At 71.6% G+C, this 52,911-nt stretch carries 56 protein-coding genes and 1 pseudogene; 19 read left to right on the plus strand and 38 right to left on the minus strand.

Annotated elements, in window-relative coordinates:
* Nucleotides 1-109: 109 nt before the first annotated feature.
* Both ACH4FX_RS38625 and ACH4FX_RS38630 read right to left on the minus strand, forming a co-directional pair.
* Nucleotides 110-954 (minus strand): IS5 family transposase gene (locus tag ACH4FX_RS38625; RefSeq protein WP_398486175.1). Its coding sequence is split into 2 segments (ribosomal slippage): nucleotides 110-624 and nucleotides 624-954, totalling 846 coding nucleotides; the frame shifts between segments, so codons are not numbered across the junction.
* 175 nt (nucleotides 955-1,129) lie between these two features.
* Nucleotides 1,130-2,425 (minus strand): hypothetical protein, encoded by a 1,296-nt coding sequence (locus ACH4FX_RS38630; protein ID WP_398486176.1) that lies wholly within the window; start codon nucleotides 2,423-2,425, stop codon nucleotides 1,130-1,132.
* 332 nt (nucleotides 2,426-2,757) lie between these two features.
* On the opposite strand from ACH4FX_RS38630, the gene ACH4FX_RS38635 reads away from it, so the two are divergent.
* A complete protein-coding gene (locus tag ACH4FX_RS38635) occupies nucleotides 2,758-3,651 on the plus strand; it encodes a hypothetical protein (RefSeq protein WP_398486177.1) in 894 nt (297 codons plus the stop codon).
* An 87-nt stretch (nucleotides 3,652-3,738) separates the two neighbouring features.
* Here the strand turns inward: ACH4FX_RS38635 and ACH4FX_RS38640 are convergent, their stop codons facing one another.
* Nucleotides 3,739-4,500, minus strand: a complete 762-nt coding sequence (locus tag ACH4FX_RS38640; RefSeq protein WP_398486178.1) for a hypothetical protein — start codon at nucleotides 4,498-4,500, stop codon at nucleotides 3,739-3,741.
* On the opposite strand from ACH4FX_RS38640, the gene ACH4FX_RS38645 reads away from it, so the two are divergent.
* The 4 genes from ACH4FX_RS38645 (at nucleotide 4,499) to ACH4FX_RS38660 (ending at nucleotide 9,610) form a co-directional block, all read left to right on the plus strand.
* Nucleotides 4,499-4,684, plus strand: a complete 186-nt coding sequence (locus ACH4FX_RS38645) for a hypothetical protein (RefSeq protein WP_398486179.1) — start codon at nucleotides 4,499-4,501, stop codon at nucleotides 4,682-4,684. The two genes, ACH4FX_RS38640 and ACH4FX_RS38645, sit on opposite strands and share 2 nt — an antisense overlap.
* A gap of 129 nt (nucleotides 4,685-4,813) precedes the next feature.
* Complete coding sequence (locus ACH4FX_RS38650) at nucleotides 4,814-4,951, plus strand: lasso RiPP family leader peptide-containing protein (RefSeq protein WP_398486180.1); 138 nt, start codon at nucleotides 4,814-4,816, stop codon at nucleotides 4,949-4,951.
* A 304-nt stretch (nucleotides 4,952-5,255) separates the two neighbouring features.
* Nucleotides 5,256-6,422 carry an exonuclease SbcCD subunit D gene (locus ACH4FX_RS38655; RefSeq protein WP_398486181.1) on the plus strand — a complete coding sequence of 389 codons (1,167 nt, stop codon included), beginning with the start codon at nucleotides 5,256-5,258 and terminating at the stop codon, nucleotides 6,420-6,422.
* Nucleotides 6,419-9,610, plus strand: a complete 3,192-nt coding sequence (locus ACH4FX_RS38660) for an AAA family ATPase (protein WP_398486182.1) — start codon at nucleotides 6,419-6,421, stop codon at nucleotides 9,608-9,610. Before ACH4FX_RS38655 ends, ACH4FX_RS38660 begins: the two co-directional genes overlap by 4 nt.
* Before the next feature lie 18 nt (nucleotides 9,611-9,628).
* Here ACH4FX_RS38660 and ACH4FX_RS38665 read toward each other — a convergent pair whose 3' ends face one another.
* A complete protein-coding gene (locus ACH4FX_RS38665) occupies nucleotides 9,629-10,075 on the minus strand; it encodes an Lrp/AsnC family transcriptional regulator (protein WP_398486183.1) in 447 nt (148 codons plus the stop codon).
* 95 nt (nucleotides 10,076-10,170) lie between these two features.
* On the opposite strand from ACH4FX_RS38665, the gene ACH4FX_RS38670 reads away from it, so the two are divergent.
* Nucleotides 10,171-10,668, plus strand: a complete 498-nt coding sequence (locus ACH4FX_RS38670; RefSeq protein WP_398486184.1) for a rhodanese-like domain-containing protein — start codon at nucleotides 10,171-10,173, stop codon at nucleotides 10,666-10,668.
* Nucleotides 10,669-10,829: 161 nt separating this feature from the next.
* Nucleotides 10,830-11,660: a class I SAM-dependent methyltransferase gene (locus tag ACH4FX_RS38675; RefSeq protein WP_398486185.1), complete on the plus strand. Its 831-nt coding sequence runs from the start codon at nucleotides 10,830-10,832 to the stop codon at nucleotides 11,658-11,660.
* Nucleotides 11,661-11,727: 67 nt separating this feature from the next.
* Here ACH4FX_RS38675 and ACH4FX_RS38680 read toward each other — a convergent pair whose 3' ends face one another.
* Both ACH4FX_RS38680 and ACH4FX_RS38685 read right to left on the minus strand, forming a co-directional pair.
* Nucleotides 11,728-13,098 (minus strand): GNAT family N-acetyltransferase, encoded by a 1,371-nt coding sequence (locus ACH4FX_RS38680; RefSeq protein ID WP_398486186.1) that lies wholly within the window; start codon nucleotides 13,096-13,098, stop codon nucleotides 11,728-11,730.
* A 12-nt stretch (nucleotides 13,099-13,110) separates the two neighbouring features.
* Nucleotides 13,111-14,805, minus strand: coding sequence for a DUF885 domain-containing protein (locus ACH4FX_RS38685; protein ID WP_398486187.1), 1,695 nt, complete (start codon nucleotides 14,803-14,805; stop codon nucleotides 13,111-13,113).
* A 206-nt stretch (nucleotides 14,806-15,011) separates the two neighbouring features.
* Here ACH4FX_RS38685 and ACH4FX_RS38690 point away from each other — a divergent pair.
* Nucleotides 15,012-15,947 (plus strand): annotated as a pseudogene (locus tag ACH4FX_RS38690) (LysR family transcriptional regulator); the annotation flags it as partial.
* 266 nt (nucleotides 15,948-16,213) lie between these two features.
* Nucleotides 16,214-17,596: a carbohydrate-binding protein gene (locus ACH4FX_RS38695; protein WP_398486188.1), complete on the plus strand. Its 1,383-nt coding sequence runs from the start codon at nucleotides 16,214-16,216 to the stop codon at nucleotides 17,594-17,596.
* Nucleotides 17,597-17,748: 152 nt separating this feature from the next.
* Here the strand turns inward: ACH4FX_RS38695 and ACH4FX_RS38700 are convergent, their stop codons facing one another.
* Nucleotides 17,749-19,140: a GNAT family N-acetyltransferase gene (locus ACH4FX_RS38700; RefSeq protein WP_398486189.1), complete on the minus strand. Its 1,392-nt coding sequence runs from the start codon at nucleotides 19,138-19,140 to the stop codon at nucleotides 17,749-17,751.
* A 156-nt stretch (nucleotides 19,141-19,296) separates the two neighbouring features.
* Nucleotides 19,297-20,913 (minus strand): alkaline phosphatase D family protein, encoded by a 1,617-nt coding sequence (locus tag ACH4FX_RS38705; protein WP_398486190.1) that lies wholly within the window; start codon nucleotides 20,911-20,913, stop codon nucleotides 19,297-19,299.
* A gap of 390 nt (nucleotides 20,914-21,303) precedes the next feature.
* Between ACH4FX_RS38705 and ACH4FX_RS38710 the strand changes: the two genes are divergently transcribed.
* Nucleotides 21,304-22,191 (plus strand): RNA polymerase sigma-70 factor, encoded by an 888-nt coding sequence (locus ACH4FX_RS38710; RefSeq protein ID WP_398486191.1) that lies wholly within the window; start codon nucleotides 21,304-21,306, stop codon nucleotides 22,189-22,191.
* Here ACH4FX_RS38710 and ACH4FX_RS38715 read toward each other — a convergent pair.
* Nucleotides 22,182-22,934, minus strand: a complete 753-nt coding sequence (locus ACH4FX_RS38715; protein ID WP_398486192.1) for an aspartate/glutamate racemase family protein — start codon at nucleotides 22,932-22,934, stop codon at nucleotides 22,182-22,184. The genes ACH4FX_RS38710 and ACH4FX_RS38715 overlap by 10 nt on opposite strands.
* Before the next feature lie 219 nt (nucleotides 22,935-23,153).
* On the opposite strand from ACH4FX_RS38715, the gene ACH4FX_RS38720 reads away from it, so the two are divergent.
* Together ACH4FX_RS38720 and ACH4FX_RS38725 are read left to right on the plus strand one after the other, a co-directional pair.
* Nucleotides 23,154-23,909, plus strand: coding sequence for a GntR family transcriptional regulator (locus tag ACH4FX_RS38720; RefSeq protein ID WP_398486193.1), 756 nt, complete (start codon nucleotides 23,154-23,156; stop codon nucleotides 23,907-23,909).
* 116 nt (nucleotides 23,910-24,025) lie between these two features.
* Nucleotides 24,026-24,394, plus strand: a complete 369-nt coding sequence (locus tag ACH4FX_RS38725) for a VOC family protein (protein ID WP_398486194.1) — start codon at nucleotides 24,026-24,028, stop codon at nucleotides 24,392-24,394.
* A 45-nt stretch (nucleotides 24,395-24,439) separates the two neighbouring features.
* On the opposite strand, the gene ACH4FX_RS38730 is transcribed toward ACH4FX_RS38725, so the two are convergent.
* Complete coding sequence (locus ACH4FX_RS38730) at nucleotides 24,440-25,264, minus strand: alpha/beta fold hydrolase (protein ID WP_398486195.1); 825 nt, start codon at nucleotides 25,262-25,264, stop codon at nucleotides 24,440-24,442.
* A 170-nt stretch (nucleotides 25,265-25,434) separates the two neighbouring features.
* The gene (locus tag ACH4FX_RS38735; RefSeq protein WP_398486196.1) at nucleotides 25,435-26,592 is read right to left on the minus strand and encodes an ROK family protein; all 1,158 of its coding nucleotides are present in this window, start codon (nucleotides 26,590-26,592) and stop codon (nucleotides 25,435-25,437) included.
* A gap of 202 nt (nucleotides 26,593-26,794) precedes the next feature.
* On the opposite strand from ACH4FX_RS38735, the gene ACH4FX_RS38740 reads away from it, so the two are divergent.
* Nucleotides 26,795-27,247: a hypothetical protein gene (locus ACH4FX_RS38740; RefSeq protein ID WP_398486197.1), complete on the plus strand. Its 453-nt coding sequence runs from the start codon at nucleotides 26,795-26,797 to the stop codon at nucleotides 27,245-27,247.
* A 140-nt stretch (nucleotides 27,248-27,387) separates the two neighbouring features.
* On the opposite strand, the gene proP is transcribed toward ACH4FX_RS38740, so the two are convergent.
* The 3 genes from proP to purB form a co-directional block, all read right to left on the minus strand.
* Nucleotides 27,388-28,917, minus strand: coding sequence for a glycine betaine/L-proline transporter ProP (gene proP, locus ACH4FX_RS38745; protein WP_398486259.1), 1,530 nt, complete (start codon nucleotides 28,915-28,917; stop codon nucleotides 27,388-27,390).
* Nucleotides 28,918-29,238: 321 nt separating this feature from the next.
* Nucleotides 29,239-29,832: a G/U mismatch-specific DNA glycosylase gene (mug, locus tag ACH4FX_RS38750; protein ID WP_398486198.1), complete on the minus strand. Its 594-nt coding sequence runs from the start codon at nucleotides 29,830-29,832 to the stop codon at nucleotides 29,239-29,241.
* 12 nt (nucleotides 29,833-29,844) lie between these two features.
* Nucleotides 29,845-31,278: an adenylosuccinate lyase gene (purB, locus tag ACH4FX_RS38755; RefSeq protein WP_398486199.1), complete on the minus strand. Its 1,434-nt coding sequence runs from the start codon at nucleotides 31,276-31,278 to the stop codon at nucleotides 29,845-29,847.
* 510 nt (nucleotides 31,279-31,788) lie between these two features.
* Here purB and ACH4FX_RS38760 point away from each other — a divergent pair.
* The 3 genes from ACH4FX_RS38760 to ACH4FX_RS38770 are packed head-to-tail and all read left to right on the plus strand — an operon-like array spanning nucleotide 31,789 to nucleotide 33,082.
* Nucleotides 31,789-32,118 carry a phosphotransferase gene (locus ACH4FX_RS38760; protein ID WP_398486260.1) on the plus strand — a complete coding sequence of 110 codons (330 nt, stop codon included), beginning with the start codon at nucleotides 31,789-31,791 and terminating at the stop codon, nucleotides 32,116-32,118.
* Nucleotides 32,119-32,141: 23 nt separating this feature from the next.
* Nucleotides 32,142-32,684, plus strand: coding sequence for a peptide deformylase (locus tag ACH4FX_RS38765; protein WP_398486200.1), 543 nt, complete (start codon nucleotides 32,142-32,144; stop codon nucleotides 32,682-32,684).
* The gene (locus ACH4FX_RS38770; RefSeq protein ID WP_398486201.1) at nucleotides 32,681-33,082 is read left to right on the plus strand and encodes an NUDIX hydrolase; all 402 of its coding nucleotides are present in this window, start codon (nucleotides 32,681-32,683) and stop codon (nucleotides 33,080-33,082) included. The genes ACH4FX_RS38765 and ACH4FX_RS38770 overlap by 4 nt, the downstream gene beginning before the upstream one ends.
* 40 nt (nucleotides 33,083-33,122) lie before the next feature.
* On the opposite strand, the gene ACH4FX_RS38775 is transcribed toward ACH4FX_RS38770, so the two are convergent.
* The 3 genes from ACH4FX_RS38775 to ACH4FX_RS38785 all read right to left on the minus strand — a co-directional run bounded on the left by ACH4FX_RS38775 (nucleotide 33,123) and on the right by ACH4FX_RS38785 (nucleotide 34,794).
* Complete coding sequence (locus ACH4FX_RS38775) at nucleotides 33,123-33,383, minus strand: hypothetical protein (protein ID WP_398486202.1); 261 nt, start codon at nucleotides 33,381-33,383, stop codon at nucleotides 33,123-33,125.
* Nucleotides 33,373-33,582 carry a hypothetical protein gene (locus ACH4FX_RS38780; RefSeq protein WP_398486203.1) on the minus strand — a complete coding sequence of 70 codons (210 nt, stop codon included), beginning with the start codon at nucleotides 33,580-33,582 and terminating at the stop codon, nucleotides 33,373-33,375. Before ACH4FX_RS38780 ends, ACH4FX_RS38775 begins: the two co-directional genes overlap by 11 nt.
* A 1,056-nt stretch (nucleotides 33,583-34,638) precedes the next feature.
* Nucleotides 34,639-34,794, minus strand: coding sequence for a hypothetical protein (locus ACH4FX_RS38785; RefSeq protein ID WP_398486204.1), 156 nt, complete (start codon nucleotides 34,792-34,794; stop codon nucleotides 34,639-34,641).
* Nucleotides 34,795-35,183: 389 nt separating this feature from the next.
* Here ACH4FX_RS38785 and ACH4FX_RS38790 point away from each other — a divergent pair, with 389 nt between their 5' ends.
* Nucleotides 35,184-35,471, plus strand: coding sequence for a hypothetical protein (locus ACH4FX_RS38790; RefSeq protein ID WP_398486205.1), 288 nt, complete (start codon nucleotides 35,184-35,186; stop codon nucleotides 35,469-35,471).
* Between the two features lie 46 nt (nucleotides 35,472-35,517).
* On the opposite strand, the gene ACH4FX_RS38795 is transcribed toward ACH4FX_RS38790, so the two are convergent.
* A complete protein-coding gene (locus tag ACH4FX_RS38795) occupies nucleotides 35,518-35,928 on the minus strand; it encodes a helix-turn-helix domain-containing protein (RefSeq protein ID WP_398486206.1) in 411 nt (136 codons plus the stop codon).
* Nucleotides 35,929-36,091: 163 nt separating this feature from the next.
* Between ACH4FX_RS38795 and ACH4FX_RS38800 the strand changes: the two genes are divergently transcribed.
* Together ACH4FX_RS38800 and ACH4FX_RS38805 are read left to right on the plus strand one after the other, a co-directional pair.
* On the plus strand, nucleotides 36,092-36,919 hold the full coding sequence (locus tag ACH4FX_RS38800) for a phage antirepressor KilAC domain-containing protein (protein ID WP_398486207.1): 828 nt from the start codon (nucleotides 36,092-36,094) through the stop codon (nucleotides 36,917-36,919).
* Nucleotides 36,920-37,042: 123 nt separating this feature from the next.
* Complete coding sequence (locus ACH4FX_RS38805; protein WP_398486208.1) at nucleotides 37,043-37,441, plus strand: hypothetical protein; 399 nt, start codon at nucleotides 37,043-37,045, stop codon at nucleotides 37,439-37,441.
* 280 nt (nucleotides 37,442-37,721) lie between these two features.
* Here the strand turns inward: ACH4FX_RS38805 and ACH4FX_RS38810 are convergent, their stop codons facing one another.
* From ACH4FX_RS38810 to ACH4FX_RS38905, 20 genes are all read right to left on the minus strand, one after another.
* Nucleotides 37,722-37,904, minus strand: a complete 183-nt coding sequence (locus ACH4FX_RS38810; protein WP_398486209.1) for a hypothetical protein — start codon at nucleotides 37,902-37,904, stop codon at nucleotides 37,722-37,724.
* A 250-nt stretch (nucleotides 37,905-38,154) separates the two neighbouring features.
* Nucleotides 38,155-38,502, minus strand: coding sequence for a hypothetical protein (locus ACH4FX_RS38815; RefSeq protein WP_398486210.1), 348 nt, complete (start codon nucleotides 38,500-38,502; stop codon nucleotides 38,155-38,157).
* A 56-nt stretch (nucleotides 38,503-38,558) separates the two neighbouring features.
* On the minus strand, nucleotides 38,559-38,975 hold the full coding sequence (locus tag ACH4FX_RS38820) for a hypothetical protein (RefSeq protein WP_398486211.1): 417 nt from the start codon (nucleotides 38,973-38,975) through the stop codon (nucleotides 38,559-38,561).
* A 68-nt stretch (nucleotides 38,976-39,043) separates the two neighbouring features.
* A complete protein-coding gene (locus ACH4FX_RS38825; RefSeq protein ID WP_398486212.1) occupies nucleotides 39,044-39,280 on the minus strand; it encodes a hypothetical protein in 237 nt (78 codons plus the stop codon).
* Nucleotides 39,277-39,570, minus strand: coding sequence for a hypothetical protein (locus ACH4FX_RS38830; protein ID WP_398486213.1), 294 nt, complete (start codon nucleotides 39,568-39,570; stop codon nucleotides 39,277-39,279). The genes ACH4FX_RS38825 and ACH4FX_RS38830 overlap by 4 nt, the downstream gene beginning before the upstream one ends.
* A gap of 204 nt (nucleotides 39,571-39,774) precedes the next feature.
* Complete coding sequence (locus tag ACH4FX_RS38835) at nucleotides 39,775-41,214, minus strand: NAD(P)/FAD-dependent oxidoreductase (protein ID WP_398486214.1); 1,440 nt, start codon at nucleotides 41,212-41,214, stop codon at nucleotides 39,775-39,777.
* 559 nt (nucleotides 41,215-41,773) lie between these two features.
* Nucleotides 41,774-42,229, minus strand: a complete 456-nt coding sequence (locus ACH4FX_RS38840; protein WP_398486215.1) for a hypothetical protein — start codon at nucleotides 42,227-42,229, stop codon at nucleotides 41,774-41,776.
* Between the two features lie 230 nt (nucleotides 42,230-42,459).
* On the minus strand, nucleotides 42,460-42,669 hold the full coding sequence (locus tag ACH4FX_RS38845; RefSeq protein WP_398486216.1) for a hypothetical protein: 210 nt from the start codon (nucleotides 42,667-42,669) through the stop codon (nucleotides 42,460-42,462).
* Nucleotides 42,666-43,304, minus strand: a complete 639-nt coding sequence (locus ACH4FX_RS38850) for a hypothetical protein (protein WP_398486217.1) — start codon at nucleotides 43,302-43,304, stop codon at nucleotides 42,666-42,668. Before ACH4FX_RS38850 ends, ACH4FX_RS38845 begins: the two co-directional genes overlap by 4 nt.
* Before the next feature lie 59 nt (nucleotides 43,305-43,363).
* Nucleotides 43,364-43,900 carry a hypothetical protein gene (locus tag ACH4FX_RS38855; RefSeq protein WP_398486218.1) on the minus strand — a complete coding sequence of 179 codons (537 nt, stop codon included), beginning with the start codon at nucleotides 43,898-43,900 and terminating at the stop codon, nucleotides 43,364-43,366.
* Nucleotides 43,901-43,959: 59 nt separating this feature from the next.
* Nucleotides 43,960-45,585: a DEAD/DEAH box helicase gene (locus ACH4FX_RS38860; RefSeq protein WP_398486219.1), complete on the minus strand. Its 1,626-nt coding sequence runs from the start codon at nucleotides 45,583-45,585 to the stop codon at nucleotides 43,960-43,962.
* A 336-nt stretch (nucleotides 45,586-45,921) separates the two neighbouring features.
* Nucleotides 45,922-48,600 (minus strand): bifunctional DNA primase/polymerase, encoded by a 2,679-nt coding sequence (locus ACH4FX_RS38865; RefSeq protein ID WP_398486220.1) that lies wholly within the window; start codon nucleotides 48,598-48,600, stop codon nucleotides 45,922-45,924.
* 88 nt (nucleotides 48,601-48,688) lie between these two features.
* Nucleotides 48,689-49,180: a helix-turn-helix domain-containing protein gene (locus tag ACH4FX_RS38870; RefSeq protein ID WP_398486221.1), complete on the minus strand. Its 492-nt coding sequence runs from the start codon at nucleotides 49,178-49,180 to the stop codon at nucleotides 48,689-48,691.
* Nucleotides 49,177-49,428: a WhiB family transcriptional regulator gene (locus tag ACH4FX_RS38875; RefSeq protein ID WP_398486222.1), complete on the minus strand. Its 252-nt coding sequence runs from the start codon at nucleotides 49,426-49,428 to the stop codon at nucleotides 49,177-49,179. The genes ACH4FX_RS38870 and ACH4FX_RS38875 overlap by 4 nt, the downstream gene beginning before the upstream one ends.
* On the minus strand, nucleotides 49,425-50,156 hold the full coding sequence (locus tag ACH4FX_RS38880) for a hypothetical protein (RefSeq protein WP_398486223.1): 732 nt from the start codon (nucleotides 50,154-50,156) through the stop codon (nucleotides 49,425-49,427). The genes ACH4FX_RS38875 and ACH4FX_RS38880 overlap by 4 nt, the downstream gene beginning before the upstream one ends.
* Nucleotides 50,153-50,431 (minus strand): hypothetical protein, encoded by a 279-nt coding sequence (locus ACH4FX_RS38885; protein WP_398486224.1) that lies wholly within the window; start codon nucleotides 50,429-50,431, stop codon nucleotides 50,153-50,155. The genes ACH4FX_RS38880 and ACH4FX_RS38885 overlap by 4 nt, the downstream gene beginning before the upstream one ends.
* Complete coding sequence (locus tag ACH4FX_RS38890; protein ID WP_398486225.1) at nucleotides 50,428-50,802, minus strand: hypothetical protein; 375 nt, start codon at nucleotides 50,800-50,802, stop codon at nucleotides 50,428-50,430. The genes ACH4FX_RS38885 and ACH4FX_RS38890 overlap by 4 nt, the downstream gene beginning before the upstream one ends.
* Nucleotides 50,803-50,861: 59 nt before the next feature.
* The gene (locus tag ACH4FX_RS38895) at nucleotides 50,862-51,797 is read right to left on the minus strand and encodes a hypothetical protein (RefSeq protein WP_398486226.1); all 936 of its coding nucleotides are present in this window, start codon (nucleotides 51,795-51,797) and stop codon (nucleotides 50,862-50,864) included.
* Nucleotide 51,798: 1 nt separating this feature from the next.
* Nucleotides 51,799-52,632 (minus strand): hypothetical protein, encoded by an 834-nt coding sequence (locus ACH4FX_RS38900; RefSeq protein WP_398486227.1) that lies wholly within the window; start codon nucleotides 52,630-52,632, stop codon nucleotides 51,799-51,801.
* The gene (locus ACH4FX_RS38905; protein WP_398486228.1) at nucleotides 52,632-52,862 is read right to left on the minus strand and encodes a hypothetical protein; all 231 of its coding nucleotides are present in this window, start codon (nucleotides 52,860-52,862) and stop codon (nucleotides 52,632-52,634) included. The genes ACH4FX_RS38900 and ACH4FX_RS38905 overlap by 1 nt, the downstream gene beginning before the upstream one ends.
* Nucleotides 52,863-52,911 lie beyond the last annotated feature (49 nt).

Below are 52,911 nucleotides of genomic sequence, written 5' to 3' on the forward strand. Positions count from 1 at the left end.
ACTCGCCCCGGAGCCGTTCCACCTCCCCGAGCCTCATACCTGCCAGCATGCTCCTGGTCAGCCACGATCGGCAGAGCTAACGAAGCACTACTAGGGCCTTTCCTTCGGATCATCTCGCCGACCAGATGAAGATGGCGGCGAGGTGGAGTCCGGCGAGGTAGATGGTGGCGGTCTTGTCGTATCGGGTGGCCAGGCCGCGCCACTGCTTGAGCTTGTTGATGCAGCGTTCGACGGTGTTCCGCTGCTTGTAGGCGACACGGTCGAAGGCCGGCGGACGGCCGCCAAGCCGGCCGAGCCGTTTGCGATTGGCGGCCTGGTCGGCGGGCTGCGGGATCACCGCCCGGACCCCGCGCTGCCGCAGGTGATGGCGGATCGCCCGGGATGAGTAGGCCTTGTCGGCCAGGACCGCCTCCGGTCTGACCCGCGGACGGCCGACCCGCCGGGGCACCCTTAACCGAGCCATGACCTGCGTGAACGCCGGTGCGTCACCGGCCTGGCCGGGTGTGATGACGAAAGTGAGCGGCCGGCAGCGGCCGTCTGCGGCGAGGTGGATCTTCGTGGTCAGCCCTCCGCGGGACCGTCCGAGGGCATGGTCGGCCGGCTCGCCGGCCGGGGCCCCCTTTGACGGGCCCCGGCGGCGTGCTGATGAGCCCGCACGATCGTGGAGTCGACCGCGACCACCCAGCCGAGGTCGCCTTCGGCGTCGGCCTGCGCGAGCAAGGCGGTGAAGACCTTCTCCCAGGTGCCGTCGGCGGCCCACTTCCGCAGCCGGTTGTGGGCGCCCTTCCACGACCCGAAGTGCTCGGGCAGATCCATCCACGGAGTGCCGGTGCGGTATTTGTACGCGATCGCGTCGATCACCTGGCGGTGATCCCGCCACCGCCCACCCCGCTTCGGCGTCCGATCCGGCAGCAACGGCTCGATGCGTGCCCATTGGGCGTCAGTCAACGACACACATCAACCAACGATCCGATGATCTGAAGGAAACGGCCTAGAGGCGTCGGCCGCCTCCGGCAGACCTCGACCCACAGCCGCCCCGGGTCCGCAAGGGCCGTTTTCCGTCGGAATGCGCGGGGTCCCGGACCATGGCGTCCGGGACCCCGCGATTTTCGTGTGCGTGCCTCGGCGGCTATTCCGTCAGTGACTTCGCGAAAAGGCCGTAGAGCTTCTGGTACGCCGCGTCCTGTGTCGGGACGAGTACCAGTACGCGAATGGTCAGCCTTCCCTTGGCCGGGACGATGTGGACGCCCTCGGGAGGCGAACCGAGAACCACGTTTCCGTCCGAGCCGTCATTGACGATGAGCCCCCAGAAACTGGCCTCGAATTCCGGAGCAAGGACTGAGCCGTCCGGCAGCTGGCCGAAACCGGCATTCCAGTGCTTCACGTCGGTTTCCCCGGCGTACAGGGTGACGTCGTAGGAGTAGATGTACTTGTGGCTCTGCCAGTCCTGCCACGACGAGTTGAAGGTGTACTCGACCTTCAGGTTCTTGTCGGCCGCCGTGAAAGCGACGGTGTCCGGCTCGGATTCCTGGCCGCCGCGGACGGCCGTCGCCGTCACGCTGTGCTTCCCGTGCGGCCAGCCGCCTTCGCGGGCGAAACTCCACAGGTCGGCGGTCACCTTGACGGAGCCGAGCTGAGTGCCGCCCTCGGTGAGCGTCACCGTGTCGGCGTTGAACGCGACGCCGTCGACGGTGGCGGCGCTGTCCACCTCGCCGCCCTCCTTCGGCGACCTGATGTCCACCACGGGCGTCGGCAGGGTGACGTAGAAGCGCAGCGGCGCCTTGCCGGACTGCACGTCGTCGCGCACGGCGATGGCGGAGAGGTCGTGCTGGCCGAGCGGCCAGTCGGTGTCCGGGGCGTACTCCCACGTGCTGTCCTTGACCGGGCAGGTCCCCAGCAGCTTGGTCCCTTCGTACAGCAGGACCTGCTGCACGTCGGGGGCCGCGTTCCCCCGGACGGCCTGCCGGCGGTCCTGGGTCTGCGCGCTGGGCCGGGGGGCGGTGAACACCGGGAGCGGCACCGGCTTGTTGAAGGCGAGCGCGGACTGGGCCTGGTCGTTCCAGGTGCTCGTGGAACTCCCGGACAGCGGTAACCGGGTCAGGTCGGCGAACGAGGAGCGGGCGGGGACGGGCAACTGCGAGCCGCCCTGATTGGTCCGGGTGAAGAGGATGGTGTCCCGGTCGGTGTTGTTGACGACGCTGCTCACACCGTCGTCGCTCTGGTCGAAGCCGTAGTCGCTGAAGTTGTTCGCCGTGCCGTTGACCGGGATGACGAGGATTTTGGTGCGCGGCCCTCCCACGTTGTAGTTGATGTCGGCGAACAAGGAGAAGGCGTTCTCGGGGGCGGCTTCTTTCCCCCGGCCGGTGATGACGTACGGCTCGTCGGCGGACCGGCCATTGCCATTGACGGTCACTCGCGTCCCCATTCCGTCGTTGCTTCGGATGCACGCCAGGCTGCCTGCGGCATGTGGTGCCGTCAATTGCGGAAGAGGTGTTCGACTGCGTTCAGGCCACGCGGGGCGCGGCTGAATTACGGGTGAACGGTGAACGGCAGGGAAACGCGATGACGCCCATCGTGTCGCTGCTGCCGCACACGGCACCACCGGCACACGCGCACCCCGGCCACGTTCCGTCGGAGAACGGCGGACTCTCCCCCGTGTCCCTCCCCGTACCGCGGGGCACCCGGACCCCTGTGACGCGCGGCGGCCGCCCATCCGGTGCCGCCGGTCCGTAGAGCTTCTGCGACCAGGAGGTCACAGTGAGAACAGCGAGCACACCTCCGCGTTTCTGGGCGGTGGCGGCAGTCGGGGCGCTGTCCCTGGCCGCCGTCGCCGGCTGTGGTGGTACGGACGGCAAGGCCTCGGGCAAGTCCCCGGACGCCGGTGCCCCGGCCACGCAGGGCGGGGCGGCGGACGGCCCGCAGGCGGTACGGGCGGCGCACCAGAAGACCACGGGCGCCCGCACCGCCAAGATGACGCTCCTCACCAAGGTCCGCAGCGGCGGGACGAACGCCGAGGTCCGCGGGTCGGGTGTGGTGGACCTGGCCAAGGGCAGCAGCGATCTGGTGTTGCAGACGGGCAACCAGCAGGTGCACCAGCGCCTGGTGGACGGCATCCTCTACCAGCAGCCGCCCGCGGCCCAGCGCAAGCAGCTGCCGCAGGGCAAGTCGTGGCTGAAGGTGGACCTGAAGAAGCTGCTGGAGCGGTCCGGCGCGAGCACGCAGTACGAGGACCCGACGGCCTCCTTCAACTACACCAAGGGCATCAGCGACAAGGACGTCAAGAAGGTCGGCACCGAGACCGTCGACGGCACGTCCACCACGCACTACAAGGTGTCGGTGGACGTGGCGGAGCTGGCCAAGGACAACACCCGGCAGGCGAAGCGGCTCCGGGACCAGCTCGGCGACCGGCTGCCGCTCGACATCTGGCTGGACGGGCAGGGCCGGCTCCGCCAGGAGAAGGTCGAGGTCAAGCCCAGGACCGGCCGTCAGGGCGAGACGGGTGCGCGGACCACCGTCAGCACCACGATCAAGTTCGGCGACTTCGGTACGGACGTGAACGTCACCGCGCCGCCCGCCAAGGACACCGTGGACATCACGGACAAGGCGGTACGGCAGGCGCAGCAGGGTCAGCAGGGCACGGCGCGATCCTGAGATCCTGGAAGCGACGTCCGCCGAGGGCACCGGCTCGCGGGCCGGTGTCCTCGGCGGCTCAGTGGCGTGCCCCGCGCCGGCAGGCGGTTACGGCTCCACGGTGGTCGGCTTCTCGGCCCGCAGATCGCTGACGAAGCCGCCCTTGAGCACGCGCATCCAGTACGCGTGCGACCGGACCGCCGGGGGAATGCCGGGGTCACGCTCCAGCTTGCGGTCCATCGAGGTCGCGCCGGCCGGAGCGTCCCGCTGGAACGTGTAGGGGTGCCACAGGCCGATCTCGCTGCTGTAGAAGGGCTTGCGCTCCATCAGGAGAACCTGGTCCGGGCTGCCCTGCGGGGGCTCCCAGGTGACGCGGACGGTGGCCGCGTCGAGCCGGTCGACGGACGCCAGCGCCGGCGCCTTCGGGATCACCGAGGAGGGAGCGGGCCTGACGGCATCGCTGTGGATCGTCCGCGGCACGGACGGCTCGTAGTGTTCCGGGTGCTCCAGCTTGCCGGTGACGCGGAGCGTGGCGGGAGCCGGGCCCTGTCCGCCCGCGCACGCGTCGACCTGGGCGACCTTGTGCCAGCCGTCGGAGAACCGCACGAAGTCCTCCTTCTGGAGCGGCAGTTCGCGGGTGCTGCCGGCGACGACACCGCTCACGGAGTAGGTGTAGCGGGAATCGTCGGAGCGGACCACCTGGTAGCTGCACCGGTCCACGGCCGCGGCACGGGCGTCGATCGCCGCGCGGAGCGTCGGCGCGTCGGCGGCGGGGGTTGACGGAGCCGCGATGGCGACGGCCGCGCCCGAGGCGAGGGCGCCGAGACCCAGCGTGCACGAGGTCAGTATGGCGGCGATACGGCGGGGCATGCATCCTCCGGTGACGTACAACGGCCCATGGGAAGCCGGCGAGCGGATGGCGATCGGGAGCACGAACGGAACGGGACGCTACCGGCAAACAACGGTCAAGGAGAAGTCAAAGAGCGAACAGGTGGAGCGGGACTCGCCGGAATATCTGAAGAAGGTCAAGGCCCTGATGGAACAGGGCAAGTGAGGGCGGCCGGGCATCTGCCCAAGCAGACCCGCACCTGCGCGCCACTCGGCCACTCCAAGGGATGAGTCTGGATCTGCACCTCGGCGGGCAGATCCTCACCACCCGCTGTCCAAGGATGGAGCTTGGTCGATGCAGGACACCATGGAAGAGGCCGACTACGAGGCCCCCGAACTCGCCGAAGTCGGCGATTTCGCCGCATTGACGCTCGGGTCCATCGGCCCTCGGCAGGACTCGCTCGCAGGGACCTTCGGCATCGGTCTCCGGTAACGCCGTCAGCTCCGGAAGGCCCGCTTCCGGCGCACGCTCATTGCGGCACTTCCTCGCAAGCAGCCCGACCACCGGAGGGCTGCCCCTCCTGAAGGTCTCGCGTGGGCCCGGTCACGTCGTGACCTGGATCACGGCTGACCTCTACGGGCGCCTGACGCCTGACGCCGGAGCGAGAAGACGAGGTCGGTGAGGGACGGGGTGCCGGCAGAGACTAAAGTCGTCCGTGCTGATGCATGGGTTCGTGCCGGCTCGGTGCTGAGTCGGTGCCCGAGGAAGGACAGGCGATGCAGGTCGGAGCGGTGCTGTGAGATTTCTGCACACCTCCGACTGGCACCTCGGCCGCTCCTTCCACCGGGTGAACCTGCTCGGCGCCCAGCGCGCCTTCCTTGATCACCTCATTGCGACGGTCCGCACGGAGCGGGTCGACGCGGTGCTCGTCGCGGGCGACGTCTACGACCGGGCCGTACCGCCGCTCGCCGCCGTGGAACTCTTCGACGACGCGCTGCACCGCCTCGCCGCCCTGGGTGTGCCCACCGTCATGATCTCCGGCAACCACGACTCCGCCCGCCGGCTCGGTGTCGGCTCCGGGCTGATGCGGCAGGCCGGCATCCACCTGCGGACCGACCCGGCGGCCTGCGACACGCCGGTCGTGCTGCGCGACGAGCACGGCGAGGTCGCCCTGTACGGCCTGCCGTACCTGGAACCGGCCCTGGTCAAGGAGGAGTTCGGCGCCCGGCGGGCCGACCACGCACAGGTGCTGGGCGCGGCCATGGACCGGGTGCGCGCGGACCTGGCCGCCCGCCCGGCGGGCACCCGGTCGGTGGTGCTCGCGCACGCCTTCGTCACCGGCGGCGCGCCCAGCGACAGTGAGCGCGACATCACGGTCGGCGGTGTCGAGTCCGTCCCCGCGTCGGTCTTCGACGGCGTCGACTACGCGGCCCTCGGGCACCTGCACGGCTGCCAGACGATCACCGACCGGGTCCGCTACTCCGGCTCGCCGCTCGCCTACTCCTTCTCCGAGGAGCGGCACCGCAAGTCCATGTGGCTCATCGACCTGGACGCCGCGGGCACGGTACGGGCCGAGCGCCTGGACTGCCCGGTGCCCCGGCCGCTGGCCCGTATCCGCGGCAAGCTGGCCGACCTCCTGGAGGACCCGGCGCTGGCCGGGCACGAGGAGGCCTGGGTGGAGGCGACGCTGACCGACACCGCCCGCCCGCACGAGCCGATGGCCCGGCTCGCCGGACGGTTCCCGCACATCCTCAGCCTCGCCTTCGAACCGGAGGAGGCCGCCGCCCGCTCGTCCGCCTCGTACGCGCAGCGGCTGCGCGGGCGCAGCGACCAGGAGATCGCCGAGGATTTCGTCGAGCACGTACGGCCCGGCCGCGCCGTGGACGCCGCGGAGCGGGCCGTGCTGCGCTCCGCGCTCGACGAGGTGCGGGCCGACGACGTGTTGCGGGAGGTGGCACGGTGAGACTGCACCGGCTCACGGTCACGGCCTTCGGGCCGTTCGGCCGGACCCAGACCATCGACTTCGACCGGCTCTCGCGGGCCGGTCTGTTCCTGCTCCACGGGCCGACCGGCGCGGGCAAGACCTCCGTCCTGGACGCCGTCTGCTTCGCGCTGTACGGGTCCGTACCGGGCACCCGGCAGAGCGGCCAGGCGCTGCGCAGCGATCTCGCCGACCCGCTGACACCCACCGAGGTGGTGCTCGAACTGACCGTGGGCGGGCGGCGGTTGGAGATCACCCGGCTGCCGGAGCAGCTCCGTCCGAAGAAGCGGGGGACCGGCACGACCCGGGAGAAGGCGCAGAGCCGGCTGCGCGAGTACGTGACCGGCGGCGACGGCGCGGACGGACGCGGGCACTGGAAGGCGCTGAGCCGGTCCCACCAGGAGATCGGCGAGGAGATCGGCCAGCTCCTCGGCATGAGCAAGGAGCAGTTCTGCCAGGTCGTCCTGTTGCCGCAGGGGGACTTCGCCCGCTTTCTGCGCGCCGACGCCGAGGCCCGCGCCCGGCTGCTCGGGCGGCTCTTCGACACCCGCCGGTTCGCCGCCCTCGAAGAACAGCTCACCACCCGCCGCAAGGCCGCCGCCGACCGGGTCACCGCCGGTGACGACCGGCTGCTGGCCCTCGCCCACCGCATGGACCAGGCGGCGGGGGAGTCGGCCGACCTCGGTGATCCCGTGGTCCCCGCGCCGGGCCGCACCCCCGAGGCGGCTGCCGGGTCCGGCCGCCGTGGCGGTACGGGCCGGGCGGCGCAGCGTTCCGGCGCGAGCACGGCGCGTGGAGCGGCCACTGCCACCGCGACCGCGGTCGTACCGGGGCAGTACGGGCGGGCGGCCGGCGCGCCGGCGGCCGAGGCGCCGGGCCCCGGAGAGCCGGGCTTCGCCGAGGCCGTACTGATACGGGCAGCCGTGGCGCGTTCCAACGCGCGGGAGCGGTACGAGATCGCCCGGCTCGCCGTACGCTCTGCCGAACATGCGGAGGCCGCGGCCCGCGCGCGGGCGGACGAGGAGCGCGAGCGGGACCGTCTCCAGCGCCGGTACGCCGAGGCCCGGCGGCGCGCTGCCGAACTGGCGGCACAGACCGGCGAACGCGACCGCGCCCGGGAGCGGCTGGCCCGCGCCCGCGCGGCCTCCGAGGTCGCCCCGGCGCTGGCCCTGCGCGACGCCGCCTGGCGCGAGCACGAGACGGCGCAGGAGGCCGAGCGGCGCGGCCGGTCCCAGCTGCCGCCGGACCTCGCCGGCGCGGACGCCGAACGGCTCGCCGCCCTCGAACGCGAACTGCGGCAGGACCTCGGCTCGCTGGCCGCGGCCCGCCGGGCGGAAGGCCGGGCCGTCGAAATCCAGCGGGAACGCGCCGGCATCGACCGCGAAGCGCGCGCCGACGAGCAGACGCTGCTGGACGCCGCCGCCTGGCTCGCGGACTGGGAGCCGACGCACCAGGAACACCAGCGGCGCATCGAGGCCGCGCAGGAGGCCGCCGCCCGGGCCGAACAGCTCCACGCGCAGCTCGACCCGGCCCGGCAGCGCCTGGACGCCGCGCGGCTGCGCGACCGGCTCGCGGACGAGGTGCGGGCCGCCGACGAGGAGGTGCTGCGTACCCGGGAGCTTTCGGCGGCGGCCCACGAGCACTGGCTCGACCTCAAGGACCGCCGTCTGCGCGGCATCGCCGCCGAACTGGCCGCCGGCCTGGCGGACGGTGCCGCGTGCGCGGTGTGCGGGTCCACGGAGCACCCCGCCCCGGCCCGCACCACAGCCGGACACGTGGACCGTGCGGCCGAGGAAGCGGCGCTGGACGCCTACCGGCAGGCCGAGTCCGTGCGTCAGGAAGCGGAGCGCGTCCGCCAGTCCCGCAAGGAGGAGCTGGCCGCCGCGACCGCTACGGCCGGGGACGCCGCCGTCGCCGAACTCGCCCGCGCGGCCGACGAGTTGCACGAGGCCTATGCGCGTGAGCGGGCTGCGGGCGCCGGTCTGCACGCCGCCCGGGAGGCACTGTCCCGTGCCGAGCGGGAGTACGAGCGGCGCCGGGACGGACAGCAGGAGGCCGAGCGCCGAGCCGCCGCACGCACCTCCCACCGTGAGGCGCTGGACCGCGAACTCGCCGCGATCGAAGCGGAGTTGGCGGAGGCGCGTGATGGTTGTGCCAGCGTCGCCGAGCGGGCTCGGCGACTGGAGCGGCAGGTCGCGCTGCTGGCCGAAGCGGCGACCGCGGCCCGTACCGCCGAATCCTGTGCCGAACGGCTCAAGGAGGCCGACGCCCAGCTGTCCGACGCCGCCTACCGTGCCGGGTTCGACACCCCGCAGGCCGCGTCCGCCGCGTTGCTGAGTGACGCCGACTGGCGCGCCCTGCAACAGCGCCTGGACCGCTACCAGGCCGAATCGGCCGCCGTGCAAGCCGAGTTGGCCGACCCGGAGGCGGTCGCGGCAGCAAAACTCCCGCCCGCCGAGCCGGACCGGGCCCGCGCCGAGCTGGACGCGGCCGGCCGCAGGCTGCGCACCGCGAGCGCCGTCTGCGCCGCCGCCGAGGAACGCTGCGCCGAACTGGACCGGCTCGGCGCGCAGGCTCACACCGACGCCCGCCGGCTGGCCCCGCTGCGCATCGAGTACGAGCGCATCGCCCGCCTCGCCGCGCTCGCCGCCGGTACCTCGGCGGAGAACGAACGGCGGATGCGCCTGGAGTCGTACGTCCTCGCCGCCCGGCTCGAACAGGTCGCGGCAGCGGCCAGCGCGCGCCTGCACCGGATGTCCTCCGGCCGCTACACGCTCGTGCACTCCGACGAACGGGCCGGCGGCGCCCGCCGCTCCGGCCTGGGGCTGCACGTCATCGACGCCTGGACCGGCCACGAGCGGGACACCGCCAGCCTCTCCGGCGGCGAGACGTTCTTCGCGTCGCTGGCGCTGGCACTCGGGCTCGCCGACGTCGTCACCGACGAGGCGGGCGGCACCCGCCTGGACACCCTCTTCATCGACGAGGGCTTCGGCAGCCTGGACGAACAGACACTGGACGAGGTGCTGGACGTACTGGACTCGCTGCGCGAGCGGGACCGCAGCGTCGGCATCGTCAGCCACGTCGCGGACCTCCGGCAGCGCATCCCGGCCCAGCTGGAGGTCGTCAAGGACCGGGCCGGGTCGTCCGTGCGCCACCGGGTGCAGGACTGACGCGGTGGCGTGGGCCTCTCAGGGGCTGATCGGGCGCCGGGGGAGCGGTGAGGAGTACACGACGCTGGTCGTCACCGACCCCAGCGCCCCCACCCGGCCCGACACCTCTTCCAGGTGCTTCATCGAACGGGCGGCGACCTTCAGGACGAAGCAGTCGTCGCCCGTGACGTGGTGCGCCTCCAGGATCTCGGGCGTGGAGTCCAGCAGGTCGTGGAACGGCTTGTAGTTGCCGTTCGGGTAGCGCAGCCGGACGAACGCCAGCACCCCCAGCCCGATGGCCGCCGGTTCGATCACCGCCGCGTACCCGGATATCACCCCGGCCTCCTCCAGGCGCCGGACGCGCTCGGTGACCGCGCTCGCGGACATGTTCACGGCGCGGGCCAGCTCGGCGTAGCCCGCGCGGCCGTTGCGCTGCAGGACGTCGAGGATGCGCCAGTCGGTGGCGTCGGGGGAATAATCGGTCATGGGAGGTGTGTAGCAGTGGAATCCCCGGCCGATCAAGGGTTCTGCCGCTGATCATCGCTTCTCGGCGCCGTGCCGTGCTCCGTAGATTCATCGGCATGACAGCACAGGTCCTCCCCGCTCCCCGGCCCGCCGTCTCCCCGGTCCTCCGGACACCGCCGGCCGCTCCCGCCGAGGCCGCCGCCTACTTCGCGGCCCGGCTCGCCTTCCACACCGACGCCGCCGACGTGCACGCCGCCTTCACCGGGGGCGGCGATCCCGGTTTCGTCCTCGTCGACGTCCGCAGCACCGAATCCTGGGAACAGGGACACATTCCGGAGGCGCGGCACCTGGCGACGGCGGACATCCCGCACCGCGCCGCCGAGCTCCTGGACCCGGCCGTCCCCGTCGTCGTCCACTGCTGGGGCCCCGGCTGCGACGGCGCCACCCGTGCCGCGGCGGCCCTGGCGGAGCGGGGCTATCAGGTCAAGGAAATGCTCGGCGGGATCGAGTACTGGATACGTGAGGGGCATGCGGTGCAGACCGCGCAGGGACGGCGACAGGGCGCGCCCGACCCGCTCACCGCACCCGTGGGCGAGGCGGACTGCGGCTGCTGAAACGGGCCCGCGAGCTCGGCGGCCGGATACCCGGTCAACCCCGGACCGGTGGGAAACCGGTCGCGCGCGGAATGGATCACGGGTGAAGTCGGCAACCCGGAAGGGGGGTTCCGGCGCCGAAGCGGTGTGCGGGTCCCGTTCCCGCTGGCATGGTGCCGGATGTGAACAACGAACGCGAAGTCGTCCGGTATTACCGGCAGCCCGGGTCACGGATCGGTTATCGCCTTTTCCTGCACGGCACCAAGCATTTCGGCTACTACCGCGCACACGACTCCCCGTGGAACTGGCCGAAGGCGCTGCGGCGCATGGAGGACGCCCTGGGGGAGCGGCTGGCGCAGCCGTCGGGCGCGCGGGTGCTGGACGCCGGGTGCGGTGTGGGTGATGTGGCAGCCCGCCTGGCAGGCCGTTTCGGTCTGCGCGTCCACGGTGTGGACCTGGTCACCGCGCACGTCGCGGAGGCCGGCCGCCGGGCCCGCCGCCGCGGCCTCGATCACCTGCTCACCTTTTCACACGGGAATTACGCGGTACTGGATTTCCCCGACGAGAGCTTCGACGCCGTCTACACGATGGAGACCCTGGTGCACGCCGCGGAGGCCGAGGCCGCGCTGCGGGAGTTCCACCGCGTACTGAAACCGGGCGGCCGGCTCGTCATGTTCGAGTACGCCAGGGAAGTGCCGACCCGGATGCCCGGGCCGGCGGCCGACATCTTCCGGCAGCTGAACGACTGGGCCGCGATGCCGTCGTTCCAGCGCTTCGTCTACGGCACGCTGGAACGCCTGACCGCGGAGACCGGATTCTCCGTGCTGCGGGTCGAGGACATTTCCCGCAGCATGTGGCCGATGCTCCGGTGCTTCGCGGTCATCGGGGGGCTGCCCTACGCCGCGTTCCGGGCGGCGGGACTGCGGCGGCACGCCGTGAATTCCATGTCCGCCGTCGAATTCTGGCGGCACCGCGCATTCTGGCGGTACGAAATCCATACCGCCGAGAAGTGATCCGGGGGCCCGGGCCTCGCGCCCAGGACCTGCCCTCCAGGACCGGGGGCAGGCCCTGGAGGAGGCATCAGGCCCCCGCGAAGACGTACTCCCGCAGCCCGTACCGGTCACCGGACCGCACGAACCCGGCCCGCTCCAGCACCCGCTGCGACGGCACGTTCACCGGCTCGGTCACCGCCCGCACCGTACGGACCTCGGGCCGGCCGGACGCCCAGTCGGCGAGCAGGCGCGTCGCCTCGGTGGCCCAGCCCGCGCCGCGCGCCGCGGGGCAGAGCGCGTAGCCGATCTCGACCGCGCCCTCGCCGTCCGGCGGGCCGTGGAAGCAGATGGAGCCCACGGCCGTACCGTCGTCGGCCCGGACGATCGTGAACAGGCCCCAGCCGGGGCGGTGCGCGGCCCCCGCGACGGTCCCGGCGCAGGCGGCGGTGGACTCCGGTGGCCGGCCGCCCGCCCACACCGGCCCGCCGGGGCGGTCGTCGCGGCCGTCGCCGGCCGCCAGCCGCGCCGCCGCGGTCGGCAGGACGGGACGCAGCACCACCCGGCCCGCCGCCAGGGCGAGCGGGTAGCCCGCGCCGGCCGTGGCCAGCGCCTCGATCAGGGTGCCGGTGTCCGCGCCCGCGGGCAGCCCGCTGACCTGCCCGTCGCCCACCTCGACCACCCGCCACACCCCGTCCGCGCGCAGCGCCAGGTCGGTGGTGATGAACCGGCAGCCCAGTTTCCGCAGCGCCGCCCGTACGACGGGGGCGACCTCCGACAGATCAGGCACCGGGCACCGCTCCGGCGTGTCCGGATGCGCGCCGACCAGCACCGGCTCGCCGTCCACCCACCACACCCGCGCCTCGCCCGCCGTCCCGTACGACTCGAACGCGCGCAGCACCACCCCGCCGGTCAGGAACTCCTCCTGAAGCGCCACGAAGCGGCCGACCACCGAGGCCAGGCGCGCGGCGTCGGACGCGTCCGGAACGTAGGCCGCCTCCTCCCACTCGTGCTTGCGGGACTTCACCCAGTCCTTGACCATGACGGGCCCGCCGCCCAGCGGACCGGCCAGCCGGGCCAGCTCCGCCGCGCCGGGCGGCTCGCCCGGCGCGCACGGCAGCCATCGGCTGTACGGGGTGAGGTGGGCGAACAGTGCGTACCAGCCCGGGAGTTCATGGGCGGCGCGGTAGCTCTGCGGCGCGGTCAGCAGCCGGCAGCCGCGCTCGTCGAGGGCCGCGGCGAGCGCGGCGTACCGTCCGGCCGGCAGCATCCAGCCGCGGTACCACGCCGGCCCGGCCCCGCGCGGCACCCGCGCCACCGCCCGTGCCGCGTCCCCGGCGACCAGCGCCTCATGGTCGACGACCGCACTGGGCGCGCCGATGGCCCGTACCGCACCGGCTTCCCGGCCGAACTCCGGATCGGTGCGGCCGGGCCGGAGCGGATCGCCGGAGAAGAGGAACACGCCGCCACCGCCTCAGATGCGCGACAGCTCGGCCAGCAGGTCGTCCAGCCCCAGCGAGCCCTGCGACAGGGCGGCCATGTGCCACGCCTTGAGGTCGAAGTCCGCGCCGTGCCGCTGCCGGGCCGCCTCCCGGCCCTTGAGCCACGTACGCTCGCCCAGCTTGTAGCCGATGGCCTGGCCCGGCATGCCCTGGTAGCGGACGATCTCGCTCTCCACGAAGTCCGCGGAACGGCTGGAGTGCCGGCCGAAGAACTCCTGCGCCAGCTCCGGCGTCCACCGCTCGCCCGGGTGGAACGGCGAGTCCGCCGGAATGGTCAGCTCCAGGTGCATACCGATGTCGATGACGACGCGGACCGCGCGCATCATCTGCGCGTCCAGATAACCGAGCCGGCGCTCGGCGCTGGTCAGGAAGCCCAGCTCGTCCATCAGCCGCTCGGCGTACAGGGCCCAGCCCTCGGCGTTGGCGCTGACCATGCCCACCGCCGTCTGGTAGCGCGAGAGGTCCTCGGCCACGTGCGCCCACTGCGCCAGCTGGAGGTGGTGGCCCGGCACACCCTCGTGGTACCAGGTCGAGACCAGGTCGTACGTCGGGAAGCGGGTCTGGCCCATCGTCGGCAGCCACGTCCGGCCGGGGCGGGAGAAGTCCAGCGACGGGCTGGTGTAGTACGGCGCGGCGGCACCGCCGGGCGGGGCGATCCGCGACTCCACCCGCTTGACCCGCTCCGCCAGGTCGAAGTGCGTACCGTCCAGGGCCTCGATGGCCTCGTCCATCAGCGCCTGGAGCCACCGGCGGGTCTCCTCGACGCCCACCACGGCCTCGCCGTTCTCGTCCAGCCAGGACAGCGCCTCCCACGGGGACTTCGTCCCGGGCAGCACCTTCCCGGCCTCCTCGACCATCTCGGCGTGCAGCCGGTGGAACTCCGACCAGCCGTAGTCGTACGCCTCGTCCAGGTCCAGGTCGGTGCCGTTGAAGTGGCGGGCGAGGAGGGCGTAGCGCTCCCGGCCCACCACGTCCGGCGCGCCCTCGATCGCGGGCGCGTACCGGCCGCGGAACCAGTCGCGCAGCTCCACCAGCGCGCCGGTCGCCACCGACGCCGCCGTGTGCAGCTCGGCGCGCAGCGCTTCGGGGCCGGGCTCGGTCAGGTCGGCGAACCAGCTGCGGTCGGTGCCGATCCAGGTGTCCAACTGGCCGATGACCGTGGCGACCTGGCGCGGACCGGCGGGCAGGTTCCGCTTCAGGCCCGCCTCCAGCGCGGCGCGGTAGCCCTCCAGCGCGGCGGGCACGGCCCGCAGTCGCTGGGCGAGCGCCGCCCAGTCGTCGTCCGTGTCGACCGGCGTGATCGTCAGGACCTCGCGCACCGCGTGCAGCGGTGAGTGCAGGTTGCTGACCGTGCGCAGCCCCTCACCCGCCTCGTGGACCGCCAACTCTGCGGTCAGCCGCTCGCGCAGCAGCCGGGCGCAGCGCCGCTCGCGCTCGCTGTCCGCGCCCGGCCGCCGCTCGGCCTCGGCGAGCCGGTCCAGCGTCGTACGGGCGAGCTGCGCCACCGCTTCCTGGCCGGTGGGCGAGAAGTCGGGCAGCCGGCTCGAACTCTCCGGGACGCCGAGGAAGGTGCCGGTGATGGGGTCCAGCTCGACCAGGGCGTCGACATAGGTGTCGGCGACCTGGCGGGGGAGCGGGGCGCTGTCGGAAGCAGTGGTGTGGGACATGCGGCCCATCCTCGTACGGAAGCCCCCGGTACGTCATCAGCAGCGCGCCGCACGCAGGCCCCCGGGGTGCCGCGTCCGCGCAGGGCGAACGGGGAACGCGCCCGCCGGCCCGCTCCACCGGAAGAGAGAAGACGGCCTCCGGGCCGCCTTCATTGGTCCGGGCCAAACCCTTGCTCCGGCCGGAGCGGACGCCCCAAGCTCGCAGAATGGACCTGGAATTGCGGCATTTGAAGACGATCCGGACGATAGCCGACGCGGGCAGCCTCACCAAGGCCGCCGCCCGGCTGGGCCTGGCCCAGCCCGCCCTGAGCGCCCAGCTGAAACGGATCGAGCGCACCCTCGGCGGCAAGCTCTTCGAACGCGGGCGCTTCGGGGTACGGCCCACGGCGCTGGGCGAGTTCGTGCTCGACCGGGCGCGCGTGGTGCTGCCCGCGATCAGCGAGCTCCAGCAGGAAGCCGTACGGTTCGGCAGCGCCGGCAGCAGGATGACCGGCTTCCGGCTCGGCGGCACCCACGGCCCGCTGCTGGGCGGGCTGGTGGACCGGCTCGCAACCGCCCACCCGGGCGTGCCGGTGACCACCTTCACCACCTGGTCCGAACGCGAGATCGCCGCGTCGGTCGCCGCCGGACGCCTGGACTTCGCGCTGATCGGCGCCTGCGGCGAGGCCCCGGCACCCGAGCCGGAACGGCTCAGCTGGCGGGAGATCGCGGTGGACCCGGTCTTCGTCATGCTCGCCGACAGCCACCCGCTGGCCGGCCGGCGCGAGATCGGCCTGGCCGAACTGGCCGCCGAGGCCTGGGCGGACGTACCGGGCGACGGCTGCTTCGCGGACTGCTTCACCCTCGCCTGCGCCCGCGCCGGTTTCACCCCGGCCCGGGTGTACGAGACGGACACCGCGTCGTGCATCCACCTCGTCCAGGTAGGACGCGCCGTGGGGCTGTGCCGCGCGACCCTGCCGCCCACTCCCGGCATGGTGACCAGACCGCTGGCCGGTACGCCGCTGACCTGGCGCCACCTGGTGGGCTGGCACCCGGGGACCCCTGCCGCGAACTCCGCGCCCGAGGTCGTCGCCCAGGCCCGCGCCGCCCACGCCGACGCCGCCGCACGCAGCGAGAGCTACACGCGGTGGCTCGCCGCCCACCGCGTGGCGGCCGATCCCGGACCACCGGGGGCGGCCCACCCCGGCCCATCGGGGGCCGCCGACGGCCCGCCTCCGGAGCACGCCCGTCCGCAGGCGTCCGGCCATCCGGCAGACGGACCGCCGTCATCGGAAGTCACCGACTGCCCAGGGTTCCTTCGCGGTATCCATAACATCCCGCAGAAGGACAACTGACATCTTCTGCGGGCCGTCGCACGGCTCCTACGGTTTCGGCACCTCCACCCCCCGAGACCGAGGAGACCTCCCCGATGCGCCACAGACACGCCCGAGCCAGCGCGTGTGCCGTCATCGCCGCCGTCGGCGCGCTCGTCCTGACCGCGCTGCCAGGTTCCGCGGCAGCCCAGATACGGGCCGACTCGACGACACCGCAGGCCCCCCACCGGTCGGCCGCCGAGACCCTGTCCGTCGGTGCCACCTCCGACGCCGTGTACCGGGCGATGCAGCGTGACCTCGGCCTGAGCCGGGAGCAGGCCGAACGCCGGCTGACCAACGAGGCGGCAGCGGGCGCCGTCGCCGGACACCTGAAGAACGCGCTGGGAACATCGTTCGCCGGTGCCTGGGTCAGCGGCACCGAATCCGGCACGCTCACCGTGGCCACCACCGACACCGCGCTCCTGGCGGCCGTCCGGGCGGCCGGCGCCCGCGCCGTCCACGTGCCGCACTCGCTCGTCCGGCTCGACGCCGCCAAGTCCCGGCTGGACCGCGCGGCGCAGCACCGCGCGGCCCCGGAGGCGTCCTCGTGGGCCGTGGACGTCCGGACCAACACGGTACGGCTGCGGGCCGCCGACCCCGCGGCGGCCCGGGCCTTCGTCGCCGCCAGCGGCGCCGACCGCTCCCTGGTCAGCGTGGGCGCGACCGCCGAACGCCCGCGCCCGCTCTACGACATCCGCGGCGGTGACGCGTACTACATGGGCGGCGGCCGCTGCTCCGTGGGCTTCGCGATCACCCGCGGCAGCCAGCAGGGCTTCGCCACCGCGGGCCACTGCGGACGCGCCGGCACCTCCACCACCGGCTACAACCAGGTGGCCCAGGGCAGCTTCCAGGCGTCCACCTTCCCCGGCCGGGACACCGCCTGGGTCGCCACCAACAGCAACTGGACCGCGACGCCGTACGTCAAGGGCCAGGGCGGCCAGAACGTCCGGGTGGCCGGCTCGACCCAGGCGGCGGTCGGCGCCTCGATCTGCCGTTCCGGCTCCACCACCGGCTGGCACTGCGGCACCATCCAGCAGCACAACACCAGCGTCACCTACCCGCAGGGCACCGTCAGCGGGGTGACCCGGACCTCGGTGTGCGCCGAGCCGGGCGACTCCGGCGGCTCCTTCATCTCCGGCAGCCAGGCGCAGGGCGTCACCTCCGGCGGCTCCGGCAACTGCCGCTCCGGCGGCACCACCTTCTACCAGCCCATCAACCCGCTGCTCCAGGGCTACGGCCTCACCCTGAAGACCGGCACCAGCGGCTCCGAGGACCCCGGCCCCGGCCAGCCGGGCGGGACCACCTGGGCCGCCGGGACCGTCTACGAGGCGGGCGCCCAGGTGACGTACGACGGCCTCACCTACCGCTGCCTCCAGAGCCACCAGGCCCAGCCCGGCTGGGAGCCGGCGAACGCGCCGTCCCTCTGGGAGCAGGCCTGAGGACGACGGCCTTGAGGGCCACCGAGGACCACTGAGGTACGGCACCGATCCGCACCGGTCTCCGTACCGCCCGGGGCCGGCTGGTACGAGCGCTCGCGTACCGGCCGGCCCCACTTCTGCGTCCGCGCCGGTATCGCGCGCGGCCCTTGCCGTCACGTCGCGCGCGGGCCGGCGTCCGGCGCGGTCCGGGCCGTCCGCGGCCGTACGGGCAGCCCGGCCGGACGGGCGGTGATCACCAGCGTGCCCTCCTCGATCTGGTAGTCCAGCGGCAGCCCCAGGCCGCGCATCGCCGCCACCATCCCGGTGTTGGACGCCCGGGTGACCGCGTACACGCTCGTGCAGCCGGCGTCCGCGGCCATGGCGACCAGCCGGCGCAGCAGTTCCGCGCCGATGCCGCGCCGCTGCCAGGCGTCCTCGACCAGTAGCGCCACCTCGGTCTCCTCGCCGTCCCACAGCAGGTGTCCGAGCGCGACCAGCCGCCCGGACGCGGTCTCGACCGCCAGCGTGCGGCCGAAGCGGGGGCTGAGCAGGTGGTTCAGGTAGCGCTCGGCGTCGGCGACCGGGCCGTGGTAGCGCATCTCCAGCGTCCGCGCCGAGCAGCGGCCGTGCATCTCACGGGCCGCCGCCAGGTCGGAGGCGTCCGCGCGGCGCACCGTGATGGGGTTGCCCTCGGGCAGCGTCAGCACGTCGCGGCGCGGCGGCACCCGCTGGCCGAGCCGGGTGTCCAGCTCGACGAGCGCCCGCACCCGCGCGAACTCGGTGGGCGTGAAGGGAAGGTGCGGGCGTTCGATGGTGACGGAGCCCCCGGACGGGTCGCGGAACCTCATGGTGTGCTCTTCGAGGATGCCCTCGTCCGGCACCGGTTCGGCGAGCCGCTGCCCGTTCCGGGACCGCGCGGGCACCGAACGGATGGTGCAGCGCCCCAGCAACTGGCGTAGCACGAGCGGAAGTTCCGCGGAGTCCAGGGCCGTACGGGTGGCCAGGCCCAGCATCCGGGTGGGGGCGTCCACCAGGTCGTGCGCGTCCGCCCGCTCCAGCCAGGTGTGCGCGCCGCCCGCGGCGGCGGCCGTGCGGGTCAGTTCGGCGGCGGGCAGGGCGGCGGGGGCGCGCAGCAGGAACTCGTCCACCGTCCCGTCCGACAGCGGATGGGTTTGCAGGCTCAGGATGTCCACGCCGTGCCCGGCCAGCGCCGTGCACAGTGCGGCCAGGGTGCCCGGCTCGTCCCGGACGGTCGTGCGCATCCGCCACAGCTCCGTCTCCTGCCGCTCCTCGTGGGGAACGGCGGGGGCCACCGGTGCTGCGGCGCCGGTATCGGTCGGCGGCGGCGCGTGCTCGTGGCGGCGTGACCACCACGTGTGGAACCCGGCCGTGGCGACCAGCACCACCGCGGAGCAGCACAGCAGCGCCGGGCCGGACGGGCCGTGCGCGATGGCGTTGGCGAGGGCGTCCGCCACCGCCACGGCGGTGAACAGGGCCGCCAGCTCGACCAGCTCCCGCCGCCAGTGGTGGCGGCGGGAGCTCCTGGCAGATGTCGTGTCGGTCATACGGCCAGCCTCACCGACCGGTGTTGCCTGATCGCGAACGCTCTGTGACCGATGGGTAAAGGCGGCATTCGAGGTGAAAAGCGAAGGTTGCGCCGGGCGTCCAGCCGGGCGCTCTCCCGGGCGTTCACCGGGGCGCTCTCCCGGGCGCGGCGCGCCCTACCTGCCCGGCTGCCCCACCCGTCCCGGTTGCAGCACCCGGCTGAACAGTACCCGACCGTCGTCCTGCCGCAGCCGTACCGTCAGTTCGCCGCCGTCCCCGTCGATGTCCACCTCGCCGAAGTACTGCGGGCTCTCGGCGGGGGAGACGTTCGCCCGCCGCGGCGCCTTGACGAAGGGCTGCGCGGGCCCGAACGTACCGTCCAGCGGCACGGCCGGGAAGCCGCCCGCGTTGAGCGGCCCCGACACGAACTCCCAGAAGGGCGCGAAGTCCTGGAACGCCGCGCGCGACGGGTCGTAGTGCTGGGCGGAGGTGTAGTGCACGTCAGTGGTGAGCCACACCGTGCCGGTGACGCGCCGGTGCTTGATGAACCGCAGCAGTTCCGCGATCTGGAGTTCCCGGCCCAGCGGCGCGCCCGGATCGCCCTGCGCCACCGCCTCGAAGTCCGTCTTGCCGTCCGCGACCACGAGGCCCAGCGGCAGGTCGGCGGCGATCACCTTCCACACCGCGCGGGACCGCGCCAGCGACCGCTTCAGCCATGCCAGCTGCTCGGCGCCGAGGATGCCCTGCCGGTCGTCGGGCTGCCGGTTGGGGGAGTTGGCGTTCCGGTACGTCCGCATGTCCAGCACGAACACGTCCAGCAGCGGCCCGTGGTGCAGCACCCGGTAGACCCGCCCGCCCCGGTCCGGGCGGAGCGAACGGATGGGGAAGTACTCGCGGAACGCCCGCAGCGAACGCGCCGCGAGCACGTCCACGTCCTTCTCCGTGTACCGGTCGTCGTCGAGGATCTGGCCCGGGTACCAGTTGTTGCGCACCTCGTGGTCGTCCCACTGGATCACGGTGGGCACCTGCGCGTTGAAGCGGCGCAGGTTGGCGTCCAGCAGGTTGTAGCGGAAGGCGCCGCGGTACTCCGCCAGCGTCTCGGCGACCTTGGACTTCTCCTCGGTGGTCACATTGCGCCAGATCCGGCCGTCGGGCAGTCGCACACTGGCCTCGATCGGACTGTCGGCATAGATGTTGTCACCGCTGCACAGGAAGAAGTCCGGGTCGCGACGGCGCATCTCCTCGTAGATCCGGTAGCCGCCGCGGTCCGGGTTGATGCCCCAGCCCTGCCCGGCGAGATCGCCCGACCAGGTGAAGCGCACGCCGTCCCGGCGCCGGTCCGAGGCGGTGCGGAAGGTACCGGTGACCGGCTCGCCCGTCCGCCGGTAATCGTGCGGGTCGGCGAGCAGCACCCGGTAGTGGATCTGCTCACCGGACGGCAGCCCGTGCAGCGCGGTGGTGCCCGTGAAGTCCGTACCGGGGCCGAGCAGCGGGCCGTGCCAGGTACGGGCGCCCCGGAACGATTCGGTCGCCGCGGTCTGCACGATCATCCGCGCCGGCCGGTCGGACCGCACCCACACCAGCCCGGACGAGGCCGTCACGTCCCCGGCCTGCACGCCCCACGGGGCGCCCGGCCGCCCGGACCGCACCAGCGCGGGCGCGCCCGCGCCCCGGGACGCGGCGCTCGCTCCCGTGGCGTTCGCGACGGCGGGGAGGGCGAGCGCCGCGGTACCGGCCGCCGCCCCGTGCAGCACCGACCGCCGGCCGACGGCTCTGCCGGGTCCCTGCGCCATGTGAAACCTCCGTGACTACGCCCGATCTTGCTGTTGTCCCGTTCGTACCGGAGCGCGGTGCCGCGCGGCCGAACGGGTGGTGAACTCCAGGGGTGCCCGGAGTGGTCGGCCTCGCCGGGCCGCTCCGGACAAGGGTCAGCGGGGCACCTGATGCGTCATCGGTGAACAGTACGGTGCGGTCTGCCGCCAAGGTTGGTGGGAAACCGGTCGCTTCGCGCGACGTTCCGGTCCCATGGTCGCAGCGGGCTCTGAACGGCGGTCCGGGCGGAACTCCGGGCTCGGCCCTTCGCCGCCGCCCTCCTGCGCAGTGTGCCGCACACCACGTCCGCAAGCGCTCCTTTCCGATCGTTTCCGCTGGACAACGACCGGTCCGCCCGCTGGGATGAAAGCGTGCAGACCGACTCCGTGACCGATGCCTTCCAGGAACACCGCCCGGTACTGATGGGCGTGGCCTACCGCATGCTCGGCCGGGTGGCCGATGCCGAGGACGTGGTCCAGGAGGCGTGGCTGCGCTGGTCGTCCGCGGACCGCGAGCAGGTCCGCGAGCCGCGCGCCTACCTGGTGCGCGTGACGACCCGGCTGGCCATCGACCGGCTGCGGCAGGCCCAGGCGCGCCGCGAGGCGTACGTGGGGCCCTGGCTGCCCGAGCCGCTGGCCACCGACTTCGCCGACGCCGCCCCGGACTCCGCCGACCGCGCCGTCCTCACCGAATCCGTCACCCTCGCCGTGCTGGTGGTCCTGGAGTCGCTCTCCCCTCTGGAGCGCGCGGTGTTCGTGCTGCGCGAGGCGTTCGGCTACCCGTACGCGGAGATCGCCACGATCCTGGAGCGCGGCGAGGCGGCGGTACGCCAACTCGCGGGCCGCGCGCGGCGCCACGTCGAGGAGCGCCGGCCGCGCTTCGAGGTCGATCCGGCCCAGCAGCGCGACCTGACCGAGCGTTTCCTCGCGGCGGCTGCGGGCGAGGACCTGGACGGGCTGCTGAACCTGCTGGCCGACGACGTACGACTGGTCGGCGACAGCGGCGGCAAGGCCAAGGCGCCGCTGCGGGTCATCGAGACCGCCGACAAGGTCGGCCGTTTCGTGGTGGGCGCGTCCCGGGGCGGCATCCCGTCGGCCGAGTTCGTCTTCATGGAGCTCAACGGCGGTGTGGCACTCGTGGTGCTGTCTGCCGGCCGGCCCGACTCGGTCTTCCAGCTCGACGTGGTGGACGGCCGGATCCAGACCGTCTACATCATCCGTAACCCGGACAAGCTGGCGTCGCTCGGCGTTCAGGCCTGACCGGCTGCGGAGGTACGGGCGGGCCGCCGTCCGGCGTCGGCCGACAGCGGCTCGTCCTGGAGCCTCCGTACCGCTGCCCGCAGCCCGAGCCGCGGACTCGACAGCACGACCCCGTACGCGCCCCCGCTCTCCGTTTCCCGTTCCACCCGTTCCGCGGCCGGTGCCATCGACGCCTGCGCGAGGATGATGGCGCTCGCCCGCCCGCCGTCGTGCCCGCCGTCCGGGAACACCGCACGCTGCGCGTCGCGGACAGCCGCGGCGACCGCCGTCAGGTGCCCTTCCGCGTCGCCCGCTTGGAAGAGGTCCCAGGCGCCGGGCACCAGCCGGGTGGTGACGGTGATCTGCCGGCCGGCCCGGGCGGCCTCCTCGGCGACCAGGTCCGCGGTCGGCCGCAGGGTGCTCTCCACCGTGGCGAGCACGATGACGCGCGGCCCCGCCGCGACGGCCGCCGCGGCCATCGGCCGGTCCACACGCAGAACGGGCAGGCCGAGGCCCGCCCCGGCCGCCTCGGCGACCGCGCCGATGGACGAACACGTGCACAGGACCGCTGTCGCCCCGTCCGCGGCAGCCGTGGCGAGCACGTCCCGTACCGCCGCCCCGACCGCCTCCGGACCCTCGGCCCGCGCCCGGTCCAGCAGGTCGGGGCGTACGACATGGCGGAGGCCCAGCCCCGGAGCGTCCTCGTCACGCAGCGCTTCGAAGACCGGGACGTGCACGGGCGAGGTGTGCAGCAGCGTGAGCATGATCGCGAGCGTAACCGCCCGTCGCTGCCGGGCACCGGCCCGGGAACGGATCGGCCCATTGGTCTTGACCAAGGGTGGAAGCGGCCATATCGTCACAGGGATACTGCAACAACCTTTAATAAAGAAGCGCTCATATCCGGGCGCGCACGCGGGCTCGGGACGGGCCCGCCGCCGACGGGGACCAGCCCCGTCGGGAAGACGGCCACGGCGGAGGACAGGGTGGGGACCACGCAGCTCGAAACGGCTCCGGAGCCGAAGTACTGGCACCTCAAGACCGTGCTCAGCGAGGCGCTCGACTCGGAGTTCTCGGTCGGCGAGATCCTGCCCAACGAGCGGGAGCTGGCGGCGCGGTTCGGCGTCGCGCGGGCCACGCTCCGGCAGGCGCTGGAGCAACTGGAACTGGAAGGCCGCCTGCAGCGCCGCCGCGGTGTCGGCACGACCGTCGCGCCCCCGCGCGTGGGCGTGGCCGTCGACCCGGCCCACCACACCTGGCCCGGCGGACCCGGCGACGACTGGCAGCCCGTCGACGCCGTCGAGACGCCGAAGGTCCCGGCGGCCGTGGCGCGTCTGCTGGAGCTGACGCCCGGCGAGCGGGTGCACACCGTGCACCGCAGCCGGGTCACGCACGGTCAGCCGGTGGCGGCCGAGCAGCTGTACGTGCCCGTCCGTTCCGTGCCGGGCGCCGCCGCAGGTGCGGCCGTGGACGCCCCGGCCCGCGCCCGCGCCGTGCTCCGCGAGCTCCAGCAGCTCGAACTGCAAGGCCAGGACCGGGCGGTGGAGCTGGGCTCGGCCCGTGCGGACGACGCCAAGGAACTGGACCGGTTGCCCGGCGCCCCCGTCCTCGTCGTCACCACCCGCTACTTCGCGGACGGCCGCACCGCGGCCGTCGCCGTGTCCACGTACCGCGCCGACACCTGCCGGCTCACCTTCGGCGACAACGAGAGCGAGGCGGGGGTCACGGTCCTGGCCGGCTAGGGACGGGCTGCGGTCAGGGGCCGCAGGCGGCGGGCTGCGCTCAGGGGCCGCAGGCGGGGGCGCACCGTGCGGAAATGGCGTCGCCGTCCGGCGGTGCCGTCCGCGAGAATCGGCGCATGCTGAAGATCGGTTCGGTCGTGTTGGGCGCTTCGGACGTGCGGCGGGCCGCCGCCTTCTGGATGGACGCCCTCAGGTACGTCCCGCGTGACGAGATCGAGGACGACTGGGTGGTGCTGAGGCCCGCGGAAGGCCCTGGCGTGCAGGTCGCGATCGGGCTGAGCGGGACGCCGGTCCAGGCACATCCGCGCGTCCACCTGGACCTGTACGCCGGTGACGCGGCCGACCAGGCCGCCGAGGTCGAACGGCTGGTCTCCCTGGGCGCCCGGCGGGTCGACTGGGACCGCTACCCGGCCGACCCCGATTTCGTGGTGCTCGCCGACCCCGAGGGCAACCGCTTCTGCGTCATCGACACGAGCCACGGCTGAGCCGGGGCCGTGCCGCCTGCTGCCGCTGCCCGGCCCGTACGCGGTTCAACCGGCCGACGACGGGGGCGGAACCGGCTCCGGAGGCGGCGTCAGGAATGCCTCGACCATCGGTACGACGAGGTCGGCGCGCCGCGGCAGGTTGTGGTGGGTCGTGCCCGGGAGCACGCCGAGCTGTGAGCCGGGGATCAGACCGTGCATCTCGACGGCGTGCTCCAGCCGGACGAAATCGGTGTCCCCGACCAGCAGGAGGACCGGCGCCGCCAGGCCGGCCAGGGTCTCGGCGGACCAGCCCTCGAAGCGGCGCACCGTCGGCCGCAGCTTCTCGGCGAACGCCTCGAAACGGTCCGGGTCGGGCGCGACCTCCACATACGCCTCGTACATCTCCTGGAAGTCGCGCTCGGTGGGCATCCGCGGGGAGCCGGGCCGTGCGTACGGGTCGAGGATCTCGGGGTGGTAGCCCTCGGGCCGGTAGTGCGTGGAGGCGAGCACCAGGCGGTGCACGCGCGCGGGCCGGGTGACCGCCAGCTGGAGGGCGGTCAGGCCGCCGAGGCTGAAGCCGAAGAGGTCCGCCCGGCCGATTCCGAGGTGGTCCAGCAGGCCCACCACGTCGTCGGCCAGGTAGCGGAGCGCCGGCTCGCGGTCGATGTCACCGGTGTGTCCGTGCCCTTGCAGTTCGAGGGCGACGACCTGCCGCGTGGCCGCGAGCGCGGGCAGTATGCCGCCGAAGGTCAGATCGATGGTGAGCAGCCCGCCGTGCAGCAGCACCAGCGGCTGTCCCGTGCCGTGGACCTCGTAGTACAGATTCAGTCCGTTGATCCGCGCGTATCCCGCGGACGACGGGTACGTGGACGAACCCTCTCCCTCGCTCAACGCTCTCTCCCCGGCTCGCAGCGCATCTGACCGGCCCCGCAGCGCCTGCTCGGCGCGGCCCGGGGCAACTGCTCAGCACATTAGCCGGGGGGTGTGACAACGCCCCGTGTCGCGCCGTGCGCAGGAGGAGGATGTCGCGGGGGAGTGCGTGGGCGGGGCTGTCCGTCACTTCAGCGCCGGGCCGTGACCGTGCCCTCCACCGCGAACAGCTCGCCCTCGACGTGGTCCAGCGCCAGCCGCAGGGCCCCCGTGGCCACCGCCGCCTCGCCGAGTACGGACAGGGCCACCTGGGGCGGGCGCAGGCAGTAGCGGGCCAGCTCGGCGCGCAGGGGTTTCAGTACGTCGTCCAGGCCGGCGGCCCAGCCGCCGACCACCACCAGCTCCGGGTCGAGGGCGAGCACCAGTGCCGCGACGTCGTGCACCAGGCGTTGGAGGAAACGGTCCATCGCGTCCCGGGCCCGGGCGTCACCGTCGCGCGCGAGCGCGAACACCCGTGCGACCTGCGCTTCGTCCAGCGGGTGCAGCGGCTGCCCGGTCGTGGACAGCAGTTTCTCGGGGGTGGCCTCCCGCCCCAGCAGGTGCAGGGCGCCGATCTCCCCGGCGGCGCCGCCGAAGCCACGGTGCAGCCGTCCGCCGATCAGGGCACCGGCGCCGGGGCTCAGACCCGCGAGGACGAACACGATGTCGTCCGAGCCGGCCGCCGCGCCCTTCCAGTGCTCGGCGACCGCGGCGGCATTGGCGTCGTTCTCCACGAGAACGGGGCACCGGAACGAGCGGCGCAGCCGGTCGCCGAGCGGCAGCCCGGTCCAGTCCGGGAGCGCCGTCCCCAGCCGTACGGTGCCGTCCGCCTCCACGATGCCGGGGCTGCCCACTCCGACCGCCCGCAGCGAACTCCGGGCCACGCCCGCCCGCCGCAGCAGCTCGGCCACCGCGGCCCGTACCTTCTCCAGCCGCTCGTCCGCGGGCGCGGTCTCCTCGACCGTGCGCTGCGCCGAGCCGAGGACCCGCCCGCCGAGGTCGGACAGCAGCGCGGCCACCCGGTGCGGGCCGATCTCGACGCCCAGGAGGTGCCCGGCCTCCGTACGGAAGCGGAAGCGACGGGCCGGGCGGCCCTGACGGCGGGCCACGCCCTCGTCGGCGGGCGCCTCGACCACCAGGCCGGTCCCGATCAGGCCCTCGACGACACCCTCGACGGTGGGCCGGGACAGGCCGGTCACCTCCACGAGGTGGGTGAGCGTCGGGGAGTCGGCGGCGCGCAGCGCGTGCAGCACCACCGCGGAGTTGATCCGTCGCAGCAGGGAGGGGTCCCCGCCGGTTAGCCGCCCCAACGTCCGTCTCCCTCGCATTGCGTGTGTGGCGGATCGTAGCCGGTCAGCCGGTGTGCGGCGAGTCCCGGGCGGCCGGCGGGGCACGGCCGGGGGCCGCGCGGTGGCCGGGGCCGGCACCGCGTCCGCCGCCCGCCCGCCCCGGCGGGCAGCCGCCGCGCCTGACGCGGAGCCAATTGTCAGACCCCCGCGGTTTACTGACGGCATGACGAACGTGACCACGGCCCAGCACCTCACCGCCATCGACATCCTCCGCGACCGGGAGTTCCCCGCCGAGCCGGTCCGCTCCGCCATGGTCGAGAGCGGCCCCGGCTTCCACGTCGCCCATCTGCGCGCCGACGAGCAGCTCTGGGACGCCGACCCCGTGGACGTCGCGGAGACCGCGCAGGAGTACCGGGCCGAGCTGGAGGGACTCATATCGGCGCTCTGCTTACGCTGGGGCGAGCCCGAGGTGCTGGATCTGGCGGAACACCTGGAGCGGGTGGCGATGGGCATGCCCGTCCGGCCGCCGCTCGACGTCCTGTGCGGCCAGGTGCCGCGGGTGCACGCCTGGCGTGCCGACGGACGGTGGATCGCGGTCGGCCTGGGGGAGGGCGATTCCGAGATGCCGGTCTTCCATCTGCTGGCGGCGGTGGGCCGGGCGGACGCGGTGCGCTGAGCACACGGGACGGGTGGCGGCGCCGGTGCCGCCCGACCGTCGCGGACCGGCCGCACCGCCGCCACCCGTCCCGGGGCCGTCGGGTGCGGGGGCCGCGCGCGTACCGTGCCGGCGCGGCCGTCTCGTCGTTCCTGCTCGGTCTACTTGTTCCGCTCGTCCTGCTTGTCGCGGTGTGCCCACGGGTGGCGCAGCCGGATCCAGATGTCGCGGGCCTGCCGCCCGGCCTCGGTCCGGCTGTGCGCCACCAGCCTGCGGGCCTGCTCCGGGGTCTCGACCATCGGCCCGGAGCCGCGCAGCGGCTTGCCGGCCGTCTCGTGCAGGAAGAAGGCCGCGATGAAGCCGATGACACCCGCCACCATCAGGTAGTAGGCGGGGATCATGTGGCTGCCGGTGGCCGCGACCAGCGCGGAGGCGGCCAGCGGAGTGGTACCGCCGAAGAGCGACACGGAGATGTTGAACGCGATCGACAGCGCGCCGTAGCGCAGATGGGTGGGGAAGAGCGCCGGCAGCGTGGAGGCGGAGGTGCCCGCGAAGCACACCAGCAGCAGCCCCAGGATGAGGCAGCCGAACGCCGGGAAGAGGATGCCGCCCTGCCGGATCAGCAGAAAGGCCGGATAGGAGAGCGCCACCAGCGCGACGCTGGAGGCGATGAACACCGGCCGCCGGCCCCACCGGTCCGACGTGCGGCCCACGGTCGTGATCGTCAGCGCGACGACCACCATGGTGCCCAGGACCAGCAGCTGCGCGGTCGTGGCGTCCTCGCCGAGCGTCTCGGTCATGAAGGTGGGCAGATAGGAGGTCACCATGTAGTTGGTGACGTTGTACAGCAGCACCAGCCCCATACAGATCAGCACGGCTTCCCAGTGCTGCGTGAAGATCTCCTTCAGCCGGCCCTTGCCCGACTGCCGGGCCTCCTCGACGGGCGCGCCCTCCGGCCCGGTGGCCTCGGCCTGCTGCCGTGCCGCCTCGGCCTCCTGCTTGAAGGCCGGGGTCTCCTCCAGCTTCATGCGCATGTAGAGACCGATCAGGCCGAGCGGTCCGGCCACCATGAAGGGGATGCGCCATCCCCAGTCCTCCAGGCCGTCCGTGCCCAGTACGGCGGTGAGCACGGTGACCAGGCCCGAGCCGAGGGCATAGCCGACGAAGGTGCCGAAGTCGAGCCAGCTGCCGAGGAACCCCCGGCGCTTGTCCGGCGCGTACTCGGCGATGTAGGTCGTGGCGCCGGCGTACTCACCACCGGTCGAGAAGCCCTGCACCAGCCGGCAGAGGAGCAGCAGCAGGGGAGCGGCGAAGCCGATGGAGTCGTAGCCGGGCAGGAAGCCGACCGCGAAGGTGCTGATCGCCATCATGATCATCGTGGCGGCCAGCACCCGCTGCCGTCCGATGCGGTCGCCCAGCGGCCCGAAGACCAGACCGCCGAGCGGCCGCACGAGAAAGGCCGCGGCGAAAGTGGCGAAGGTGGAGACGAGCTGGGCGGCCGGGGAACTGGAAGGGAAGAAGACCTTGCCCATCGTGGCCGCCAGATAGGCGTAGACCCCGAAGTCGAACCACTCCATCATGTTGCCGAGGGCGGCCGCCGTGACCGCGCGGCGTACCTGCGGTCTGTCGGTGACCGTGACTTCCTCGACACTGAGCTGGCGTTTGCGGCGGCGCAGCAGGGTACGCAGCAGCCGGTCGGTGTCGGAGTTCCTTCCTCCGTCCGACCGCTTGTTCCGCCGGACACGCGGCGGCTGAGGCTGACCGGTAGTCATCTCGTCCTGTCGCTAGGGGCTGAGCGGCACATCGGTAACTCCGAGTATCAACGCAAAGGTCGAAATCGGCACAACCAGCATAGGAACGACACGAATGGGGCCAACGGAACGCTTGACGGCTTATCGGCTCACTGGCCGTACCCATACGGCGCAACGCGCCCGTACGGCCGCAACGCTCCGCAGGACCGCACCACCTCGTGCGCCCTACACACAACGCACGCCTTACCCGTAACGCGGGACTCACACGTCCCGGACGTCACCTTCCTCGACGTCCCCGGCGTGCTCCGCGTCTTCGGGGAAGGCCGTGACCCGCAGCCGCGCGTACTCCCTGGCCAGCGCGGCCGGCGGATAGTGCGCGTTGAGACCGCTCGGGTTGGGCAGCACCCAGATCCGGGTGTCGCCTATCGTCCGCTCCTGCGGGCCGACCCTGGCGTGTTTGTCGTCGAAAGCCACCCGATAGGCCGTCACCCCGGCCACCGCGAGCCACTCCGGCCGCAGCCGCTTCACCTTCTCGACCAGGCGCTGGCCGCCCACGCGGAACTCCTCCGCGGTCAGCTCGTCGGCCCGGGCGCTGGCCCGTTCCACGACATTCGTGATGCCGAGGCCGTAGGCCAGCAGGTCGTCCTCCTCGGCGGGCTTGAGCAGCCGCGGAGTGAACCCGGACGCGTGCAGGGTGGGCCAGAAGCGGTTGCCGGGCCGGGCGAAGTGGTGGCCGGTGGCGGCCGAGACCAGCCCGGGGTTGATACCGCAGAAAAGCACCCGCAGGCCGGGCGCCGCCACGTCGGGGACGAGGCGGCCGCGCGCGGCCTGCAGTTCCTCGGGAGTGAATCCCATGTCAGCGAGGCCTCACAGGATGGAGCCCGGCGTGTAGGCCGCGGCTTCGGGGTGCTGCTTGGTGATCTCTTCGATACGGGACACGACGGTGGCCACCTGGTCGGCGGCGGCGCCGGTGAAGGACAGCTTGTCGGCCATCAGCGCGTCCAACTGCGCGCGGTCCAGCGGAATCCGCTCGTCCGCCGCCAGCTTGTCCAGCAGCTCGTTGCGCTCCACACCCTGCTCGCGCATGGCGAGCGCCGCGGCGACCGCGTTCTCCTTGATCGCCTCGTGCGCCACCTCGCGGCCCACACCGGCCCGTACGGCGCCCATCAGCACCTTGGTCGTGGCGAGGAAGGGCAGGTAGCGGTCCAGCTCTCGCGCGACGACGGCGGGGAAGGCGCCGAACTCGTCCAGCACGGTCAGGAAGGTCTCCAGCAGACCGTCCAGGGCGAAGAAGGAGTCCGGCAGCGCGACCCGGCGCACCACCGAGCAGGACACGTCGCCCTCGTTCCACTGGTCGCCGGACAGCTCGCCGGCCATCGAGGCGTAACCGCGCAGGATGACCATCAGGCCGTTGACGCGCTCGCAGGAGCGGGTGTTCATCTTGTGCGGCATCGCGGACGAACCCACCTGGCCGGGCTTGAAGCCCTCGGTGACCAGCTCGTGGCCGGCCATCAGCCGGATCGTCCTGGCGAGCGAGGACGGCGCCGCGGCCAGCTGCACCAGCGCGGTGACCACGTCGTAGTCCAGCGAGCGCGGATAGACCTGGCCGACGGAGGTGAACGCCTGGCCGAAGCCGAGGTGCACGGCGATCCGCTGCTCCAGCTCGGCCAGCTTCGCGGCGTCACCGCCCAGCAGGTCCAGCATGTCCTGCGCCGTGCCGACCGGGCCCTTGATGCCGCGCAGCGGGTAGCGGGACAGCAGGTCCGTCAGCCGCCCGTACGCCACCAGCAGCTCGTCGGCGGCGGTCGCGAAGCGCTTGCCCAGCGTGGTCGCCTGGGCCGCGACGTTGTGCGAGCGCCCCGCCATGACCAGCTCGGCGTGCTCCCCGGCGAGCCGGCCCAGCCGCGCCAGGACGGCGACGGTACGGTCCCGCATCAGCTCCAGCGACAGCCGGACCTGGAGCTGCTCCACGTTCTCGGTCAGGTCGCGCGAGGTCATCCCCTTGTGGACCTGCTCATGCCCGGCGAGCGCGTTGAACTCCTCGATACGGGCCTTCACGTCGTGCCGGGTGACCTTCTCCCGCTCGGCGATCGACGCCAGGTCGACGGTCTCCAGCACCCGCTCGTAATCGGCGAGGGCCTGCTCCGGCACCTCCACCCCGAGGTCCTTCTGCGCACGCAGCACCGCGAGCCACAGCTTGCGCTCCAGCTTGACCTTGTACTCAGGGGACCACAGGACGGCGAGCTCCGCGGAGGCGTAGCGGCCGGCCAGAACATTCGGAATGCGGGGCTTGGCAGTCACGTGACGAGAGCTTACCTGCCGTCTGTGGTCTCCATGGCGCCCAGGTGGGGCGCCTACAAGCCAGGTCAGAGCTTGGTCAGGGACGGCTTAGCGCCGCGTATGTGAGACGAATGTGAGACGGAACGGCTGCTCGCCGCGCGGAAGCGGAGCAGCGTCACTGTCCGTGTCGATGAAGGTCTGGATCGTAGCTCTGGGGACGCCGCGCGCGATGCGTCCTCCGTACTAGTGGATGGGGCTGGGGGCTCCTCTCTAATGAGGAGGCGATGCTCGGCGGGCAGAGCCCCGGCGCGGCGATCGAATACTAGTTCGATCGCGTAGCGTCTGGTGGACATGGCGGCCGTGAAGCATTTGCACGGACCGCTGCCGGAGGAGGGCAGGCAGCGGACCGCTCCAGAAATATGCCGAGGGGCGCTGAGCGGTCAGGTACCAGGGGCAACGCATTACGGACTGGTCATCATCGCCCGCGCCCAGCACATGCCCGTTTGAACGCAGGGCGGGGCCCTAGCGCTGCTGCGCGGTGGCGTACTACTTCACACGGACACGAATCTGCACAATCTCCTCGTCGGCGGCGGCCGGGCGTGGCTGGTGGACTGGGCAATGCCCGCGGCCGGCCCCGCGTGGGTCGACGTCGCCTACACGACGGTACGGCTGATGGAGGCCGACTGCCCGCCGGTCGAGGCTTTGGCGTGGGCGGAGCAGTTCCCGAGCTGGACCGGAGCTGACCCGCGCGCCGTGGAAGCGTTCGTCGCGGGCATGTGTCAGCTATGGGAGCGGCAGGCCGGGGCCCGCAACGCCCAGCCGGGCAACGCGCGCTTCACCGTCCTGGCTGTCGCCGCGTGACCGGCCGAACCGCCAGCGCCCGGATGGCCGCCATCGGCATCGTCCAGGAAGGCGACCCCATCCTGACGGCGCCGTCCCGGCTGTTCTCCCTACCCGACGAGGCCGGAGATGCCCGGCGTGTCGTGGCCGAGTTGCACTCGGCCGCCGACCGCGCGGCCGGCGTACACAACTTCGGGAAGGGCATGGGGATCGCCGCACCGCAGATCGGCATCGACCGGGCCGCCGCGATCGTCCGCACCCCAGAGGGTGAAGCGATCACGCTACTCAATCCCCGGATCATCGAAGAGTCACCACAGTTCGACGAGCAGTACGAGGGGTGCCTGTCCTTCTTCGACGTGCGCGGCATGGTCCCCCGGCCACTGTCCATCAGTGTCGAGCACACCGGCGTCGACGGCCAGCAGCGCATTACGATCTTCGAGCGGGGGCATGCGCGGCTCGTCGCCCATGAGGTCGACCACCTCTACGGGACGCTGTACCGCGCGAAGATGCGCCCGGGAGCCGAGCCGATCCCGGTGTCCGAGTACCGCGGGACGGGGCGCAGCTGGCAGTACGGGCCGGCGCGGTGACCACCGCCGAGCCCGGAGTCGCTGCCGCAGTCATCGTCCATAGCGGCCGGGTGCTGCTGATCCGCCGCCGTGTGCCCGAGGGCGACCTCGTGTGGCAATTTCCGGCCGACGCCATCGAGAAGGGCGAGTCGGCTGAGCAGGCCGCCGTGCGGGAAACGTTGGAGGAGACGGGCCTGACCGTCGAAGCGGTGAAACTGCTCGGGGAACGGATGCACCCGAAGACGGGACGCCTGATGAGCTACACGGCCTGCTCGATGGTTTTCGGCGAGGCGCACGTCGCGGACAACGAGGAGCTAGCCGAGGTCGCGTGGGTGGCGCACTCGGAGATCGGCGACTACGTGCCCTACGGCGTGTACGGGCCGGTGCAGGAGTACCTCGACGGCGCGATGGTGCACTGAGCCGACACACGAAAGCCCCCGCCACCAGGCGGGGGCTTCGTCAGGCCTCGATGTACGCGACGACGATCCGGGTGCCGAGGGCGGTCGCGTAGTAGATGACGCGGGTGCTGGCGCCTTCTTCGCAGTACTCGCGCCACGGGGCGTTGCCGGGGACTTCCGTGCCGATGTCGGGGTTGGTCTGTATGGCGACGATGGCACGGTCCACGGCGATGGTTTCCGGGATGTTCAGCCGCCTGATCTGCTGCTGTGCGGCGTCGCCGAAGGTCACGTTGACGCGTCGTGGACCGTGCTTAGGCGACATGCCAGGAGTCAACCACGATGCCGAGCCGCTTGTAGTGCTCGTCGCGCAGTTGTTCCCAGGGCGTGCATTCGTCCGGGCGGGGCAGACCGTTGTCGGCGATGCTGTTGAGGACAGCTGCGAGTTCGGGTGAAGCCGCCTGCTCGCGCTGTGCCCATTCGCGGAGGTACGCAGCGGCTTGTGTGCTGATCGGCTCCGGCATGGCCGTCCTCCAGATGTGGTCCCGCCACGACGGTAGCAGTCCAGCGTGCTCCGCGAGACCACCTACCAACGTTGGGAGGTGGGCAAGGATCACCCCCGAAAGTTTCGGGGGTGATCCCAGGAGGGGCCGCGGGCGGGCGCAGCGTCGGCGAGGCGGCTAACCACCCCTGAACGTCAAAGGGGTGAGGTCGGGTCGGAAGCGCGGTCCAGCAGAGCAGGGCCGGTCAGGCAGTACCTCACGTGAGGTACTGCCTTGTTGCCCAACCGCCTGTGACATCGCCCTCCGCGACTCACGTGAGTGACGGCGCCCCGGGGCTCGTGGGCGCTGAGCACACCGGAACGTTCCGGTGTGCTCTCCGCCGGGCCAGCCGACGCAGAGGCAGTGAGTCACGTGACTCACTGCCCTGTGGTTCGGGAGGAGGCAGCACCTCATGCGAGGCACTGTGACGTAGTGCCGAGCACCTCCCAACGTTGGGGTGATACCCACCCGGTGATGTTACGGGGAGGGTCTGGCCGGTTCCGGGAGCCCGGGCCGGCGGGCGGCTGCAGCAGAAGGGCGCTGCGTCGCGTGAGGCAGCGTCTGGGAGGCACGGCATGCTCTTACGGTGTGCCACCTGGGATGTTCTGCACGCGAGTTGGCTGTCTATGACTTACGTGAATCACTGGTTGGGTTGTGACACTTACGATGTAGACGGAAGAAGAAGGACTTTCACTTACGCCTTTCTCACTTCTACCTAACATCAGTTGTGAGTTATCAGCTTTAACCTATGCCACCTGGAAACGGATTCAATAGAGCATTCCAGAGGCATTCAATACGGCACCTTCCAGCGTTTCCCGGCATCTTTCAATAGCCCGCCCTAAGCATTCAACTGCGCTTTCGATCCATGCTCTTCGATCCGCGCAGATCAGAGGGCGAAACGGAATACCAGATTCCGATGTTGCGGCGCGCCCCGGGTAAATGCTTTTATGAGGCACCTCGTTCACCCGGACCGCGCGAGAAAAACCGGGAACGCGTCGCCCTGCCCTCAGAAACCCGCCCGACAGGAGGTTCCCGGTGTTACACCTCGACGTAGGCCACGACAATGATCGTGCCGAGTGTGGTGGTGTAGTAGATAACGCGCACGCCGCCCTGCTCGTACTCGCGCAGGGAGTTGCCGGCGAGGGGTCGGCCGATGTCCGGGTCGGCGGCGACGGCATCGAGGACGGGGGGCAAGCCGGGCGATGGTGCCACCGGCGAGAGCCGCCTAGTGAACACGACGGGGGGCGAAATCAGCCAAGAACCATGCCCATTATGTCCGTTAGGACGTTCAAACTATAGTTGAGATTGCCCCCGGATCACCTCGCTACATGCGTCGCCACCTGCGCTTTCCGTTCCGGTGAGACACAACGCTTGCGCCTCTGATCTGCACGTTTGCGAGCATTCTGCGTCAACGATTTTCTCCCCCCGGCGTTCAGGAGCTTCTAGGCTCATTCCCATCGCTCTTCATGCACAACGGCCGGACCGCTCGTGTGGCTGCACGAGGACCGGCCCGGCCGCTGCAAGACCGGCGGAGTTCCCGCTCCGCCGGCAAGAAGCCCGAACTCTCACGAAAGGACTTCGTCATGAAGTCTACGAGCAATCCTGCGCACGCCGTCCATGGGGGCGCCGAGCCTCCTCCCCTGTCCCCCGCCCGCCTGATGACCGCGTCGCTGCCGGAGCTGCTGGCGGAGCTGGGTGTCGTCCTGGCGGCGTCGGGTGTGGATGACCCGCGGTTCTCGGGCGCGGCTGTGCGCCTGAGTGACGGGAGCGTGGTGCTGTCGATGCCGCCGGGCCGGGATCCGGTGGTGACGGATCTGCTGGCCCGGGCGCTGATCGGCCAGGAGTTCGGCGTGCCGGAGGTTCGGGGCTGAGCGCAGCTGAAGGCGCCGCCTGGGCCGAACGCCGGGCGGCGCCCTGTCACTTGCCTACGAGCCCGCGTCGCTTCAACTCCTCGACGACGCGTCGCGAGACTTCGCGGATCTCGCGTGCGGTGAGGTTGTCGGTGACGGCGATGGCGGACATGCTGATCGCGTCGTACAGCTCGTCTTCCGACAGCTTGGCGATGTAGAACCCTCCCGCTTCCTTGCTGATCGACACCGGCCCGGGGGCTCCGTCGAGGAGGTCGACGCCGGAGCCAGCCGCCCAGCCGAGCGCTTCCTCGACCTTCGCCAAGGTGCGAGGGATTCGGGTGCGAGGGAGTCCGGATTCAAGATTTTGCACGCTGCTCTCGGACATGCCGGCACGTTCAGCGAGGTCGACCTGCGTCATGCCGGCCGACTCGCGTGCCCGCTTGATCGCATCAGCGAGCCGTCTCCAGTCCCGTTCCATGCCGCGAGTGTGCCGGACAATAAGTGCCCAGGCAAGCTTTTTGGGTTTCTATTGCGTCCACACCCAACAAACACCTACCTTTCGAGGGTGGGCCCGCCCCGAACGGCCAAGTACCGGACGGGCCCCGTCCAGCGACTCTGTCTTCCAACAGAAGGAGTGGACCATGTCCATGGTCTCACCCGCAGAGCACTCTCCGTTCGAGCACCTCAAGCAGATTCGGTCTGACGGGTCCGAATACTGGCCCGCCCGCGACCTTCAGCCGACCATGGCTTACGACCGCTGGGAGCGGTTCGAGGGCGTCATCGAGCGGGCGATCGCTGCCGCCGAGAACTCCGGCGCGGACCCGGCGGCTCACTTTCGCAGCTCCGCGAAGATCACAAAAAACGCCCGTGGCCAGCAGCGATCCATCACAGACTGGGAGCTGTCGCGCTACGGCGCCTACCTCGTCGCCATGAATGGCGACCCCCGCAAGCCGGAGATCGCCGCCGCGCAGACGTACTTCGCAGTGAAGACCCGCGAAGCCGAACTGCGCCCTGCGACGCCTCCTCTCCCCCAGGACTACGAGGAGGCGCTCGTCGCGCTGCTCGGCAAGGTCCGGGAGGCGAAAGCCCTGGAGTCGAAGGTCAAGGAGCTGGAGGCCCCGGCCGCAGCGTGGAACGTGCTCGCCGACGCGTCGGGGGACTACTCGCTGCGCGACGCCGCCCACATCCTGAACAGGGACCCTGGGATCTCGACGGGCCAGCACCGGCTGATGAAGTCGATTCGTGATCTGGGGATGGTGGACCGCAAGGGTGTCCCCTACGCGAAGCACTCCACGCACCTCGTCGAGCGGCCCCAGACGTACCAGCACCCGCACACCGGTGAGGTCGTCCTGGCCCGCCCCCAGCTCCGCATCACGGTCCGCGGCCTGCAGTACCTGCACAGCAAGCTCGGCGGAGTGGCTCCACTGCGGTATGAGCAGCCGGAGCTGGGTTCCGGCGACGCGGCCTGACCGCACATGCGATCGCCGCCCAACCCCCCTCGGCTTCCTTCTGGTTGGGCGGCGGGTCTCCCTGATGTGGATCTCCGTTCTTACTAGGCTCGCCTCACCATCCCGAAAGGACTTGATCACCCCATGCGTCCGCAGCGTTTTCAGGACTACCTCGTCGACCTGCTGAAGAACGCGCCCGGGGTGACGCGGGTGCAGCCCCTCTCAGAGGCGGGCGACACGAAGCATCCGTTCGGTGTGGCGGTGGCGGGCCCGGGGGGCGAGTCGCGGTGGCAGATCATCGGCCAGCTGGCGTCCGGGTCCCGGCACGACGACCCGGACACGCCGGCCACGGGCCAGCCCGCGCCGGTGACCGAGCCGCAGGCGGGTGACAGCCCGGAGGGCTGGCTGGCGGCGGTCATCTCGGCCGCGGAGTCGCCGGAGATCGAGCGGATCGAGCGGTGGTCGACGCGCGAGGGCGGCGGCAAGCAGGGCGTCACCGTGTCCTTCCACAACACCGCAAGGGCGTTCGTGCGGAAGCTGTGACGGCGCGCGCCGGCCAGTCCCGCGTGCGCCCTGGTGGTCAAGCTCGTGCCGCGCTGACGCTGGTGTCCTCCGACACGGGGAGGCGCCATGCGGTGCGACCCAGGCTTGTGCGCAGGGAACTGCCCGGTGTGCGGTGCGGGTGTGGGGTCGAAGCCCGGCGAGCCGACCACCATCCACCAGCCCGCCGACGACCGGGGCACGTGTCCCGGATCCGGCCAGCCAGCCCAGTAGAACAGCGCGACGAAGCCCCCGCCCGGCGATCCGGGCGGGGGCCTTTGTGTCACTGCTGCGGGCGGTTGATCAGTAGGGCGGCGAGCGCTGCAGCAGCGGAGAGCCATTCGGGGCTCATTCCGGCGCACACGGTCACGATCACAATGATGGTGACGGTGACGGCGCCTACTTGCCCCTCGCGTGCGCCGGGTAACCGGTCTGTGACGGTGGCGCCACACTGCGATACGGTCACGGTATCTCCTTTCGGGTTCTCCTGAGGGGTGGCCTCTGGCGCGCGTCAGGTTGGGAAGCCGCGGTGCGCGCCGGGGGCCTGTTTCATGTCTGCCTCAGGTCTGTTTGTGACCATAGCCCGTCGCCAACTCGCATGTGGCGGAGCACAACAGCACCGCGGGGGCGCATGCCATCCACCGTGGGCCCCTTGCCGTGAGGGCAGGCATGTGTAAACCCCCGCCCGGTGATCCGGGCGGGGGCCTTTGTGCTGTTCAGCTGCGTTCGGCGATGCGGTTGAGGTCGGCGTCGAGGACGGCAAGGTCGGGGTGGTCTCGGAGTTGCTGTTCGCTCATCCATGCGGCGATGTCGGCTTTGTGGGCGGCGCGGACTTCGTCGTAGCTGGTGCCGGTGAGAGTGGCGAGGGTGCCTGTCTCCACGTCGTCGAGGCCGTGGTACCGGTTGGCGGGAGCCCAGTCGGCGGCCATGTCGGCGGCGTCGGGGAAGCTGGCCGCCATGAGCTTCTCGAACAGCCACTGACGGAACGGCGTCTCCTGGTGCCGCCAGGCGGGGTCGCAGTTGTCGTATTCGGGGTCGTCGTGGCCGGGGCCGATGATGGCCATGGTGGGGTGCCCTTCCAGGCGGTGGGTGTGCGGGGCTTGCCGTTGCCCGCGGCTTCTCAGTCGATGACGGGCCGGTTGATGTGGCGGTGGTCGGTTTCGACGCCGACGCCGGCGGTGCGCAGGTATTCGGCTGCCTGCTCGGCGATGGCGACGGATCGGTGCCGGCCTCCGCGGCACGCCACGGTCACCTTGACCAGGCGCCGGCGCGGGCCCGCGTAGTCGAAGAAGACCGCCTTGGCGGACTCGGCGATCTTTTCGGCGATACCGGCGGCTCCGGGCGTGGCGAGCACGTGCTCGCGGACGTCGTCGTCCAGGCCGGTGCGGTAGCGCATCGCAGGGTCGTCGTGCGGGTTGCGCAGGCGGTTGCCGAGGTCGAAGTAGAGGCCGTCTTCTATCAGGGTGATCGCATCGGGGTGGCGGGTGCCGATGGTCTGGATCACTACCTGCACAGGGCCGCTCGCGTGAGTGGTCATGCCGCCGATGCTGACCGCCGCCGGGGTGGTGCGGTAGTAGTTTCCTGTCGCCAAAAGCGGCGCTTCGTTCAAAGGTGAGTGAGCTGTACCAGGGTGATGGTGTCGTCGCCGATGATGATGACGCCGGTGACGCGTCCGCGGGCGATGGTGCGGAACACACCGTCGTCGACGCCGTAGGGGGTGGAGGCGACGGGGGGGTCGGCGAGGGCATCCAGGAGGCAGACGGCGAGGTCGCGGCGGGCGTCGTCGGGGAGGCTGCGGTAGTCGGCGTGAACGGTGGGGTCGAGGCGCAGCCGGTAGGTCACGCGGCGCCTCGGGCGCGGTCGGCGTCGGCGCGGAGTTCCTCGGCGGTCACGTCGATGAGGCTAGCTTCGTAGTCGGCCGGCAGGTGGCCGCTCCCCCGAAGGTGGCTGCGGAGTTTTTCGATGCGGGGCCGGTCGGCTTCGAAGCGTTCGATGAAGCGAACCCAGCGTTCGAGGGTGCCGGGCAGGCGCTGGACGTCGGTGAAGGAGACGTCGCGCATGAAGGTGGCGCGCAGCTCGGGGTGCGGCAGGGCGTGCGCGATGGAGTCGATGGTCCACGGCTCGCTGCTCATAGGGGCCTCCCGGTCACGGTGCTCCGTCTGAGGCTAGCGCGGTTGTTGCCAACGTGTCGGCCAGTCGCGGGCCCCGTGGTAACAAGACGGTGCCCGGCCCCGTGACCGCGCGCCCCGCCGCCCCGTTCTCCTCGCGTGACCGATGACGACCTGGCCGCCCACCTACCCGCAACTGCAAGTCGGCACCATGCGCAGACGCCGTCGTCACCGGGTCGTGCTGTGCTGCCGGCGTTCGAGGTGGGTCGCGAGGAGTGCGGCGAGGTGGGGGCCGTGCCGGTAGCCGAGGGGGGCCAAGTCGGGCGGCAGGGTGAACCCCTGCGGGAGCTGTTCGTAGAGATGGGCCATTTGGTGCCGGTAGGCGTCGTGGAGGGTTTGCGGCCAGGTGCCGTTCAGCGGCGGGCGCATGCGTGCCTCGGCGGCCAGCGCCGCGTGGTGGGCGACTGCCTCTTCCACTGCCTCGTCCCGCTGCCAGTCGGCGATGGGTTCCCTTTCAGGTGCCCAGGGCTCCAGCCAGCTGCTGGTCGTGTTGCGCAGGAGCGCGGCGGTGAGTTCTTCGGCGATCAGGGGTGAGGCGTGCAGGCCGTCACGATGGGTGCCCGTCACGACCCACAGGCCGGGGCGGGAGGTGGGGCCGATCAGGGGGTGGCCGTCCAGGCCGACGGGCCGGTTGCCGTGATGTATGGCGTGGATACGGGCATCGGCCAGCTCGTGGTCGAGTTGGCTGAGCGCGTTGTCCAGGAGGAATCGCAGCGCGCCAGGAGTGGGGTGGATTGTGGGGGCGGGGGTGGGGACGGCGGAGGCACCGATGTACCAGGTGCCGTCCGCCTGCGGCACCGCGTGCAGGCCGCAGGCGTAGGCGCGGTTGGGGGTGCGCAGCACAGCCGGGAGCGCGGCCGGCGCGGAGACGGTCACGGAGGTGCCCTCGACGATGACGACCGGCAGGACGGGCAGGTCCGGGTCGATGCGGTGGACGAGGTCCGTCGACCAGGCGCCGGCGGCGATCACCGCGGTGGGCGCTTGGAAGACCTCGCCCGCGGAGGATGCCAGGGCGTAGGCGCCGGCAGGAGTGGCGGTCAGATCGCCCGGTGGCGCGATGGTCACGTTCGGCAGCGCGGCGAGCGCGGCGTCCAGGGCCGCGAGCCATCGCCGCGCGTCCAGGAAGTGCTCGTCGGGCAGGTACAGGGCGCGCAGCGGCCGGTCGTTGTATACCGGCCGGCAGGCGGGTACCTCGGCCGGATCGACGTCCTGCACCGGCAGCCCGTATCGGCGGCCCGCTTCGGATATCGCGGCGAACGCCCGCTCATCGGTCGGGCCGGACACCGTGTTGAGGAGCAGGTAGGTCCCCCTGCCGTATCCCGCCTGCAGGTCCTCGGTGCCACAACGCCCGATGCGGTCCAGCCAGCCGTCCCACCGCCGGGCAGCTTCAATGGCCATCTCCAGACGCAGTCGGCTGTGCTCCTTCTCCAACGACGCCGCGGTGACCTCACCGAGCACCCCCAGCATCGCCCCCGCCGCCTCGGACGCCCCTGCGGACTGCCGTCCGCACAGCACCACCCGACACCCCGGCTCGGCCGACGCCAACGCAAAGGCGATCGACCTGCCCAGCACACCCGCGCCCACCACGAGGACATCCACCTCGGCCATCGCCAAAACTCCCGTCATCGACACAACACAACAGCCCGGGCACTGCCCGGGAGCACCGCCGGTGCGCACAACCGCCGGACGCCTCGGCCGGTTCGCCACCCACAACGGCTAAAAGCATCACAACGACTGAAAGCAGCAGAAACCGCCAACGGCTGTGCCATTGTTCCCCGAGGCCGCCGTAGCCGCGAGCGCAGCTCGACGGCGCTCGCGTTCGGAAGGGTGGGTCGCCTTGTTCGCTCCGAACCCGTCAAGACCCGGCATCCGCGAAGACACCGGACCTCATGGATGCAGCGAACTCAGCCGTCGAATGCCGTCTCGGGATGCAGCTCATGCGCGGTGATCAGCCGCTTGAACCGCGGATACACAGTCCGCGCGATCGAGGTCACTATCCCGCCCGCCCCGGGCCCAGACGACAGCTCAACATCACCACCAACGACACTGAGCTGAACGGGTGACGGTTCGACGTCAACCCAACCCCAAGATCAACATCTGGCGGCTTCTGGGCTTACCTCGGCGATACCCCAATGTGGCGCGGCGGCTGGCGGCGGAAGGGTGAGGGTCAGTCCCAGAGTTTGAGTGACCGGTTGTCCAGGTCGGCGTGCCGGGAGTCCGGCGGGTAGCTGTCCGGGACCTGGAGGCCGAGGGCCCACACTGTCACCGCGTATTCGAAGCGGTGGCGGTGGTAGTCCTCGGCGGCGATGCGCAGGTAGCGGGCGACGGCCTGGCAGTACGGGCCCTCGCCGTGCTCGTCGTAGCGGGGGCCGCCGCGACGGCGCCGTTCGTTGTCCAGGCGGGGGTCGGCCATCAGCGCGGTCAGCGCGGCGTGCCAGCGGGTCAGCTCCTCGGCCCGCCGGTGCAGGGCGCGCTCCAGGTCGTCGGTGCCGTCGAGCATCTCGCGCAGATCAAAGTACGGCGGCAGGGTCAGCTTCGCGTCGTATTCCTCGATCGCGGCCAGTTCGGTCTGGGTGAAGCCCGCCGTCTGGTAGGCGCACAGGTCAGTGCTTTCGAGGGACATCAGGGTCCTTTCACGGCGTGGTCGTGTGTTCGAGCCCGGCCGGACGGGGTCGCCGTCGGTCACGTCGGTCCTCCGTCGCGCCGTATCCGGTCGGGTACGGCCTGAGTGCGCGCGAGAGTCTCGTCGGTTCTCCGCAATGGTCTCGCGGGTCCGGCGGTTGAGCCGCCATGCCGCGAGCGACATGGTGAGGGCGACGAGGCTCAGGACGGCTGCGGCGACACTGGGGGCGCTCACGCCGCGCTCTTTCCGCCGAGCCAGCACCAGGACGGCGGCTCCAGCCCTTCGTCCTCGTCGGCGTTGTCGAACCAGGCGTTGAGGCAGTCGATGCACAGCAGGGTGCTGCCGCCGTGCCAGTGGTTCCAGCGGGCGACGGCGGTGCTCAGGCGAGGTACTCCGTTGTCGGATATCCCGGCGCAGCACTGGCAGTACTGGTTGGTCATGCCGCGTTCCTTTCGGTCCGGTCGGCGAGCGGCAGCTGCAGCACTTCGGCGTGCCCGTACTGGGTGCCGCAGGTTGTGCAGCGGCGGCCGGGGGTGGTGAGGGTGATGCGCAGCGGCTGCCCGCACGCGCACTGGACGGTCACTTTGCGTTCCGCTTGTTCGCCGGTGACCATGCGGGCGGCGTGGCCGTGCAGGGCGCGGATCTCGCGGTGCAGGTCTGCGGCACCGCTGAAGCTGCTGTATATCCAGGGCGCGTTGCCGACGAGGAAGCCGACGACTCCGGCGAGCGTCTGCCGAAGGTCACCCCGGAACGTCGCCGCGGGCCAGCCGAGTTCGTCGCGCACCGCGGCCTCCCAGTCGGCGAGCACGGTCACCAGCCCGCCCCGGGCCCGCAGATCCAGCACGTGCAGCGAGCACGGCAGGGGTGCGCCACGCGTTCCGCTTACGCGTCCGTCGCCCCGGCCTGAGCCCGGCTCCAGCAGATCGCCGAGCCGGTCGTACAGCGCCGGCAGCTCGCGGAGCATGGTGGTGCCGCGGTCCTGGCAGATGCGGCACGCGAGACGGTCCCACTCGCCGTCCCGCAGGCCGTACATGCAGATCGTGCAAACGGGGTTGACAGCAGCGAGGTCGTGCATGGCGGTCTCCTTGCGGTCGTGCGGGCAGGATGGGCGGCAGGGGCAAAAGTCGTGGCACATCAGGCCGCGGCTGCTTCCCGCTCGGGCCACTGGCATCCGTCGAGGCCGCGGCGGTGGGTATCGGGGACGACGGCCAGAGGCCAGCCGAGACGGTGCAGGCCCATCGCCAGCAGGACGTAGGCGTCGGCCTGGTCGTAGCGGCCGGGCCCGTCGCACTCGACGCCGTAGCGGGCGCGCACGGCGTCCCGGACGGCGCCTTTCGCGCCGGAGCCCTTACCGGTGGCGTACAGGGCACGACAGGACGGCGGGACGACCGCGTAGGGGATGTCCCGGCGCCAGCAGGCGTGACGGACCATGACCCGCAGGCCGGCCAGATCCTCGTGCCGGTGCGCCACCCCGGCGCCGAACGACGGGCCCTCGATGACCACCAGGTCGGCGCTGCGGATGTGGTCGGTGACCCGGTCGACGATGAAGGCGAGCCGCGGATGGCCGCGCACGCCCGTGCGGGGGCGGATGGTGTCGGTCCAGCCCTCCCCGGCCACGCCGGTACAGGTAAGGCTCAGATCCAGACCGATCACCCGGGGTACCGCTGCCATAGGGTGCTGTCCTGCGGGAATGTCCCCGCGCTTCGCGTCGTGCTGCATCAAAGCTCCCATCACGCTGCGGCCGAGACGCCGAGCCTGTTGAGGATCGCCGAAAACTGGTGCACGGCCTGCAGGTCGGAAACCTCGCCCGCCGTGCTGCCGGGCGGCACGGCGATGCCCTTCATGCGGCAGAACCCCAGCTGCTTCACGCTCGCTGGGCGGGACCGCCACGGCGCCGAACGGCTGGCCAGCCACCGGCTGCCCATCGCCCTGGCCTGCCGCTCCAGCCACCCCTTCGCATCCGGCAGCGGCAGCGGCTCGTCCTGCTTCGGGCCGACCACACCGCGCTCGGGGTCGAAGCGGCGCATCCAGTACGTGCGGTCCACCGGGTTGCGGACCAGGAAGACGAACATCTTCTTGTCGACGGGTATGAACCACACGCCCGAGTCGGTCCGCAGCCAGCGGGCCGTCGACGTGTGGAACAGGTCGACCTCCTCGACTTGGACACGGGAGGCGTCCAGGCGGCGCCGCGTCTCCTCCTCGGACGCCCGCGCCGCCTCACGCAGCGTCTGCATCTCGTCGGACACGGTCACGGTGCGCCCGGTCAGATCGACGATGGAGGCGAGCTTGTGCCGCGTGGAGGCACCCATCACGTCAAGGATCAGCGCGTCCGACTTGCCCTCGGAAAGGCGCAGCGCACGGCCCGCCATCTGGCAGTACAAACCCGCTGACTTGGTGGGGCGGGCGATGACGGCGCACGACGTCCACGGCGCGTCGAAGCCCTCGGTGAGCACCATGCAGTTCGCCAGCACCTGCACCTCGCCACTGCGGTAGCGGTCCAGGACGGCGGCCCGCTCATCCCGGCCCATATCGCCCCACACCGCGGCGGCCGGGATCCCGGCGGCGGTGAACGCCTCCGCCATCGACTGGGCCGTGGCCACGGTCGGCGTGAACACCACTCCGGGGCGGCCGGCCGCGTGCTCCTGGTAGGCGCGGGCGACGACTGGCCCGGCGTCGGAGTCCTCCAGGGCCTGCCCGAGCTGGCCGTCTTGCAGGTCGCCGGCGCGGGTGCGCACCGCATCGAGATCGAGGCCCTGGACGATGACGCGCTTGCCGCGCACATCGCACAGGTAGCCGTCCTCGATCATGTCCAGGATGTCGAGGGTGAAGACGACCTCCTGCCACACCTCGGCGAGGCCGCCGTCCGCGCGGGTCATGGTCGCGGTGAACCCGGCGACGGGCAGCCCGCGCCAGGCACCGAAGTGTTCCAGGACGGTCATGTAGCTGGGGGCGGCGGCGTGGTGGCACTCGTCGACGATGACGACGCCGACGTCCCGGATGGCTTCGCGGCGCCGCTCGACAGCCAGCGTCTGGATGGAGGCGACGATGACGTCGGCGTCGTGGTGCTCGTCGCGCTCGGCCTTGACGACGCCGACGCGCAGGTCGGGGCGGACGGCGCGGACCTTGGCGGCGGCTTGGTCGAGGAGTTCCTCGCGGTGGGCGATGACCAGGGCGCGGGCGCCGTTCAGCTGCGGGAGCAGCTCGCTGATCAGGTTGGCGAAGACGACGGTCTTGCCGGCGCCGGTGGGGAGGACCACGGCGAGCCGGTTGCCGGAGCCCTGCCATCCGGATATCAGGGCCTTGATCGCGTCGCTCTGGTAAGGACGCGGGGCGAACATCTCGGGCATTTCACTCATGACGGTCACCTCGGCTCGTCGTTGCGGGGTTCTGCGGGGTTGTTGCGGGGTTGTCTGCGGGGATGTCGTGGATCTTCCAAACCTGCTCTGAGCTGGCCGTCTGCGGGGTTTGCGGGAATCTGCGGAATGTTTGGGGGGTCTTCGCGTATAGGGACCGGAATTGTTCGTGTTGACGCATCACGCTGCGTGTTGCACGTGCCGTGTGTTTCGCGATCCCTATATGGGTGAGGTAGCGCCACTCCCCGCAAAACCCCGCAACCCCGTATACGTGCAGGTCAGAGACGGTTTTTGCGTTGCGGGAAAACCCCGCAGATTGCGGGGTTTTGCGCTCGGCGATCACTGCTCTGTCCCCGTGGCGCCGGTGGCGAGGTGCTGTTCGACGCGCCAGGTGTTCTGCTTCAGGTGGCTGTCGTAGACCATGACGACCTTGAGGTCCTCGAAGTAGCGGCCCTGCCGCGCCTTCAGCCAGTGGCCCAACTGCTTCCCGGACGGCAGGTCTCCGTTGTGGAGCTGCGGCACGGTGTCCTTCAGTCCGAGCAGCGTCTTCGTGGTGACGGGCTCGCTACCGAGCTTGTGGTGCCAGTCCGTCAGGAACGCCGCCCACTCCTGGGCCTCGTCGTCCAGTGCTGTGCTGGCCTCGCCGCGGTCGGCAAGCCAGCCGGGCACCTGGAGGTAGCCCAGGATCCCCGCGATGACGGAGGCCCACGACGAGTAGTCGCCCATGCGGGTGTTGATGGTCCTGGCGCCGGCGGCGAGCCAGCCGCGGATCATGGTCACGAGTGCGGCGACGACGGTGGACGCGTTGTCGGCGAGCCAGGAGCGCAGGTCGCCGACGGTGAAGTTGTCGCGCTGGTCGGGGTTGGGGCAGTCGGGGTCGAGGCGCACCCACAGGACGCGGCGGAGGTTGTCGCCGCCGGTGCGCAGGTTGTTGCCGGTCAGCACCCACAGCCGGTCGTTGGGCATGGTGACACTGCTGGTGCTTCCCAGGAGCCTGTCGCTCCATGTGGCGTTCGTAACGAGGGATGACAGGATCGGGCTCTTGATGATGTGCCCGTTGGGCAGGTTGTCCATGGCGATGACCGGGTCGCCGCAGTCCCACATCTTCGCTGTGATGGCCTTGCGCAGTTCGGCGTCGTTCTCTGCCCAGGGCGTCTCGGCGAGCCCGTACAAGCGGCCGAACACGTCCTTCAGGAGCGTCTTGCCGGAGCCCTGCGAGGTGCTGGTGATGACGACGAGCGGTGTCGGCCCCGGGCTGTAGGGCCGGATGATCGGGCAGAGGAGGGCGCCGAGGTATTGGGCGCGGTCGGAGTCGGCGACGAACGGGAAGTCGGCGAGCATCTGGTTCAGGACGATGTCCTTGGCTCTGGCGACGGATTCGTCGCTGACGTGCGGGGCGAGTCTGCGGATGGGCGTGCGCGGGTGCAGGTAGAGGCCGGTCGCGCGGTCGTAGCCGGGTGCTTTGACGAGCGTTCCGTCGGGCCGGACCACGGGAGAGGTGACGATTCCCCGCAAGGGCAGGAGGGGCCAGTCGCGGCGGCCGAGGATCGTGCTGCACGTCTTGGGCATGAGGAGTTCGCGGACTTCCTTGGTGCCCTCCGTGAACGGGTCCCTCACCACCTGGTAGGTGGTGACGTGGTCGCCGAGGTAGGCGCGCAGGTTGTCGGCCCCCAGTTGCTTGACGAGCGGGTTGCCCTGGTCGTCCTGGTACACCCAGCACGGTCCGGTGGCCCGCTTGTACAGGTCGGGGAGCTGGTTGCTGGCCATGATGTCGAGGAGGCCGTCGATGGCGTCGGCTTCGTTGGTGATGTCCAGTTCGGGCTTGTTCCTGACGATGCGCAGGTCTGGCCCGCCGGCCGCCTCGTGCTCGTCGGGGACGGGCAGGGTGTCGGGGGCGAGGGCGGAGGAGCCGTTGGTGAACGGGCCGGCCTGGCGGGGGACGGAGGACAGTCGCTGGCGTGGGGGCTCGGATCCGTAGCCTTTGCTGCGGAGGTCGGCGGCAGCGCGCTTGAACGCATCGGCAGTGGTGGCGCCTTGGGTGAGCAGGGTGTAGGCGGCGAACTTGTCGTAGGGGGTTTCGGCGTCGAAGACGGTGGAGGTGGAGAAGACGTAGAGGCGGTCGCGGTCGGCGGCGTGGCCGGTGGTGGCCGAGATTCCGCGGGGCTTGTCCTTGCGCCGCCAGTAGGTGGTCCGGCCGCGGGTGAAGAGCGGATCGAACTCCTCGCCGATGATCTCGGACCAGTCGGCTTTGTTCTCGAAGTCGTCGCCCGGCCGCACGTATCCGGCGGGCAGTTCCCGCTTGGGCCGTGGCGCGGTCTTGGCCCTCTCTTCGGTGGGCATCGCGTCGTGTGCCCGGCACAGGGCGTACAGGGCGTCGAGGTCGTCGGGGGTGACGACGGCCATGGTGGCGGGGCCGCCGGCCAGTCGCAGGTAGGGCTTGCCGCTGGGGTGTGTGGTGCCGTGGGAGGGGGCGATGACGACGAAGCCGCCTTCGCCGCGGGTCTCGATGAGAACTCGCACGATCTTGGTGTTGGGGCGTTCGGCGAGGCGCTGGCGTTCTTCGGGGGTGTATTCGTCTTCGCGGGCGAGGCGGCGGGCGAGCTTGGTGTTGCCGGCGGCGGGCCTGCCGTCGACGACGACCTTGTAGTGGACGCCGCCGGAGGGCGACTGGTCGGCCCATCCGGTGGTGACGGCTTCCCAGAGGTCGCCGAGCCCGCTGTTGTGGGCGAGTTCGCCGACCTCGTCGAGGACTCCTTCGCGGACCGCGATGCCTTCGAACTCGATGAGTTCGATGTTGCCGGAGACGGCGCCGGTGACGATGCCGATGCCGGTGCGGCGGCCGTCGCCGAACCATTGGTCGTGCTCTTCCGGTGTGGACCTGTTGACCTTGTAGGGGGTCCAGGTGCGGACATCGGGGGCCTTGGTGCCGTCCGCTTTGACGGGCAGGACGCACAGGCCGGCGTCGTGGAGTTCGGCAGCAGCCAGCCGCAGGGTGGCTGGCTCGGCGTCCAAGGTCACGGCGTGCTTCTTTCGCTGGTGCGGGTGGTTGGGGGCGGCGGCCTCGGTGCGGGGCCGCGGGGCGGGGCGCGGGGCCGGGCGGGGGCTCTCACGCGGCGGCGCCGGTGCGGCGGTAGACGGTCCGTACCGAGCAGCGGACCCGTTCGGCGATGACCTGGGCGGTCAGCTGGCCGCGGAGCGCCCGGATGGCGGCGGCGCGCTCGCGGGGGCTGAGGGTGTCCGGCGGGTCCCCGGCGGCGGCCCGCTGGACGGCGACCTCATCGAGGCTGCGGGCGGTGCTGGGGCGGGGCGGGCGGGCACCAGGCACGTAGTCGCGGCGTTTGCGTGCACGGTCGCGTTCGCGAACGCAGGCCAGGCAGTAGCGCCAGCCCTCGGCGCTGTAGCCGGTGTTGCCCGCGAAGGGGTGGCCGTGGCGGCAGTGGGTGGATGCGGCGGTGGTGCGGTAGCCGGGCAGGCCGAGCCTGCGGCGGTGCCGGGCCACGGTGTCGCGGTCCACGCCGAGCTTCCGGGCGACGCCGATGTTGCTCTCCCCGGCACGCAGCAGGGCGGCGATCTGCTCGCTCAGCGGATGCTGCCTCACGCCGCCTCCCGCTGCTGTATGCGCCACCGCTGGCGGGGTGTGGTGCCGCCGCGGATGCCGGCGCGTTCCCGGAAGTGCTGGCCCTGCTCTTCGGCCAGGGCGGCGGCGAGGCAGGGCCGCCGCACGGGGCAGCCCGCGCAGGTGTCCTTGGCCTCGTGGGCCTCGTCGCCGGTGTAGCTTTCGGGCGCGAACAGGTCGGGGTCGGAATGGACACAGACCGCCTTGTCGCGCCAGTCGCCGGCCCTCATGCCGCGGCCTTCATGTCGCGGATGAGGTCGTGGACGTAGGCGGGCGCCATGCCGAGCCGGGCCGCGATCTCTTGCTCGGGGATGCTGTACGAGGCGAGGAAGGCGATCTCCTGGCGCCGGTACGCGGCGAGTTCGTCGCGGTTCATTTCGGCGCCTTCGCCGGTGTCGGGGCGTCCGTCCGGGTCGTCGATGGCGTCGTCGTCCCATGCCGCGGGCGGCACCCAGCCGTTGCGTTTGGCGAAAGTGCGGGCCGCCTTGGACCGGTCCAGGGGGACCCCGTGGTGCTGCGGGTTGGCGTCCCACAGCGCCTCGTATGCGGTAGCCACCCGGTGTGCGGTGACGGCGAAGACGCGGGTTTGCTTCAGCAGGGCGTTGACGTAGACGGGGTGCCGGCCGATGCGCGGCCCGATGTGGAGCTGTGGCCAGCCGGCGGCCACGAGCGCCTGGATGCGGCGCACGGTGCCGGTGGCGTCGACGTAGCGGGGGGCGACGTCTTCGGGGCGGACGGCGAGCAGCGGGCGGGCGTTCGCGGTGCGAATCCTGGCGGACTGGCGGCGGTTGCCTGCCGGGTACAGCAGGGTGCTCAGTACGGAGTGGGCTACGCCGGTGTGGGCGGCGAGGCGCTGGATCGAGACGCCCGCGGCCATGAGGGCGCGGACGTGCTGCCGGACGGGTTCGGCGCCGGTGAGCGGCCCTTTGGAGTGCGGCGGCCGGGTTGCGGTGCTCATCGTTCCCCCTGTTCGGTGCGCTTCAAGATGGCTTCGCAGACGGCGAGGTCGTGTTCGGCGAGGGCCCGCTGGTCGGCCGCAGCCGAGTCGTCGTCGAGGGGCTCGCGGCGAAGCAGGAAGTTCTCCTCGGGCAGCACGGCCCGGCGCGCGAGGCGAGCTTCGGCGGCGGCGATGCGGCGCTGGAGCGCGCACCGGTTGCCGTGTGCGAGCGCGAAGAACCGGTAGGTGATGTAGGCCGCCACCACCGCGGTCAGCAGGAGGGTGATCGGGCTCATGCGGCTGCCCTCGCCTGCTTGGCGCGGGCGGCGCGCGTCTCGGCGACGACCAGGCCCTTGACCGACAACCGCCACACCGCGATCGGATGCCCGTGGGTGGCCGGGGAGGTGGACGGCACGTACTGGCGGGTGTGCTCGATCACGCCGCCCTGGCGCAGGCCGTTGATGGCCGCGCCGAGGAAGCCGTGCGACAGCTCCGGCAGCACCTCGCGCAGATCGTTGGCGGAGAAGGTGTCGCGCGACAGGCCGAAGACGAAGACGGCCTGCTGGACCAGGAACCGGTCCCAGCTGTCGGCGCGGTCGACGATGTCGGCAAGCCGCTGGTCCTTACCGGCCGCCGCCAGACGCTCGGCCGTGCTCTGCTTCTTCATGTGCTACTCCTTGAGGAGCGGCGCCCCGCCCGATTCCGGCGGGCGGGGACGGCCGCGGGTTACGAGGTGGCGTCGACGACCTCGGCTTCGTAGGCGCCGTCTTCGTCAGGTCCGGCGGCCTCGGCCTTGAGGCGGTCGGCGATGGCCTTGAGGCGGTTGACCAGTTCGTCGTCGAGGTGGCCGGCGGCATGCGCCCTGCGGTACACGTCACCCACGTCGTCAGGGGTGAGCGCGGCCTCGGCCTCGGCGAGATAGTCGGGGCGGGCCGCTTCGAGCGCGGCGACCGCCTGCCCAGCCCCGGACGGGTCCAGGGCGACCGCGGCCGTCATCGGCCCGGCGAGCGCCTGCCGGGGCGTGACCCCACGCAGTTCCACCACGACGACCGGAAACCTCTTGGTCTTGCCGTCGCGGACGACCTGCCGCGGCTCGATCCGCAGCGTGACCGGCACGAAACCGCGGCCGTCGGTTCCGGCAAGGACGATGTCGACCATGGCGCCCCACTCGGACGCGGCGTAGAAGCTGTGCGTCTCGGCCCGCCACATGCCCATGCCGGACAGGTCGGGCAGCATCACGTTCAGGCGGGAGGTGACGGAGCAGACGACGCCCTTCTTCTGCTGGTGCCACTCCTCACCGAACCGCGCGGCGCACAAGCACGGCCGGCGGGAGAGCAGTTCGGTCTCGCCGTCGCAGCGGCGCTGGCATCCGCCCTTGGACCACAGCTCGTTGTACTGATTGAGCGGATCCCCCGGAGTGATCAGCGCTTCGACGGAAGCAGCCTTGGTGATGACGCGCCACTGGGCGATCGACGAGTTGAGCGGGTTCCACTGCTCAACCTCGCCGCCCCACAGCGTGGCCGCGGTGCGCACGTGCTCTTCGGAGTGGGAGGTGACGACCCACGTCGCGGAGCGGACCGGTTTGCCGCCCTGGGTATAGCCGGTGCGCAGCCGTCCGTGCTCGGCGGCGCGGCGCTGGATGTTGAGGAGCCGGGAGCCCATATCAGGCTGCCTTTCGGTTCGAGGACTCGTCTGCCCGCGGCGGGAGCAGCGCGAGGTGCGAGGAGGCGGCGGCGTGCAGCCACCGCGTGGTTGCAAGCGCGCCGCGGAACGCCTTGTGTGCGGCGCGGCCGGCGGGCATCGGCACCAGCGCGTGCGAGCGGGCGCGGAGGTTGAGGACGCCGGTCCGCTCGATGCGGGGCATCGGCGCCTCGGTATCGTCCGGAAGCAGGACGGTCTCGGCGTAGCGCAGCGCGGCGAGCTGGAGTGTGTTCTCCGGGTACACCGACTTGGCCGGGCGGGTCGCCGACGTCTTGTAGTCGATCAGCCACAGTTCCGGCCGCCTGCGGGGCCCGGTGGGCAGCCATATCAGGAGGTCGGCGGTGCCCGCGTAGCCGAGACGCCGGTGCAGCACCGTGATCTCGGTGGCCTCGACGTGCTCGGACAGGTCCACATTCCATGCGGCCAGCCACAGGTCGAGCTGCGCGATGTACGGGGCGACCTCAGCGTCGGCCGCGACCGGCGCCCCGAGGACGCGGGCTTCGGCGGCCTTGTGGATGCGGTCGCCGAGGTCGGCGGCGACCTCCTTGGCGTCGCGGTGAAGAGCCTTGATCTCCTGCGTCAGGGCGGGCCGCTCGGCGAGGACGCGACGGGCGATGTCGACGGCATTGTCCAGGACGTGCTCGACGGTCAGCTTCACGCCCCACGGCACCAGCGCACGGCTCTTGTTGACCGCAGTGTCGATGACGTTGGTAACCGAGACCAGGTCAGGTCCGCCGGCCGGGTCGGTGTAGTAGCGGCCGTTGTCGGTGTCGTAGGCGTGGCGGGGGCTCGTCATCAGAACGGTGCCTCCTCGTCGCCGCGTGTACGGCGCCACAGGGGCAGCCGCCAGGTGCGGATGTCGTCGAGGCAGGCGCATCCGTCCCAGTCGGGGCCGTGGCCGGTGGGGACCCAGCCGCCGCCGGTGCCGCCGCAGCGGGTGCAGTGCGGGTCGGGGCCCCGGAAGAGGTGGAGGGCGCGCTGGTACAGCTCGATTTCCCAGCGGCCGATGCGGATGGTGCGGCCCATGTGGACCTCCGGAAGGGTGTGGGGTGCCCGGCCGCCCGCGGGGAAGGGC

Source organism: Streptomyces sp. NPDC018019, assembly GCF_044327805.1.
GTDB lineage: Bacteria > Actinomycetota > Actinomycetes > Streptomycetales > Streptomycetaceae > Streptomyces.

What these genes read in the sequence shown, in the direction of transcription:
- ACH4FX_RS38805 (WP_398486208.1), top strand. Translation starts at nt 37,043, where the DNA reads ATGCGTCCGCAGCGTTTTCAGGACTACCTCGTCGACCTGCTGAAGAAC.
- ACH4FX_RS38845 (WP_398486216.1), bottom strand. Translation starts at nt 42,669, where the DNA reads ATGACCAACCAGTACTGCCAGTGCTGCGCCGGGATATCCGACAACGGA.
- ACH4FX_RS38630 (WP_398486176.1), bottom strand. Translation starts at nt 2,425, where the DNA reads ATGGGGACGCGAGTGACCGTCAATGGCAATGGCCGGTCCGCCGACGAG.
- ACH4FX_RS38820 (WP_398486211.1), bottom strand. Translation starts at nt 38,975, where the DNA reads ATGACCACTCACGCGAGCGGCCCTGTGCAGGTAGTGATCCAGACCATC.
- ACH4FX_RS38840 (WP_398486215.1), bottom strand. Translation starts at nt 42,229, where the DNA reads ATGTCCCTCGAAAGCACTGACCTGTGCGCCTACCAGACGGCGGGCTTC.
- ACH4FX_RS38900 (WP_398486227.1), bottom strand. Translation starts at nt 52,632, where the DNA reads ATGACGAGCCCCCGCCACGCCTACGACACCGACAACGGCCGCTACTAC.
- ACH4FX_RS38860 (WP_398486219.1), bottom strand. Translation starts at nt 45,585, where the DNA reads ATGAGTGAAATGCCCGAGATGTTCGCCCCGCGTCCTTACCAGAGCGAC.
- ACH4FX_RS38705 (WP_398486190.1), bottom strand. Translation starts at nt 20,913, where the DNA reads ATGGCGCAGGGACCCGGCAGAGCCGTCGGCCGGCGGTCGGTGCTGCAC.
- ACH4FX_RS38780 (WP_398486203.1), bottom strand. Translation starts at nt 33,582, where the DNA reads ATGCCGGAGCCGATCAGCACACAAGCCGCTGCGTACCTCCGCGAATGG.
- ACH4FX_RS38885 (WP_398486224.1), bottom strand. Translation starts at nt 50,431, where the DNA reads ATGAGCCCGATCACCCTCCTGCTGACCGCGGTGGTGGCGGCCTACATC.
- ACH4FX_RS38645 (WP_398486179.1), top strand. Translation starts at nt 4,499, where the DNA reads ATGCATCCTCCGGTGACGTACAACGGCCCATGGGAAGCCGGCGAGCGG.
- ACH4FX_RS38670 (WP_398486184.1), top strand. Translation starts at nt 10,171, where the DNA reads ATGACAGCACAGGTCCTCCCCGCTCCCCGGCCCGCCGTCTCCCCGGTC.
- ACH4FX_RS38725 (WP_398486194.1), top strand. Translation starts at nt 24,026, where the DNA reads ATGCTGAAGATCGGTTCGGTCGTGTTGGGCGCTTCGGACGTGCGGCGG.
- ACH4FX_RS38815 (WP_398486210.1), bottom strand. Translation starts at nt 38,502, where the DNA reads ATGGCCATCATCGGCCCCGGCCACGACGACCCCGAATACGACAACTGC.
- ACH4FX_RS38905 (WP_398486228.1), bottom strand. Translation starts at nt 52,862, where the DNA reads ATGGGCCGCACCATCCGCATCGGCCGCTGGGAAATCGAGCTGTACCAG.
- ACH4FX_RS38695 (WP_398486188.1), top strand. Translation starts at nt 16,214, where the DNA reads ATGCGCCACAGACACGCCCGAGCCAGCGCGTGTGCCGTCATCGCCGCC.
- ACH4FX_RS38880 (WP_398486223.1), bottom strand. Translation starts at nt 50,156, where the DNA reads ATGAGCACCGCAACCCGGCCGCCGCACTCCAAAGGGCCGCTCACCGGC.
- ACH4FX_RS38640 (WP_398486178.1), bottom strand. Translation starts at nt 4,500, where the DNA reads ATGCCCCGCCGTATCGCCGCCATACTGACCTCGTGCACGCTGGGTCTC.
- ACH4FX_RS38685 (WP_398486187.1), bottom strand. Translation starts at nt 14,805, where the DNA reads ATGTCCCACACCACTGCTTCCGACAGCGCCCCGCTCCCCCGCCAGGTC.
- ACH4FX_RS38850 (WP_398486217.1), bottom strand. Translation starts at nt 43,304, where the DNA reads ATGCACGACCTCGCTGCTGTCAACCCCGTTTGCACGATCTGCATGTAC.
- ACH4FX_RS38890 (WP_398486225.1), bottom strand. Translation starts at nt 50,802, where the DNA reads ATGAAGAAGCAGAGCACGGCCGAGCGTCTGGCGGCGGCCGGTAAGGAC.
- ACH4FX_RS38835 (WP_398486214.1), bottom strand. Translation starts at nt 41,214, where the DNA reads ATGGCCGAGGTGGATGTCCTCGTGGTGGGCGCGGGTGTGCTGGGCAGG.
- ACH4FX_RS38800 (WP_398486207.1), top strand. Translation starts at nt 36,092, where the DNA reads ATGTCCATGGTCTCACCCGCAGAGCACTCTCCGTTCGAGCACCTCAAG.
- ACH4FX_RS38895 (WP_398486226.1), bottom strand. Translation starts at nt 51,797, where the DNA reads ATGGGCTCCCGGCTCCTCAACATCCAGCGCCGCGCCGCCGAGCACGGA.
- ACH4FX_RS38775 (WP_398486202.1), bottom strand. Translation starts at nt 33,383, where the DNA reads ATGTCGCCTAAGCACGGTCCACGACGCGTCAACGTGACCTTCGGCGAC.
- mug (WP_398486198.1), bottom strand. Translation starts at nt 29,832, where the DNA reads ATGGGATTCACTCCCGAGGAACTGCAGGCCGCGCGCGGCCGCCTCGTC.
- ACH4FX_RS38790 (WP_398486205.1), top strand. Translation starts at nt 35,184, where the DNA reads ATGAAGTCTACGAGCAATCCTGCGCACGCCGTCCATGGGGGCGCCGAG.
- ACH4FX_RS38765 (WP_398486200.1), top strand. Translation starts at nt 32,142, where the DNA reads ATGGCCGCCATCGGCATCGTCCAGGAAGGCGACCCCATCCTGACGGCG.
- ACH4FX_RS38665 (WP_398486183.1), bottom strand. Translation starts at nt 10,075, where the DNA reads ATGACCGATTATTCCCCCGACGCCACCGACTGGCGCATCCTCGACGTC.
- ACH4FX_RS38875 (WP_398486222.1), bottom strand. Translation starts at nt 49,428, where the DNA reads ATGAGGGCCGGCGACTGGCGCGACAAGGCGGTCTGTGTCCATTCCGAC.
- ACH4FX_RS38830 (WP_398486213.1), bottom strand. Translation starts at nt 39,570, where the DNA reads ATGAGCAGCGAGCCGTGGACCATCGACTCCATCGCGCACGCCCTGCCG.
- ACH4FX_RS38715 (WP_398486192.1), bottom strand. Translation starts at nt 22,934, where the DNA reads ATGCTCACGCTGCTGCACACCTCGCCCGTGCACGTCCCGGTCTTCGAA.
- ACH4FX_RS38740 (WP_398486197.1), top strand. Translation starts at nt 26,795, where the DNA reads ATGACGAACGTGACCACGGCCCAGCACCTCACCGCCATCGACATCCTC.
- ACH4FX_RS38650 (WP_398486180.1), top strand. Translation starts at nt 4,814, where the DNA reads ATGCAGGACACCATGGAAGAGGCCGACTACGAGGCCCCCGAACTCGCC.
- ACH4FX_RS38855 (WP_398486218.1), bottom strand. Translation starts at nt 43,900, where the DNA reads ATGGCAGCGGTACCCCGGGTGATCGGTCTGGATCTGAGCCTTACCTGT.
- ACH4FX_RS38700 (WP_398486189.1), bottom strand. Translation starts at nt 19,140, where the DNA reads ATGACCGACACGACATCTGCCAGGAGCTCCCGCCGCCACCACTGGCGG.
- ACH4FX_RS38795 (WP_398486206.1), bottom strand. Translation starts at nt 35,928, where the DNA reads ATGGAACGGGACTGGAGACGGCTCGCTGATGCGATCAAGCGGGCACGC.